We start from the raw sequence: 55763 nt of genomic DNA on the forward strand, positions 1-55763 counted from the left end.
TACGCGGACCAGCTCGCGCAGAAACAGCAGCGGGTCGCGGCGGCTCTCGGTGACGTACGTTGGGAGGAACCGGTCTCCAGCCCGGAGGCCGGTTTCCGCAACAAGGCGAAGATGGTCGTCGCCGGGTCGGTGGAGGCGCCGACGCTGGGGATCCTGTCGCACGACGGTCTTGGGGTGGACCTGCTCGCGTGCGGGCTGCACACCCCGGGCCTGCAGGCCGCGCTGCCGGTCCTGTCCCGGTTCGTCACGACCGCGCGGCTCACTCCCTACTCCGTGCCGGAGCGGCGCGGCGAGCTCAAGCACGTGATCGTCACCGAGGCGCCCGGCGGGGAGCTGATGGTGCGCTGGGTGCTGCGGTCCACCGAAGCGCTGGCCCGGCTGCGCAAGCACCTTCCGGCGCTGCTGGACGAGCTCCCGATCGCCGTCGCCTCGGTGAACATCCAGCCGGAGCACAAGGCCGTCATCGAGGGTCCTGAGGAGATCTTCCTGACCGCCCGCGAGGCGCTCACGATGGAGGTCAACGGGATCGGTCTGCGGCTGCGCCCCCACTCGTTCTTCCAGACCAACACCGATGTCGCGGCCGCGCTCTACCGCCATGCCCGCGACCTGGTCTCCTCGGCGGCACCGAGGTCGGTGTGGGACCTCTACTGCGGCGTCGGCGGCTTCGGGCTGCACGTCGCCGCTCCCGGGCGGGAGGTGCTCGGTGTCGAGTCCAGCGAGCAGGCCATCGAAGCGGCCGCCTCGACCGCCGCGGAGCTGGGACTGCGGGGCACCAGCTGGGTGGCCGGGGATGCCGCTGCGTACGCCCTCTCGGCCGGCTCCGCGCCCGACCTGGTCATCGTCAACCCGCCGCGGCGCGGGATCGGCTCGTCGCTCGCGGGGTGGCTGGAGCAGTCCGGGGTCGAGCACGTCGTCTACTCCTCGTGCAACGTCGACACCCTCGCCCGCGACCTGGGCGACATGCCCTCGCTCCGCCCCGTCTCGGCAAGACTGCTCGACATGTTCCCCAACACCGATCACCACGAGGTTCTCCTGCTCCTGCAGCGGACCTGATGCCGAGTCGGCTCGTTCGAACGCGCCGACTCGACGGTGAATCACGTCAGTTCGCGCCGACTCGGCGCGATCTGGTCAGGGCCAGCCCACCGAGGACGAGGCCGGCGAGGCCGAGGACGATCGCCATTCCGCCGCCGACCACGCCGTTGCCGGTGCCGGGTCCGCCGTCGGCCACGAGCAGGTTGACGACGCCGACGACGAGGGCGATCGCGCCGCAGGCGAGCGCCACGACGGCGCCGTTGCGGCCACGGTGGCCGACGCCGCGTACGGCACGGGCCAGCGCTGCCACGCCGGCGACCGCTCCGGCCAGGCCGACGAACGCGGCGAGCGTCGCCCACAGCCGGGCGGTGGTCAGTGTGTAGGCGCCGACGTCAGGGTCGGCGGCGCTGATGAGTACGTCGTTCAGGGACATGGAGGACTCCTTCATCGAGTTCGATCGGATGACTCGATCGTCCCGTCGGCGCACGCCGGAGTCGTCCTGCCTGCGTGGACTCTTCGGGGCCGTCGCTACTGCGTACGTGGTAGCCGGATCTCCTGCGTCAGAGGGACTCGCGGGCGGCGGGCGCGGGCATATCCTGCTCGCATGGCCAGGCGGCGGATCACGGTCGGAGACTGGGTCATCGCCGCTGGAGTGGCCGTGGCCCAGCTGGCGGCTGCACTGAGCGGCGGTCAGCCCGACTCCGGCAACGAGCTTCTCGGCTACGCCGCGCTGGTGGCGAGCGGTCTGGTCCTGGTCCTCCGGCGCCGGGCGCCGGTCGCCGTGCTGGTCGCCAGCGGCGCGTGCGGGCTGGCCTTCCAGGCACTCGGGTTCGACGTCGCGGTGATCGCGTTCCTGGTCGCCGTCTACGCGGCCGTGCGGGAAGGGCACCGGCTGGTCACGGTGCTGGCCGCGGTGGTGATGCAGAGCGGGCTGTTCCTGGTGGCGTACGCCTCGGTGGGTGATCTCGGCGCCGCCTCCGAGCAAGCGCGCGGGGCCCTGGAGATCGCCTGGCTGATCGCGGCAGGCGCCGCCGGCGAGGCGCTCCGGCAGGCCGAGCGGCGTGCCGACGAGGCCGAGCGCACCCGGGAGGCCGCTGCCCAGCGCCGGGCCGACGACGAGCGCCTGCACATCGCCCGCGAGCTGCACGACTCTCTCACCCATCAGATCTCGGTGATCAAGGTCCAGTCCGAGGCCGCCGTCCACGTGGCCCAGCGGCGTGGCGAGGAGGTCCCCGAGTCGCTGCTGGCGATCCGGGAGGCCGGGCGCGAGGCGGCCCGCGAGCTGCGGGCGACGCTGACGGCGCTGCGCGACGACGATCCGAACCCGCCGCGGGGGCTCGAGGACGTACCCGACCTGGTGGGGTCCGTCGGGTCCGCCGGGCTGGACGTCACGCTGACCGTCGACGGGCAGCCCGGCGCGGTGCCGGTCGCGGTGGGCCGGACGGCCTACCGGATCGTCCAGGAGGCGCTGACCAACGTGACCCGCCACGCCGCGGCCACCACCGCGTCGGTCCACATCGACCACCGGCCCGACTCGCTCGGGATCCGGGTCGAGGACAACGGCACCGGAGCGCCGGCCACGACCGTGCCCGGCATCGGGCTGCTCGGGATGCGGGAGCGGGTCTCCGCCCTCGGAGGTCAGCTGCGGGCACAGCCCCGCGAGGAGGGCGGTTTCATGGTCGAGGCACGGCTGCCGGTGGAGCGTACGTCGTGATCCGGGTGCTCCTGGTCGACGACCAGCCGCTCATCCGCAGCGGCTTCCGGGCCCTCCTCGACATCGAGGACGACATCGAGGTGGTCGCCGAGGCCGCCGACGGTGCCGAGGCGGTGACGCTCGCCCGCGCGCACCTGCCGGACGTGGCGATGATCGACATCCAGATGCCCGTGGCCGACGGTCTCGAGGCCACCCGACGGATCGCCGCCGACCCGGCGCTGGCTGACGTGCACGTCGTGATCCTGACCAACTACGGCATGGATGAGTACGTCCTCGAAGCGCTGCGCGCCGGCGCTGCCGGGTTCCTCGTCAAGGACGTCCAGCCCGAGGACTTCGTGCACGCAGTGCGCGTCGCCGCTCGTGGTGACGCCCTGCTCGCGCCATCCGTCACCCGCGCGCTGATCGACCACTACGTCAGCCAGCCCTCCCCGGCCGACGCACCCCTCGGGCTCGCCGAGCTGACCAACCGGGAGCGCGAGGCGGTCGCCCTGGTCGCCCGCGGCATGACCAACGACGAGGTCGCCGAGGCCATGGTGATCAGCGTGCTGACCGCCAAGACCCACATCAACCGGGCGATGACCAAGCTGCACGCGCGCGACCGCGCTCAGCTCGTCGTGTTCGCCTACGAGTCCGGGCTGGTCGCTCCTAGAGCTCCACGCCGAGCATGACGGGCTCGTTGACGAGCACGATCCCGTACGCCGCCTCGACCCCGTCGCGTACCTCTCTCGCCAGGGCGAGCAGGTCCTCGGTCGTGCCCTCGCCGCGGTTTGTGAGGGCGAGGGTGTGCTTCGTGGAGAGGGACACGCATCGGTTCCCGTGGCCCTTCTTGAAGCCGGCGTGGTCGATGAGCCAGGCGGCGGAGGTCTTCACCGTGCCGTCGGGCTGGGGGTACGCCGGAGCGCCCTCGGGCACGTCCTCGGGTGCGACCACGGGGTTGGTGAAGAACGAGCCCGCCGACCAGGTGTCGTGGTCGGCCTCGTCGATGACCATGCCCTTGCTGCGGCGCAGGGACAGCACGGCCTCGCGGATCTGCTTGGACGGCACCCGGGTGCCCTGCTCGACGCCGAGGGCGCCGGCGAGCTGCGCGTACGCGATCGGGGAGCCGGTCTCGCCGTCGGTGCCGAGCCGGAAGGTGACCTCGAGGACCAGGTATCGCCCGGGTCGCGCCTTGAACCGCGACCACCGGTAGCCGAACGCGCACTCCCCGGCGGTGAAGCTCCGCACCTCGCGAAGCTCGCGGTCGAACACCTTGACCGAGGTGATGGTCTGGGAGACGTCCTGGCCGTATGCCCCGACGTTCTGGATCGGGGTCGCGCCGACGCTGCCGGGGATGCCGGAGAGCGCCTCGACGCCGCTCCAGCCCTTGTCGACGGCGGTCGCCACGAAGTCGTCCCAGGTCTCGCCGGCAGCCACCGTGACGCGTACGCCGCCCTCGAGCGGCTCCGCCGCCACGCCTGTGTTCGCCAGCTTGATGACGGTGCCAGGGAAGCCGGCGTCGGCGACGACCAGGTTGCTGCCGCCGCCGAGGACGAGCACGTCCTTCCCGTCCTCATCGGCCGCGGTCACGGCCTCGACGATCTCGTCCTCGGTGGTCGCGGTGACGAACTCCGCCGCCGGGCCGCCGAGATGGAAGGTGGTGTAGTCGGAGAGCTTTTCAGACACGTACGGAGACCTTCGGCATGCCGAGGACCTTCTGGTCGCCGGAGAGGACGGTCAGGGCGATCGTCGCCAGCCCGTCCTCGACCGACTTCACGGTGCCGCTGATCGTCACCGAGGTGCCCTCGTCGTCATCGGGCACGACGACCGGGTTGGTGAACTTGGCGCCGAAGTCGACGACCTCGGCACCGTCGGTCCACTCCGAGACCGCTCGGGCGACTAGGGCCATGGTGAACATGCCGTGGGCGATCACGCCGGGGAGGCCGACGGCGGTGGCGATCCGGTCGGACCAGTGGATCGGGTTGAAGTCACCGCTCGCACCGGCGTAGCGCACCAGCGACGCCCGGGTGACGGGGTAGGTCTTCGGGGCCAGCTCGGCGCCTGCTTCGAGTGCCATCACGCGACCTCCGCCGCTCGGTGGACCAGGGTGGCCGAGGTGGTGCAGACGACCGCCCCGGATTCGTCGGTGATCTCCGAGACCGTGCCGATGATGTCGTTGCCGCCGATCTGTCGAAGCGAGGCGACGCTCAGGGTCGCGACCAGCACGTCGCCCGGCGCGATCGGCCGGGCGTACGAGAACTTCTGCTCGCCGTGCACGATCCGCGACAGCTCGACCTGGACGTCGTCCAGGAAGGCGTTCATCGCGTCGAAGGCGAGCACGATCGGGAACGTCGCCGGAACCGGGTCCCCGCTCTCCCAGTCCACCCCGGTAGCGGCAGCGAACTCCCGCACCTTCTCATCGGTGACCCGATAGGGCCTGGTCGGAGGAAACGCGCGCCCTACGAGCGACCCATCAACTGCCATGCGGGCAACTCTAGTGGCCAGCCGAGAAGTCACCCACGTCGGCCGAAGCGTCAGGCGCGCTGGCCGAGTTGGCAGGCCAGTGCCAACTCGGCCGACCGGGGTGACTTCTCGGCCGACGGGGCTGACGCTTCGGCAAATGACGAACGCCCCGCCTCCCGGAACTCGGGGCGGGGCGTTCGGAGCGCCGATCAGCGTCGCGCTCTACTGAGAGGATTCAGCGGGTCTCGCGGTGCGCGGTGTGCTTGCGGCAACGCGGGCAGTACTTGTTGAGCTCGATACGGTCGGGGTCGTTCCGACGGTTCTTCTTGGAGATGTAGTTCCGCTCCTTGCACTCGGTGCAAGCGAGGGTGATCTTCGGGCGAACGTCGCTGCTCTTGCTGGCCACAGGAGTTTCCTTACGGTGCTGATCGAGGTGATGCGGTCTTTGGCGGTAGCGGGGGCGGGGATCGAACCCGCGACCTCACGATTATGAGTCGTGCGCTCTAACCGCCTGAGCTACCCCGCCTCAACAGGAATCGGGCCCGCAGTATTCCTACTGCGGGACCCTCAACCCAAGAATCCTAATGGACCCAGAGCCCCTTTACGGAATCGAACCGTAGACCTTCTCCTTACCATGGAGACGCTCTGCCGACTGAGCTAAAGGGGCGTTGCGTGAGAGAACATTACGGCAGGGGCGCCATGCTCAACAAATCGACACGGCCCCTCCCTCCGCCGACCGCATCATCGCAGGTCAGCGGGGTCCTCGGCGCCTCGACCGGGCTCCCAGATGCGCGCGAAACCCATCGCCTCCTCGAGCTCATATGACAGCTCGAGGAGCATTCGCTCACGCCCCGGCGCCGCCCCGAACATCATCCCCTGAGGCAACCCGGCGAGGGTCTGCTGAATCGGCAACGACACCGCCGGCCCACCGGTGACGTTCTGCCACGGCGTGAACGCCACCCAGTCCATCAGCCCCTTCATGACCAACTCGTAGACCTGGCCCGGTGCCAGCCGCCCGATCTCAGGGGTCTCGTGCGCGACCGTGGGCGTCAGGACGACGTCGTACGCCGCGTGGAACCCCTCCGCGATCGCCTGCGCCTTGCGCAGCCGGACGATGGCGGCCGGGACGTACTTGGCGTTCTTGAGCGTGTGCTGGGCGAGGCCGACCGTGAGGTTGTCGAGCCGGCTGCGGTCCCAGGTCTTGCCGCGGAGCGGGCCGGCGTTGACCAAAGCGACCGCCAGGGTCCCCCAGTAGAGGACGAAGTCGTCGGCGAAGGTCTCGGGCACCGGCGGCGGCACCGTCTCGACGCTGTGCCCGAGCTCCTCCAGCACCGCCGCGGTCTTCAGCGTCAGCTCGGCGATCTCGGGGCTGGCGTCACGCCCGAGCGCACCCGTGAAGATGGCACAGCGCAGCCGCTTCGACCCGGGGCCGGTCACGTCCCCGATCGGCCGCAGCGAGGTGTGGCGCGCCTTCTCGGCCTCCCGGAAGAAGGCGGCGGTGTCGCGCACCGAGCGGGTCAGCACGCCGTCGGTGACGATCTTGAGCGGCAGCAGGCCGTAGAGCGGATCCTGGGGCAGCCGGTCTCGGGTCGGTTTGAGTCCGACCAACCCGCACGCAGCGGCCGGGATCCGGATCGAGCCACCGCCGTCGTTGCCGTGGGCCATCGGTACGGCCCCGGCGGCCACCAGCGCACCCGAACCTGCCGACGAAGCACCCGCCACGCGGCCGGTGTCCCACGGGTTGCGCACCGCACCGAGACGCGCGTGCTCGGCCGTGCCTGAGAACCCGAACTCCGAGAGCTGGGTCTTCCCCAAGGACAACAACCCGAGCTTGAAGAGCAGCTTGGTCATCTCGCCGTTGCGTGAGGCCGGCGGCATGACGTACGAGTCCGTGCCGTTCCTGGTGGGCACGCCGGCGACGTCGGTGTTGTCCTTGATCAACGTCGGGACGCCGGCGAAGAAGCCGGCCCGGGGAGCACGCGCCTGGATCCGGGCCCGGTCGAAGGTGCGGTAGGCCATCGCTCCGAGCGCGGCATCGACCGCCTCGATCCGGGCGATGGACGCCTCGACCGCCTCGAGGGTGCTGAAGTCACCGCGTCGCAGGGCCTCGGCGACCCCGACCGCGTCGAGAGTGCCGAGTACGTCGTCGGTGAAGGCGTGCACACGGGCCATGAGACCAACGTTAGGCGGCGGGGAGCCTCAGAGGAGGAAGTACGCCACCAGCGGAACCAGGAGACATGTCACAACCGCGGTGAGTCCCATCGCCAGTCCCGAGAAGGCGCCCTCGACCCGGCTCTCCTCCAGCATCCGGGCGGTGCCGATGCCGTGGGAGACCGCGCCGACGGCGATGCCGCGCGCCCGCGGGTCGCGGATGCGGAGCAGGGTCAGGACCCGCGGCGCGACCATCGCGGCGAAGGTGCCGATGACGATCGCGAAGCACGCCGACAGCTCCGGGTAGCCGCCCAGCCGCTCGGCCAGCGCGATCGTCACCGGAGCCGTGACGGCCTTCGTGGCCATCGTCCGCTCCAGCACGTCCCCGCCACCGAGCCAGCGCACCAGCAGGATGCCGCTGACCATCGACACGACAGCGCCGGCGGTCAGCGCGACCAGGACGGGCACCACCATCCCCTTCAGCCGCGCGACCTGGTGGTAGAGCGGGATCGCCAGCGCGACCGTCGCCGGGCCGAGCAGGAAGCTGATCAGCCTGGTGGCGTCGGCGTAGTCGTCGTACGTCGTGCCGCTCACCACCAGCAGGGTGCCGACGATCACGATCGCCACCGCCACCGGCTGGGCCAGCGGGGAACGGGTCCGCGCCCGAAGCCACCGCCCGAACTCGTACGCCGCGACCGTCACGAACAGCCACAGGATGACGCTCACTCGATCTCCTCCCCCGGCGCACCTTCGGTGCCGGTGACCTCGGGCACCTGGCGCAGGAACAGGGTGAGCACCCAGCCGACGACGGCCAGCCCGAGGAACCAGGAGCCGAGCAGTGCGACGACGATCGGCAACGCCGCGTCGCGGATGACCGCGAGGTAGGCGATCACGCCGACTCCGGCTGGGATGAAGAAGAGCTGCAGGTGGGAGAGGAAGTAGTCGCCGACCTGGATGACCGGGTCGTGCTCGCCGTCGCGGTGCCGCAGGACGAGGACGACGAAGAGCAGCAGCATCCCCACGACGGGGCCGGGCAGCGGTATCCCGGTCAGCTCGACGATCGCGGTTCCGGCCAGCTGGCATCCGAGCAGCCAGAGCAGGCCGACGATCACGGGGTCAGAGACTCGATCGCCATCGCGGCGCAGCCCACCAGGCCCGAGGAGTCGCCGTGGAGCTGAGCCATGAAGGTGAGCTCGCGGGTGGCGATCGGGTTCGAGCGGGCGTAGACGCTCTCCCGCACCCCGGCGGTGTAGAGGTCGAAGGCACCGGCCATGTCGCCGCCGATGACGACGACCTCCGGGTTGAGCAGGTTGACGGCCGTGGCCACGACCTCGCCGAGCTGTCGTCCGCCCTCGCGCAGCAGCCCGCGCGCGACGGCGTCACCGGCGAGCGCGGCGGCCACCAGGTCGCGTACGTGGCCGGCGGGGACCCCGGAGTCGGTCAGCCGCTGGGCGAGCGCCCAGCCGGACGCGACGGTCTCCAGGCAGCCGGTCGAGCCACAGCGGCAGGGCCGGTCTCCGGCCGCGTCGATGCGGGTGTGCCCGATCTCGCCGGCCGCCCCGAGGGCGCCGGTGACGACCTTGCCGTCGACGATGATGCCCATGCCGAGACCGGTCGAGGCCTTGACGACCAGGGCGTTGCGTACGGGATGGTCGGAGTTGAAGAGCTCCGACCGCGCCAGCGCGTGGGCGTCGTGGGCGAGGATCAGCGGCGCGTCGGTCAGCGCGGTGAAGTAGGGGGCCAGCTGGACGCCGTCCCAGCCGCCCATCGCCGGGGTGTCGATGCTCATCCCGAGATCGGGGTTGACCACCCCGGGCAGACTCATCCCGATCGCCAGCACCGGCAGGTCGATCGAGGTCACCATCTTGGTCATCCGCTCGACGACCTCGGGCATCAGCACCTCGGCGGAGATGCCGACCTCGTGGTCGCGGGTGTCGCCGGCCAGCTCGCGCCCGGCGAGGTCGAAGACCGCCGCCTGGCTACGGCTGCGGCCCACCGCCACGGCCAGCACGACCCCTGGGTCTGAGGATTCGTCACTCACGACTGCAGTCTAAGCACGAACTGAGCATGAGCACCGACGCGACCTAAGACCGCGAGCGGAGCCGGGCGTTGGGAAGCGGGGGTGCCGGGATCGGCCGCTGGTGGTTGCCCTCGACCACGCCGAAACGGCCCTCGGCCAGGTCCTGGGAGTCCTCGACCAGCTCGCCGCCACCGCGGGTGACCTGGCTCTGCCACTCCTCGCGGAACCCGACGACCTCCTCGTGGGTGCGCCCGACGAAGTTCCACCACATGATGATCGACTCGCCGAACGGCGTACCGCCGAGGAGGAGCAGCCGGGTCCACGCCTCACCGGCCTGCAGGATCAGCGTGGTGGCGCCCGGAGGGGCGTAGGCGAGGGAGTCCTTCTCCACCTCGGCCGAAGCCGGACCGGACGCGCCCAGGCCGGTCATCGACACCTCGCCGGTGTCCACGAGTACGCCGTGCTCGAACCGCTCGTCGACCGGGATCTCGAGCCGGGTGCCGGGCTCGAGCAGGATCTCGGCGCCGAGGATCTCGGAGTGGGTCCGCACCGGCGAGGTGACGCCGAGGAGCGACCCCATGAAGACCCGCACGGTCGCCCCGTCACGCTCGATCGGCGTGGGCGCGTGGTTCTGGAACGCCGGCTCGACGTCGCGGAACTCGTCCGGCAGCGCGACCCACAGCTGCGCCCCGTGCAGGACGGTGGTCTCGGGCGTGGAGTTCTCCGAGTGGGAGATCCCGCGGCCGGCGGTCATCAGGTTGACCTCGCCCGGGCGCACCATCGCGACCGTGCCGACCGAGTCGCGGTGCTCGATCTCCCCGGTGAACAGCCAGGAGACCGTCGCCAGCCCGGTGTGCGGGTGGGGCGGCACCTCCATCCCGCCGGAGACGACGACGTCGTCCGGACCGTAGTGGTCCAGGAAGCACCACGCGCCGATCAGCGAGCGCGAGCGGGCGGGCAGGGTGCGGCGTACGTTCATCGCTCGTGGGCCGCCCAGCGGGACGTCGCGCGGGGTGATGATCTGGATCTCGACGCCTTCGTCCCCGTTTCCACCGACGCACTCGACGGGGGTGGGGTGCGCGTCCAGGTTGGTCATATCTTCAACGATATCTCGTACGTTGCCTCGCCATGCCGACGTCACACCGAGGTCGCCGAAGGGCTACCTCGATGCCACACGATGTGGCCGTGCTCATCGCTCAGCTCGCGAACTTCGTCGGCCCCACCTCCGGCGGCATGAAGACGGCTCTGGAGGCCCTCGCCCGTGGCTATCTCGAGGCGGGCCACGACCGGCTTCTGGTCGTCCCCGGCCCGTACGACTCGGTCACCTCGACCGACCTCGGCGAGGTGGTGCAGCTGAGAGCGCCGCGCGTGGGTGGCGGCTACCGGCTGATCATCGAGCCGTGGCGGGTGACCGACGTGCTGACCCGCTTCAACCCGACGAGCCTCGAGGTCAGCGACAAGTTCACGATGCTTCCGGTATCCCGCTGGGCCCGGCGCCAGGGCATCGGGACGGTGCTCTTCTCCCACGAGCGGCTCGACGAGTACATGCCCACCTACACCGGCATGGACACCACCTCGAAGGTCTCCACCGCGCTGCTCAACCGGATGCTGGTGCGCTCCTTCGACCAGGTGCTGGTGACCTCCGACTACGCCCGGCACGAGTTCGAGCCGCTGGCCGCGACCGTCGGCTGCCCGATCGCGCAGGTGCCTCTGGGCGTCGACCTCGACTTCTTCCAGCCCTCGCTCGGGCACCGCGACGACACCCTGAGGCTCGTCCACGTCGGCCGCCTCTCCCGCGAGAAGTCCCCCGACCTCGCGGTCGCCACAGCCGTCGAGCTGCATCGCCGCGGGTTCGACGTACGCATGGACGTCTACGGCGACGGGCCGCACCGTGCCGAGATCGAGGCCCTCGCCGCCGGAGCCCCGGTCGTCTTCCACGGGCACGTCTCCGACCGCCACCGGATCGCCCGGGCGCTGGCCGAGGCCGACGTGGCCCTCTCCGTCTGCCCGCGCGAGACCTTCGGGCTGGCCGTCCTGGAAGCCCTCGCCAGCGGTACGCCGGTGGTGACCGCCGACCGCGGCGGCGCGCGGGAGCTCATCGACCCCCGGTGCGGAGCCTGGGCGTCCGCCCGTCCGGCGGCGCTGGCCGACGCCGTCATCGACGTCGCCGAGCGGCCGGTGGTGGCGACCCGGCACGCGGCACGCGAGCGGGCCGAGCAGTTCCCCTGGTCGCGCACGATCGAGGACATGCTGGAGCTTCACGAGAGCCTCGCGCAGGAGACCGCGCCGACCTATCTCCTCGCGCGCTCGCGGCAGCGGCAGGCGGCCAGGCGCTCCCGCCGCTACGCATGAACGGAGCGAAGTCATCAGGGTGTCGGAGCGCACTTTCTGTTGGGACGCCGTTACCCTGCTGTGACCATTCCAAGCCAATGACACGTGAGGCGCACATGAGCGAGCTGACGACGAAACAGCGCACGCACTTCGCCGACTCCTTCGGCCCGGTGTGTCGCGCGTACGGAGAAGATCCGCTGACCTCCTACGACTATCGAGACGTCACCTGTGGTGAATGCCGGCATGCCGCGCCGTACATCAGCGCGTTGCCCGAGCACCTCAAGCCCAGGTCGACCAGGCGGCGCTCGTGGCCGCGATCGATGCAGGACCGCTAGGAGACCCGGATCTCGGTCCGCTCGTGCCGCGCCGGCGTCCACCTCACCGCCGACCGTGACCGAGCGAGCCCGACGATCCCGGTGACCAGCAGCGCGCCGGCGCTCACCGCGACCCACAGCGTGGGGGCGGACGCGCCGAAGGCGACCACCGCGGCGACGTACGAGACGGTGGGGTTGGTGATCGTCATCGCCGCCATCGCCCAGGGCAGCGGTCCGGCGGCGAGGGCCGCCTGGGTGAGCACGATCCCGAGGCCGCAGGTGCACAGCAACCCGTAGAACGCCGGCAGCGTGAGCAGCCCGAGGAATCCGTCGGCGGCGGCCCGGTCGGCGGTGATCTTCAGCAGCACCGAGGTGGTCGCGAACGAGCAGCCGGCGGCGACCGCCGTGGTCGCCGCCGCGACCGGCGGCGGGAACCGGTGGGCCACCAGCAGGAGTACGCAGATCACGACCGCCACACACCCGGCGAAGAGCGCGACGCGGCCGACGTCAGCATAGGTGCCGCCGCGATGGTCGTCGGTGACCAGCAGGATCACGCCGCCACAGATCGCGGCCCCGCTGGCCCAGTCGGCGACCGTCGGCCAGTGGCGGGCGGCGATCGAGGCGAAGACGAGCGCGAAGAGCAGCTGCGTGGGCATCACCGACTGCACGACGGAGACCGACCCCAGGTGGAGCGCGACCGCCTGCACCCCGAAGCCGATCGCGTTGATCATCGCGCCGGTGACCCACAGCGGGTTGCGCACCAGCGCCAGCATCAGCTGCTCGACGCCGGCCATCCCGCCGCTGCGGCCGGGCGCGAGCGCACTGGCGCGCTGCTGGACGGCGGCGGAGAGCGAGAACAGGACGCATGCGCCGATGGCCAGGCTCACGGCCGCAGCATGATCCATGCTTCGACGCTAGACCTCGCGAGGAAAGCCCATCCGCCGCTCACGCGATCATCGCGCGATCAGCGGATGAACCCTGAGGGTCAGATCTTCACCTTCGCACCCAGGATCTCGCCGTACTCGACCCCGAGGACCGAAGGGTCGCCGTCCTTCGGCACCAGCACCGCGACCATCACCGCTGTTCGGATCGACAGGTTCTTGCCGGCCTGGCTGCGGAACTCGTCGAAGGGCGGGTTCCACTCCCACTCGGTGCCCTGGCCACCGACGATGCTGTCGACGGTGAACTCCAGCATCGCGAACACGCCCTCGCGCGTCTGCACCATCCGGGGTCCGGTCTCATCGAATGGCTCCACGGTCGTCTTGACCGTGTCCACACCCATCTCCGCGACGTACGCGTCCATCTCGCGCCGCGGTGCCCGGAGCTTCTTGAGGCCGGCGAGACCATCGACGGTCTTGGGCTTGCCGAGGTACGCGTCGATCTTGTCGGCGACGTCCTGGACCCGCTTCGCATCCGCCGCGGAGACCGGCGCGGCACCCTCGACCTCGGTGGGGATGTGGCTCGCCTTGACCTTGACCTCGCCACGGTGCTTCCAGGGCGAGAGGGCGTCCTGCTGCTCGTAGACCGCCAGCGCGGGCTTCCGGCCGCCGCCGTCGATCTCCACGATGGCCCACATCGGATACTCGCTCCGCTGCACCGACCAGACCCGGCCCGGGTCCAGGTTCAAGGTGCGCGGGCGCTGCTTGTAGCCCGTGGCTTTGGCCGCGACCGTCGCGGCCTGGAACATGGCGAGCACGGGACCAGTGGCGGCCTGGTCCCACGCCTCGACCTTCCACTTCCCGCGCCCGTTCGCCCTGATGGCCTCGTTGCTGCGCGCGTTCCAGTCCCGCATCACAACACCGACGTCGTCGCTCCGCAGCGAGACCTTGCTGGCCTCGTCGAGCTCGACGGACGCGGGCATCGAGCACCCGGTGAGCGAGAACGCCACGACGCCGATCCCGGCCGCCATGCCCAGGCGGCGGTAGAGCCCGCCGGCCGGCGGGCGCGGCATCGCCGGGCCCGGGCCCGTCAGGACCGGACGGGCCGGCTGGGTCGGGTAGCTCGGCTGGACGGGGTGGGGCGGCTGGACGTACGCAGCCGGTGGCCGGGGCGGCTGCCACTGATCCTGGCGCTCACGCTTCCTGGTCAGCAGCACGACGACAGCGCCGAGCAGCAGCAGGGCGCCGAAGCCCGCAACGCCCAGCGCGACCAGGAAGATCCCATCGAGCCGATAGCCGAAGGCGAGCTTGATCGGCGCACCGTCCCGGCTCGCGGCCAGGAACGAGACCGGCTCCCCGGTGAGCGTCACGTTCAGCTCCTGGGTCCCGGAGCCCGAGACCGTCTCGTCCCACCACGGCGCCTCGGAGGCATCCGGCACCTTCTCGCCCGAGCCGGCGGCACCGCTGACCCTGGTCAGCGGGGTCTTGGCGATCTCGACGGCCTTGGTGCCTTTGACGACGTCGAGCACGTCGACCGGGTTGCCGACACCGACGTACGCCTCCCCCATCGCCTCCACGCGGACGGTGACCGGAAGACGGTCGAAGGCGAACGCCTCCGGCGTGGAGTACGCCGCGCCCTGCTGGATCGGGGTCTCCTTGCCCATCACGACGTCGTCGGGTCCGGCTGCGATGGCCAGTCCCGCTCCGACGAGAAGGAGTGGTGCACCAAGCAGACCGAGGAGCACCGACAGGAGGACCCTCCCGCCCTTCTTCGGCCGACGGGAATCAGCGATCAAAGGTGCGTACGTTGCCGAGCTCATCGATGCCTTCTAGGTGGGGGTCCCGAGAAGAGGACGCGGCAATCTAGCGCGCTCGCCGAATTCCAGGAACCCATTAACCCGACCGGGCATGGTATTACTCGTCGGTATGGAACGTTTACGTCCACTTGGTAATTACGAAGCCGTGTCGGACGGAACATCGCACGGTGAGCATCCCTAGCGTCATGAACCGCACGCGGACGTGTCGAAGCGAGTGTTATCAGCTCGGCGGCCGCGCTGCGATCGATTCGAATTGACGATGAAAGGTATGAAATGAGCAAGAAGACAGGGCTGCTCCGCCGCGCCGCGGCCATCGCCGCCTTCTCGGGTGTCGCCGTCGCACTGACCACCGGCACCGCCGTCGCCGCTCCGGCGCCGACCACCGCCAGCGTCTCCTCCTCCGACCTCTCGCCCTCCTCGCAGAAGGCGTGGGAGGACTTCATCCTCGGCGGCTCCTACGTCGCCGGCGGTGCTTCCCAGATGGTCAGCGGCGCCTGGGTCGGCGCCCCGGGCCTGATCCTCGCCGGCGCCACCGGCTCCCCCATCACCCCGGAGCAGCTGGCTGCCTGGGAGAACTGGGACGAGGGTGGCCACAAGATCGGTGAGGGTGCCGCCATGATGGTCGCGGGCGCCTACGTCGGTGCCCCCGGCATCATCCTCGACCAGATCGCGGGCGGGGCGACCCCGAGCGACCTGTCGCCGGCCGAGCTCGAGCAGGTCACGTTCCTCATCCCGCAGGACAGCCCGGCGCTCGACGGTATCTCCACCGACCAGATCCCGAACCCGATGGCTCCCTTCGGGTCCTTCTGAGCGTCGACATGACGACCGCCGACCGACCGTAGCTCCCACCACGATCCGATCGGCGCCGTCCCCAGATGGCCCCGGCCGTGCCTTCGCGCACGACCGGGCCATCTGCGCATTTACGCGCGTTCAAACAAGAACGTTGCAGATTGGCGAAAATTACGTCATTACATTTCATTTGTCATTAGTTGACATGAAAACAGCCGTGTCGACTTACTGCGATGGTCGTTGATTCTCCTAGCATCACTTCCCGGATGCGAACGTATCGATGCATCTGTTATCGATCCGGGGGTCGCGTCCGTGCGTGATGTTTCAATTCGAATTGATCGATGAAAGGTACGAAATGAACAAGAAGACAGGGCTGCTCCGCCGCGTCGCGGCCGTCGCCGCCTTCTCGGGTGTCGCAGTCGCACTGACCACGGGTACCGCCACCGCAGCCGACGGCACCCACCACAACCGCACCGAGGCCGAGTGCATCGCGGAGAACTCCTCCGGCGCCTCGGACCTCTCGCCCTCGAGCCAGAAGGCCTGGGCCAGCTTCATCTGTGGCGCCGGCCAGGCCACCGGCGGCGCCGCTCGCATGGTCAGCGGCGCCTGGGTCGGCGCCCCGGGCCTCATCCTGATGGGTGCCACCGGCGGCGACCTGAGCCCGGCGCAGAAGAAGGCCTGGGTGAACTGGGACGGTGGCTCGCACCAGGTCGGCAACGGTGCCGCCCTGGTCGTCTCCGGCGCGTACGTCGGTGCGCCGGGCATCGTGATGGACAAGATCATGGGCGGCGCGCTGCCGTCCGAGCTGTCCGACAGCGAGATGGAGCAGGTCTCGTTCCTGCTCCCGATGGAGAACCCGGCTCTCGACGGCCTCCCCGTCGACCAGGTCCCGAACCCGCTGGCGCTCGGCACCTTCTGAGAAACATGACCATGGCCGAGTGATCAACCCCCTACCGACTGCTCGGCTACGTCACACAGGTGGCCCTGGGCGTGCACACGTGCACAGCCGGGGCCACCTGCACGTTTTCCGTCGTGATCAGGCGTGTTCAGTCGTACGCCAGTGGCTCCTCGATCACGTCCATCACCGCTCTGGCGATCCAGTAGTGCCGGCCGCCGCGGCCCGACCGGCCGGCGGACTCGATCCACCCACGCCGCTCGGCGTCCTGGATCAGGTTGCGGGCACCCTGGTTGGTCAGACCGGTCGCGTCCTGGACGCGCTTGACGGTCAGGTAGGGGTTGGCGAACAGCAGCGTGACCAGCCCGGACAGGTTGGCGCGCGAGGTGGCGGCCTCGTCGAGATAGCTCTCCCGGAGCGCGACCAGTCGCTCGGACCTGGTCGTGGCGTCCTCGGCCGAGCGTCGCACCGCGGTGAGGAAGAACTGCAGCCACTCCTGCATCTCACCGCGCTCCCGGACGCTCTGCAGCCGCTGGTAGTAGGTCTGACGGTTGGCCTCGATGTAGCCCGAGAGATAGAGCAGCGGCGTGGTCATCCGCCCCTCCTCCATCAGCATCAGGTTGATCAGCAGCCGCCCGATGCGCCCGTTGCCGTCGAGGAACGGGTGGATCGTCTCGAACTGGTAGTGCATCAGCGCGCACCGCACCAGCGTCGGACTGAGGTCGGGGACGTTGACGTACGCCTCCCAGTCGGCGATCAGCTCGGGCAGGTCGGGCGGGAGGGGTGGGACGTACGCAGCGGTGGTGGGGTTGTCGGTCGGCGACCCGACCCAGACCGGGCTCCGCCGGAACTCGCCGGGGTGGCGCTCGTGACCCCGAACCCCGGTGAGCAGGGTCTTGTGGAGCTCGAGGACGAGCCGCTGACTGAGCGGCCAGCTTCTGATGAGCTCGAAGCCCTGGCGGGTCGCGGCCAGGTAGGCCTTGACCTCGGCGACGTCCTCACTCCTGGTCGCCTGACCGCTGACCTCGTCCTGGAGGACCTCCTCGAGGGAGGTCTGGGTGCCCTCGATCCGGGAGGAGGCGACCGCCTCCTGGGTCAGGTAGGGCCCGATCAACAGCTCGGGGTCCTGGATCAGCGCGCTCACTCCCTGGAGGCGCCCCAGCGCGGCGTCGGCATCCGAGAGCGCCTTCACGGTCAGTGGCTGTAATGGCAGGTCACGCGGGATGTGGGCGGGTTTGTAGTACCAGTAGGCCCACTTGTTCCCCGGCTCCCGCGTCGCCCTGCCGAACTGCGGAGCGTCGTACCTCTCCGGATCCATGACCGGTCAACTTACCACTCAGGCGTGGTTTGAGTTGGAAGTTTATGAGAACTTCCAAGTGGAGCTTGGGAGTTCCCCACCAACCTCCAAGTCAGAGGCGGTCGAGCAGGAGCTCGGTGGCTCGCCAGAGCTCGTCCTGGGCGGAGGCGTCGGTGGCCGGATCCGCGGGAACGAGCTCGCGCCTGTGCTTCTCGGTCACGTACAGGCCGCTTCGCCCGGCGTAGCGCGCCTCGGCGGCGAGGTCGACGATCAGGCCCGCGCCGCGAGCAGGGTCACCGATGCGCAACGCTCGGAGGACCCGCTCGAGCCCGGCTGCGAATCGGAGGTCGCGACCCAGGCCCGTCACGTTGAACCCCGGGTCCACACAGTTGGCGGTGACCATGGAACCGTCGAGCCTCCGAGCGAGCGCGAGCGTGAACATGATGTCGAGGAGCTTGCTCTGTCCGTAGCGCTCCGACGACCCGCGGGCCGTGAACGGGGTCGTGTCGCTCAGGACCTGCGGGATACGGAGGTCGCCGTGTCGACGTGACGCCTCGGACGCGACGTTGACCACCCGGCCCGCGGGAGAACGCTGCAGCGACGGCAGCAGCTCACGGGTCAGCACGAAGGGCGCGAGGTAGTTGACCGCGATCATCTCGGGGAGCCCGTCCGCCGTGACCCGCGACTCGAAGGCATGTATCCCCGCGTTGTTGATGAGTACGTCGATCCGCCCGTGCCGAGACCGGATGTCCTCGCCCACCTTGCGCACCTCGCCCGGCCGGGAGAGGTCGACCACGAACACCTCCGGATCCGCGGTAGGAGCTACCTCGCGTACGGACGAGATCGTGGCCTCGGCGCGCTGCGCGCTCCGCGCCGTGATGACCAGGTGCGCTCCCGTCGCGGCCAGCGAGGTCGCGGCGAGGGCACCGAGGCCACCCGTCGCCCCGGTGAGGACGATCGTCGGAGCCTCGTCGTTCATGCGGCACTGCCTCTCTTCGACCCAGCGGCCGATATAGTGTGGATATGCCCACTATATCTAATGGTGTGCAAATGCCCATTACTTGGAGAGCTGCATGACCCCAGCGACCACACGGCTCGGCTTCGAGCTCAACGCTCTGCTCAGTGCCTCGCGTGCGCTCACCGAACGGTCCGCCGCGGCGTTCCACGAGGAGCTGCGTCCGGCCGCCTTCCACCTCGCTCGCTGGCTCTATGCGTACGGCCCGGCCAGACCGAGCGCCGTGGCCGAGGCCGTGGCGATGGATCGCAGCTCCGCGAGCGCCCTCTTCGGACGCATGACGTCCCTCGGTCTGGTGCGGAGCGATCGCGCGCCGGAGGACGGGCGCTCGGTGCTCGTGTCCCTGACCGACACGGGTCGCACGCAGGTCGAACGAGCGCTCGCGCTGCGTCAGGACGAGCTGGAGCAGCGTGTCGAGGGCTGGTCCGAGGACGACCTGGATCGGCTCGTGTCGCTGCTCCATAGGTTCAACGAGCTGCCGGGCGGCGGGGTGCAGCGAGACGGCGGTTGAACCTAGTGTGGGAACCGTGCAGTTCGGCCAGTACCCCTCTCCACGTCATACGATCGCCCACCTCTCCGACCCCCACCTCTACGCCGGGGACCGGCGGATCTTCGGCAAGGTCGACCCGACGCCCGGGTTCGAGCGGGCGCTGGATCGGCTGCGGGGGATGACGATCCCGCCGCAGGCGATCGTCTTCACCGGTGACCTCGCCGACCTGGGTGAGCGCGACGCCTACGTACGCCTCCGGAAGCAGGTCGAGCCGGTCGCCGCGGACCTCGGTGCCGAGATCATCTGGGTGATGGGCAACCACGACGAGCGGGAGGTCTACTCCGAGGTGCTCTTCGGCGAGGCCTCCGACGCACCGCAGGACCGGGTCTACGACATCGACGGGCTGCGGATCATCGCCCTGGACACCACCGTGCCCGGCTGGCACCACGGCGACATCACCGAGCCGCAGCTGGAATGGCTGGCCGAGGTGCTCACCGAGCCCGCGCCGCACGGCACCCTGCTCACGATGCATCACCCGCCGGTCCCGCTGCCCCTCAACGAGGCGAGCGTGATCATCGAGCTCGACGGTCAGGACCGGCTCGCTCAGGTGCTGGCGGGGACCGACGTACGCGCTGTCCTCGCAGGTCACCTGCACTACTCGACCTTCACCACCTTCGCCGGCATCCCGGTCTCGGTCGCCTCCGCGAGCTGCTACACCTCGGCGCCGGCGACCCTCGACCGCTACTCCGCCTCCGTCGACGGACACCAGGCGATCTCGCTGGTCCACCTCTACGACGAGGGCGTCGGTGACGTCCCCGGCGCGCCGGTCGTCCACACCACGGTGCCGATCGGCGAGGCCCCCGAGGTCGCCGGCTTCCCCTCCTCGGTCCTCGAGAAGCTCGGCCCGATGACCCCGGCCGAGCGCCGCGACCTCTTCTCCCGCAAGGGAAAGGCCGCTCGTGCCCTGCGGCGTCAGCTTCGAGACTGACCAAGGACTGCCTCGATCTCCGACTCGAGGCTGATGCGGGCGTACGTCCGGGACCGGAACGATTGCTGCGAAACGTCAACGACGACAGGAGCAGCCATGTCTCGGACCCTCGTCCGCACGGGCACCGCAGCGATCACCGCGGTGCTCCTCCCTCTGACGGCCGTGCCGGCCGCGTACGCCCAGCCTGATCCCGGACCCGCGGCGATGGCACCGGACCCGACAGCACTGACCCGGGAGGCGACCGCGATCGCCGAGCAGGCCGCCGCCGAGCGGAAGGGTCTCCGGGCCCGGTCGGCGACTCCCACCGCCGCCGACCTCGACCGTGCCGTCGACGCCTTCATCGCCGATGGTGCCGTGGGCGTGACCGCGCGGGTCGAGACACCCGGCATGAAGTGGTCGGGGGCGGGTGGCGTACGCGAGCTGGGGAAGAAGAAGCCGGTCAGGCCCGGCGACCGGTTCCACGTCGCCAGCAACACCAAGACGCTGATCGCGACCCTGGTGATGCAGGAGGTCGAGCGCGGCGGCTGGACCCTGGACACGCCCGCCAACGACCTGCTCCCGGGCACCTTCCCCGACGGCGTCACGATCAAGCACCTGCTCAACCACACCTCCGGCGCCCCACGCGGGCCCGAGGAGATCCTCTTCGACCGCGTCGAGGACCCGAGCTCGTGGGACCAGCTGATCGACGCGCTCGGGCAGTACTACTCCGAGGCCGAGCACCTCGCCTTCATGCGCGGCGCGGGCTGGCTCTTCGAGCCCGGCACCGACTTCTCCTACTCCAACTACGGCTATGTCGCGCTCGGGGTCATGCTCGAGAAGGAGACCGGGGAGCGGATCGAGGATCTCGTACGCGACCGGGTGCTCGAACCCGCAGGCATGCGGCAGAGCGCCTACCCGACCGATGCCCGCAACCGCGGCCCCTTCCTCGAGGACGCCGGCCACTACGAGGGCAGCTGGCGGCCGATGACCGACCTGCATCCGAGCATCTTCCATGCCGCCGGGGCCGCGACGAGCACCACCGAGGACCTTGCCGACCTCAACGAGTCGCTCCTCACCGGGAAGCTGGTCAGCCCGGCCTCGGTCGAGAAGATGCTGCCGCCGATCGCGGGCAGCGCCGACCCGGACTACGGGTTCGGGATCTACCGGGTCGCCGACCCGTGCAACCCCGGCGAGTATCTCTACGGCCATGACGGCGCCCACATGGGTGCGCAGTCGATCAGCTGGGGCTCACCGGACGGCACCCGCCAGATCACGCTCGGCTGGACCGGCCGCAACTGGGACAGCACCGACCCGATCTACGACCTCGGTCTCCTGCTCGAGCCGATGCTGCTGGCGACCTGCTGAGACGCTGGGTGCCGTCGCCGGCGTCAGGGTCGCAGGATGCGACGCTCGATCGCGGTGGCGACGGCACCGGCTCGGGTGTCGACGCCGAGCTTGGTGTAGATGTGGGAGAGGTGTGACTTGACCGTCGCCTCGCTGACCAGGAGCTCGCGGGCCATCTCCTTGTTGCCCAGGCCCCGGGCGAGCAGCCGCAGGATCTCGATCTCGCGCGGGCTCACCTTCGGAGTCGGCGAGGCGGCCCGCTGCAGCAGCCGGGTCGCGACCGATGGGGCCAGCACGGTCTCTCCTCGTGCGGTGCCGCGGATGGCGCGGAACAGCTCGTCGGGCGGCGCGTCCTTCAGCAGGTAGCCCGCCGCGCCGGCGTCGACTGCCTCGAGGACGTCGGCCTCGGTGTCGTAGGTCGTCAGGACGAGTACGTGCGGCGGCGACGGCAGCTCGCGGACCAGCCGGGTGGTCTCCGCGCCGCCCGGTCCGTCGCCGAGGCTGAGGTCCATCAGCACCACGTCGGGCCGGGTCTCGCCGACGACCGCAACGGCCTGGGCGGAGTCGGCCGCCTCGCCGACCACGTCCAGGTCGTCCTGGGCGTCCACCAGGGCGCGTACGCCTGCCCGGACCACCGGATGGTCGTCCACCAGCACCACCCGGATGCGTTGCTCAGCCACGACGTTCCTCCCCCTGAGATGGTGTCTGACCGGCCGCGAACGAGGCTGCGACCACCGTGCCCTCGCCCGGGGCGCTCTCGATGGCCAAGTCTCCACCCAGCAGGCGGGCGCGAGCCCGCATTCCGGCCAGGCCGTGACCGCGCAGCCCGTCGGGTTCCTTCAGGTGGGCCGGTTCGAACCCGGCTCCGTCGTCGCGTACGTCCAGGGCGACCCCGCCCTCGTGGAAGGTGAGGGAGACGACCGCCGTGGTCGCGCCGGCGTGCTCGGCGACGTTGGCGAGGGCGCCCCGCAGGGTGCGTACGACGGCGGTCGCCACCCGCCCGCCGACTTCGTGCGGGTCGCCGTGGACGTGGACCGGGACGCTGAGCCCGGTGGTGGCGGCGACGTCGTCGGCGACCTGGCGTACGGCGGTGGCCAGCGCCGATCCGCCTGTCAGCTCGGTGGGGGCGAGGTCGCGTACGACCCGGCGCGCCTCGTCGAGCGAGGATCGGGCCATCGTCGCTGCCTGGTCGACGTGTGCGCGGGCGTCGGCCGGGCGCGACTCCCACTCCTGGTCGGCCGCCTGGAGCAGCAGGTTGATGCTGGTCAGACCCTGGGCGACGCTGTCGTGGATCTCCCGGCTCAGCCGCGCGCGCTCGGCCACGACACCGGCTCGGCGCTCGGCGTCGGCGACCTCGTCCTGGGCCGCCTCCAGGTCTGCGAGGAGCGCGCGCCGGGTGACCGCGTCGCGCTCGAGAGCGCGGTAGGTGGTCACCGCGAGCACCGCGACGCAGACCGGGCCGAGCAGCACGGTCGGGTCGGCCAGGCCGGTCATCCGGCTCCACGCGACCGCGACGACCGCGACGAGGAACACCGTGACAGCCACGGCCCAGCGGAACGGCAGCACCCGCAGCGCCAGGAAGACGAGCGGCACCGCCGCCCACGAGAACGACGGCGCGATCAGCGCCAGCACGGTCCAGCAGGCGACCACTGCGGCCAGCCAGACGACCGCGGCCGTGCCGGCGAGGCGGCGGCCGGCGGCGTACGCGATCAGGAGGACGGCCGCGCCGGGCAGGACCACTTCGGCCTGGTCGCCTAGGCCGTGTCCCTGCAGATAGCGCGCGACCGAGGCGATGACGAGCACCACCAGCGAGATGTGGAGCCAGCGGTCGAGCAGCGTCTGGCCGGCCAGGATCCCACCGGTGCGCGGGCTGAGCCCCGAGGTTGGCGCGGTATCGGTCGACATGGTCGTTCCAGGCTAGGCCGGTCGCGCGGCTCCGGCATCATCCGATCGGCTATCCGGGGTGTCGCCGAACGGCTATCCAGACGTCGCCGGTCACCCGATGTCTTGACCCCTCCCCGACGGCGATGGTTGATGCATCAGCTCGACCAACAACACCGAACACCGGAGGAGCACCACCATGCGTACGTCCCGAATCGCCGCCCTCGCCGGCCTGGCCGGCATCGCCGCCTCGGCCACCCTGTCCTTCACCGCCCTCGGCACGGGCACCGCGGCCAACGCCGCCGAGGGCAACGGCCGCCCCGCGAGCTACCTGCTCGAGGGCGACCCGTCCGCCCAGGGTGGCTCGAAGTTCGAGGGCATCGGCGTGGACCAGGAGTCCGGGAGGTTCTACGTCAGCGAGGTCACCGGCGGCGAGATCCAGCGCGGCTCGGCCGACCGTGCCCAGGCAGAGGAGTGGCTGGCGGGTGACGGCACGGACGGCCGCTACACCGCTCGCGGCATCACCGTCGACGACGAGGGCCGCGTCTACATCGCCGGCGGCCCGAACGGCACCGGCAACGACCGCCCCGACCTGTGGGTCTACAGCCCCGAGGGCAAACTGCTCGCCGCTCTCCGCGTCCCCGACAACAACGCGTTCCTCAACGACGTCGCGATCGGGCCGGACGGGGCTGCGTACTTCACCAACTCCAACGACCCGACGATCATCCGCGTCGCCGAGGGTGCCGACGGCTGGCAGGCCACCGAGTGGGCCGACGGCAGCTCGCTGATCACCCCGGTCGAGGGCTTCAACCTCGGCGGCATCGTGCTGAGCCAGGACCGCTCCGCCTTCGTCGTCGCCCAGGGCACCACCGGGCAGCTGTGGCGCTTCTCCGTCGCCACCGGCGAGGTCAGCGAGATCGACACCGACGGCGCGAACCTGCGCAACGCCGACGGCCTGATCGCGAAGGGCCGCGACCTCGCCGTGATCCGCAACTTCGACAAGCAGCTCGTACACCTCGAGCTGAACCCGTCGGCGACCTCCGCGGAGCTGGTCTCCTCGCGCGCCACCGACCCCGACCGGGTCTTCACGACCGGCAAGCTGCTCGACGGCCGCCTGCTGCTGGTCGACAGTCACTTCGACGAGCAGACCGCGCAGGGGCCGTACGAGATCGTCACCGCCAGGATGCCGCGATGACGCTGCCCACATCTGCTCGGCGACACCTGCGGTGGTCGACCTCCGCCGCGGCGATGGCCGTGCTTCTGGCAGGCTGCGCCGCGGCGCCCTCGGAGACCGCCGAACCGTCTCCATCGAGCTCCGCGTCGAGCTCGGCGTCCGCCCCGACGAAGGAGGCGAAGAACACCCCCGACCCCGAGGAGCGACAGCGCATGAACGAGCAGCTGATCAAGGCCGCCTGGGACAACGACGTGGCCCGTGCCCGTCAGCTGGTCCAGGCCGGGGCCGACGTCAACTACGAAGACGAGACCCAGCAGAGCGCCTACCTCATCGCCGCGAGCGAGGGCTACGTGGACCTGCTCGACCTGACCCTCCGCAACGGCGCCGAGATCAACGCCAAGGACTCCTACAACGGGACCGCGCTGATCCGCGCCGCCGAGCGAGGCCACGCCGACATCGTCGGGCGTCTGGTGCAGGCCGGGATCGACCTCGACCACGTCAACAACCTGGGCTGGACCGCCCTGCACGAGGCGGTCGTCCTGGGTGACGACGGCCCGGACGCGGCCGACACCGTACGGGTGCTCGTCGCGGCCGGCGTGGACATCTCGATCGAGGCGGGCCGGGACGGGAAGACCGCCCTGGAGCACGCCGAGGAGCGCGGTTTCGACGCGATCGTGTCGACGCTGCGTACGGCTTCGGCCGAGGTCGCCGACGGTGACCAGCGGCTTCTGCGGGCGGCGGCTTCGGGCGACGCGGACTCGGCCGCGGCGGCCCTCCGTGGCGGCGCCGAACTGGAGGCCAGGGACGGCAACCGGCGTACGCCGCTGCTGCTCGCGGTCACCGACGACCACCTCGAGACGGCCCGTCTGCTCGTGCACCTGGGTGCCGACCCGGACGCCCTCGACGGCCAGCACGACACCCCCTGGCTGGTCACCGGCGTCACCGGGAGCGTCCCGATGGCCGAGCTGCTGCTCTCCGTCGATCCGGACCTGACCGTACGCAACCGCTACGGCGGCCTCTCGATCATCCCCGCCAGCGAGCGCGGCCACGCGGACTACGTGGAGCGGGTCGCCCGCACCGAGATCGACATCGACCACGTCAACGACCTCGGCTGGACCGCCCTCCTCGAGGCCGTGATCCTCGGCGAGGGCTCCGACCGCTGGCAGCGGGTCGTCCGCAGCCTGCTCGAGAACGGCGCCGACCCGGGCATCGCCGACCGCGACGGCGTCACCCCGCTCGAGCACGCCCGCAGCCGGGGCTTCACCGAGATCGCGCACATCATCGAACAGCACAGTATCGAACGGCACGGCGGCTGATCAGCCGGCTCAGGTGACGCGAAAGACGGGCCAGCCGATCTCGGTGCGCCACGCAGCGGGATCGCTGGTGTCACGAGGACCGACGACGTAGACCTCCCGCACCGGCCCGGCCACCGACATCGCGTTCTCCACCACCCAGGTCCCGAGCTCGCCGTACGTCACCTCGATGCCGTCGTGCTCGCCGACGTGGGTGGTGACGGCCAGCTCCGCGGCAGGAAGGGTCGCGGGGTGCACCCGCCCGGTGCGAGGTGGCGCATCGGTCGGCAGGTAGACGAGCGCATGACCGCGCTCCTGCTCGAAGAGGGCGTTGTCGTAGCTGCCGCCGGGCGGTCCGGTCACGGCGGTGCCGACGGCCGCCTCCAGCTCGGCCATCGCGCCTGCGTACCAGGTCTCGACGTCGCGATGCCCGACGACGGCCTCCACCGCCGCGACCGTCCGAGCGGGCTCCGCACGCAGCTCGACGTCGATCGGCGCGGGATCGGGCCGGAGCAGGCGGCGCAGCGACACGACCGCGGCCCGCGTGCGGTCGAGCTCGTCCTCGAGGCGTTGCAGGTGGTCCGCGATCAGGGCCGCCCGGACACCCGGGTCGGGGGTCCGCAGGATCCGCTGCACATCGCCCAGGGGGACGTCGAGCTCGCGAAGCCGGTGGATGACCTGCGCGGTCGGGATCTGGTCGACGCTGTAGTAGCGGTAACCGGTGGTCTCGTCCACCACGGCGGGATCCAATAAGGCCGCCTCGTGATAGCGACGCAGGGTCCGCACACTCAGGTGGGTCAACCGCGAGAACTCCCCGATGGTCAGCACCCCCTCATTGTGAACGCTCCCCCTGGGGGAGAGTCCACTGCTTGACCCTCCCTCGCCGAGAGGCCAGATGGTGGGCTCATGACACAGCACACCGATCTTCCGTCCGACCTGCTCCCGACCGCCGTGCGCGAGTTCCTCGCCGCCCACGTCGCCCGCGACGCCGACACCGCCTCGTCGTTCCTCGCCGAGGATGCGGTGGTCGTCGACCAGGACGAGACCTTCCGCGGCCGAGAGGAAGCCCATGCGTTCCTGCGGAACGCCGGCACCGAGTTCGAGTACACGACCGAGCAGATCGGCGCTCACCGCGTCGACGACGCCCACTGGGTGGTCACCGTGCGGCTCGAGGGCACCTTCCCGGGTGGCGTCGCCGAGCTCGACTACCGGTTCACGCTGCGCGACGGCCTCGTCGCCGAACTCGTCATCGCCAACCACCCAGCCTGACCGACTCCGCACCACCTCGATCTTCAAAGGAGAGAAAATGTCCATCTCAGATCGCGATCGTCTCGATGGTCGCCGGGCGTTGGTCACGGGCGGCTCGAAGGGCTCGGGCAAGGCCGTCGCGGAGAGACTGCGAGAGATGGGTGCCGACGTGTACGTGACGGCGCGCACCATGCCCGACGGGTACGAGCACCCAGACCGGTTCATCGAAGCCGACATCCTGACGGCAGAAGGGACGGACGCCGTGGCCGCTCGTATCGCAGAGTCCGGCGCACTCGACATCCTGGTGCACGTCGTCGGCGGGGCGTCGACACCGTCCGGTGGATTCGCGGTCATCACCGACGACCAGTGGCTCACCGAGCTGAACCTCAACTTCCTCGGGGCGGTGAGGCTGGATCGAGCTCTTCTTCCGGCGATGATCGGCGCTGGGTCGGGCGTGGTGCTGCACTTCACCTCGATCCAGCGTGAGCTGCCCCTGTACGACGCGTCCTTGGCCTATGCAGCAGCGAAGGCCGCGCTGCGCACGTACAGCAAGGGGCTTGCCAACGAGCTCGCGCCGCGCGGCGTACGGGTCAACGCGATCAGCCCCGGCGGGATCGAGACCGAAGCCTACGAACGGTTCGTGGACCGGATCGCCGAGGGCAACGGACTCACCCGTGAAGCAGCCAAGCAGACGATCTACGACTCCCTCGGAGGAGTGCCCCTGGGACGGTTCGCGAACACCCAGGAGATCGCGGACCTGGTCGGATTCCTCGTCTCGGACCGCGCCTCGGCGATCGTCGGCGCCGAGTACGTGATCGACGGCGGCACCGTCCCGACCGTCTAAGCCGGGCGCCGTCTGCGAGCAACCACCTCGTCGCGGGTGAACGTGAGCTGTTGGACATCGATGTAGTCGGCGGCGAACCCGGCCCGGGAGTACTCCAGGTAGAAGTGCCACATCCGCCGGAACGTCTCGTCGAAGCCGAGCGCCCGGACCTCGTCGGCGCGATCGAGCAGCGCGAGGTCCCACCGCCGCAGGGTCTCCGCGTAGTGGGCGCCGAACGAGAGCCGGCTTCGCAGCCGAAGCCTGGTGTGGGCCTCGGTGACGCCGGTGATCGCCTCGGTCGAAGGAAGCAGCCCGCCGGGGAAGATGTACTTGGTGATCCAGGTCTCGGTGCTCCGGGTGGCGATCATCCGGTCGTGCGGCATGGTGATCGCCTGGATCACCGCTGTGCCACCCGGGGCCAGGACCTCATCGATCTTCGCGAAGTAGACCGGCCAGAACCGTTCACCGACCGCCTCGATCATCTCGACCGAGACCACCGCGTCGTACGTCCCGGCGACGGCCCGGTAGTCGCGCAGCTCGATGTCCACCCGATGGTCCAGACCGGCCGCGCCGATCCGGCGCCGGGCCAGCGCGGCCTGCTCGACGGAGAGGGTCACCGAGGTGACCTGGGCGCCCCGGGCGGCGGCCCGCAGGGCCAGCTCTCCCCAGCCGGTCCCGATCTCGAGCAGACGGGTGCCGGGTCCGACTCCCGCCTCGTCGAGGATCCGGTCGATCTTGCGGTGCTGGGCGAGCGCCAGGTCCTCCGTCGAGGGCAGGGTGGAGAAAAGGCCCGCCGAGTAGCTCATCGTCGGGTCCAGGAAGAGCGCGAAGAACTCGTTCGACAGGTCGTAGTGGTGGCCGATGTGCTCGCGCGCGTTCTCCGGGGTGTTCAGGTCCTTCGCGCCGCGGCGCCGCTCGTAGACCCCGCGCATCCGCTGCGCCCATCCGGGCAGGAGACCGTCGATGTCCCGGCACAGCACGGTCAGCGTCTCCCCCAGCTTCGGGGCGTCCCAAGCCCCGGTCATGTACGCCTCACCGAAGCCGATCAGCCCGTGCCGGCTGAGCCTGGCGTAGAACTCCTCGGCCCGGTGCAGCACGATGTCGGCCGGGCTGCCGTCTTCGCTCACATTGATCCCGAGCCGCTTCGTGGCGGCCCGGAAGACAGTCGCGGCGGCAGCCGCGGTGCCCCTGGTGACTGGGCCGCTGGGTGCTTCCTGCAGCATCGGCCAACGCTCACCCACCAGGTTCTGGGCGGTGGCGGCTTCGATGGTCTTCATCGGACTCCTTCGTGGTGATGCAGTGGGGCGTCTATGGACCGGCAGGCGTCGTACCGCCGGTTGCGGCGGCGGGCCGCGCCGCGGGGGTGGTCCAGGACAGTCCCAGCCGCTGGGCAGCCCGGGCGCCGGAGCGGGCGCCGTCCTCGTGGAACCCCCAGCCACGCCAGGCGCCGGCGAAGACCAGCGCGTCGGAGTCCAGCTCGTCGGCCCGCTGCTGGGCCGCCACCGACTCCGGGGTGTAGAGCGGGTGCTCGTACTCCATGGTGGCGATGACCTTCTCCGGGTCGATCAGGTCGGCCCCACCGAGCGTGACCAGGTGACGTACGCCGCCGGGAGCCGGCAGCCGCATCAACCTCGTCAGGTCGTAGGTGACCGTGACCTGACCACTGCCCGGGCGCTCGAGGTAGTTCCACGAGGACCGGACGCGCTCGCTGGCCGGCAGCAGGCTGGTGTCGGTGTGCAGCTGAGCCTGGTTGGCGGAGTACGGGAACCCACCCAGGATCTCCCGCTGGGCCGCCGTGGGCTCGCCGAGCATCGCCAGCGACTGTCCGGGATGGGTCGCCAGCACAGCCGCGTCGAAGAGCTCGGTGCGCCCGTTGCCGTCGGTGATCTCGATCCCCCTGCCGGTCTCGACCACGTTCACCACCTTCGTCGAGGTCAGCACCCGGCCGCCGCGGTCGCGGATCGCGGCGGCGACCCGCTCGACGTACGTCGCCGACCCGCCGGTGACCGTGCGCCAGCGCGGCGAGCCGAAGATCTGCAGCATCCCGTGGTGGCTGAGGAACTCGAAGAGGTAGCGAGCCGGGTAGCTCAGCGCCATCGCCGGGTCGCAGGACCACACTGCGGCCACCAGCGGTGCCATGAAGTGGCGCCGGAAGTGCGGGGTGAACCCGTGCTCGTCCAAGAACGCCTCGAGGGTGCGATCGTCGGGCTCGTCGCTCGCGAGCAGCGCCCTGGCGGCCCGGTGGAACCGCGGGATCTCGGTGAGCATCCGCAGGTGCGCCGGGCGGAGCGCACGACGGTCGGGCAGCACCCCGCGCAGCCCGCGCGCGCCTGCGTACTCCACTCCGGCGCTCTCCGAACGCACCGACATCGACATCTCGGAGACCTGCGTCGGCACATCGAGCTCCGCGAATAGCCGGAGCAGGGTCGGATACGTACGCCGGTTGTGCACGATGAACCCCGTGTCGATCGCCAGCTCGCTCCCGTCGGGCGCGGCGACCCGGTGGGTGTCGGCATGGCCGCCCAGCCGGTCATCGGCCTCGAAGAGAGTGACGGTGCTGTGGCCGGAGGCGACGTAGGCCGCGGTCAGGCCGGCGACGCCGCTGCCCACCACCGCGACCCGACGGCGATCGTGGTCGGGACTGCTCATCAGGCTCCTCGGTGTCGAAGTGGGCGATCAGCGCAGAGGCGCTGTCACCCGGTCTTCGGTCACCGGGGTGAATCGGATTGGTCCGAGTCAGCCGCGACCCGCGTACGGCATCCCGGTCGCGAGGATCGTCATCGCGGGGACGCTGACGCCGAGCGGGAGCTGGGCCATGGCGACGACTGCGTCGGCGACGTGCTGCGGGTCGAAGGTCGGCTCGGGGCGTACGGTGCCGTCGGCCTGACGGGCGCCGACGGCGATGCCGGCGGTCATCTCGGTGGCCGCGTTGCCGATGTCGATCTGGCCGACGGCGATGTCGTGGGCACGGCCGTCGAGGGCCAGGGAGCGGGTGAGGCCGGTGATCGCGTGCTTGGAGGTGGTGTAGGCGGCGCTGCCCGGTCGCGGGACGTGCGCGGAGATCGAGCCGTTGTTGATGATCCGCCCGCCCCGGGGTTCCTGCCGCTTCATCTGGGCGAACGCCTCGCGGGCGCAGAGGAAGGAGCCGGTGACGTTGACGGCCAGCGTCGCGGCGAACTCCTCGGGCGGGACCTCGTCGACCTCGCCGCTCGGACCGAAGGTGCCGGCGTTGTTGACCAGCAGATCCACGCGTTCCCACATCCCGACGACGGCGGCGAACGCCGTCTCCACCTCGTCGGCGGAAGCGACGTCCGTGGGCAGTACGAGGGACCGCGCCATCACCGACGCGGTCTCCTCGAGCGATGTCCGGGTGCGGCCGAGGAGCGCGACCTGGAAGCCGGCGCCGTCCAGCGCCTGCGCGATCACTCTCCCCAGCCCGGAGCCGGCACCAGTGACGACCGCAACCGGCATCAGGTGAACTGCCGGCTCAGCTGGGCGTGCCGGTTGACGTCCTTGTAGAGCAGGTAGCGGAACCGGTCGGGGCCACCGGCGTAGCAGGCCTGCGGACAGAAGGCCCGCAGCCACATGAAGTCGCCCTCCTGCACCTCCACCCAGTCCTTGTTGAGCAGGTAGACGGCCTTGCCCTCGAGGACGTAGAGCCCGTGCTCCATCACGTGCGTCTCCGGGAACGGGATCGCGCCGCCCGGCTCGAAGCTGACGATGTTGACGTGCATGTCGTGGCGTACGTCATCGGGGTCGACGAAACGCTGGGTCTTCCAGGCGCCGTTGGTGCCCGGCATCTCGCCACCGGGCACGTCGACCTCGTTGGTGACGAATGCGTCCGGTACGTCGATGCCCTCGACCTGCTGGTAGGCCTTGCGGATCCAGTGAAATCGGGCGACCTGGTCGGAGGTGTTGTGCAGCGTCCAGGTGGCGCCGGGCGGGAGGAAGGCGTAGCCGCCGGGAGCTAGGTCGTGCTTCTCGCCCTCGACCGAGAGCGTCAGCGCGCCCTCGACCACGAACAGGACACCCTCCGCGCCCGGGTCGAGCTCGGGCTTGTCGCTGCCGCCGCCGGGCGAGACCTCGACGATGTACTGCGAGAAGGTCTCGGCGAAGCCCGAGAGCGGGCGGGCGATCACCCACAGCCGGGTGTTCTCCCAGAACGGGAGCTTGCTGGTGACGATGTCGCGCATGGTGCCACGAGGGAGCACGGCGTACGCCTCGGTGAAGACGGCCCGGTCGGTGGTCAGCTCACGCTGCGACGGGTGGCCGCCGGTCGGGGCGTAGTAGCGAGGTTCGCTCATGGTCGGGCTCCTTCTGTGGTGACTCTGCTGAGCAGCCGGCCCTGGGGCGCGGCCTCGATGTCGATCTTCTCGCCACGCAGCCAGGTCTCGCGGACAACACCTGCGAGCGATCGACCGTGGTAGGGGGTGACGGCGTTCTTGTGATGGAGCTTCGCGGCATCGACCACGTAGGAATCGTCGGGCGCGAGGACGCAGAAGTCGGCGTCGTGGCCGACCTCGATCCGGCCCTTGCGCCCTAGTCCGGCATGACGTGCGGGAGCCTCGGACATCCAGCGGGCGACGTCGGCGAGGGTGAAGCCGCGGCTCCTTGCCTCGGTCCAGACTGCCGACAGGCCCAGCTGGAGCGAGGAGATGCCACCCCAGGCGACCCCGAAGTCGCCGGTGTCGAGCGCCTTCAGGTCCGGCGTCGAGGGCGAGTGGTCGGTGACGACCATGTCGATGACGCCTTCACGCAGGCCGTTCCACAGCAGCTCGCGGTTGCTCGCCTCTCGGATCGGCGGGCAGCACTTGTACTGCGTCGCGCCGTCGGGGATCTCCTCAGCGGCGAAGGTCAGGTAGTGGGGGCAGGTCTCCGCCGTGATCGGGACGCCGTCGCGGCGGGCGGAGGCCAGCATCGCGAGCACGTCAGAGCTGGAGACGTGCAGGATGTGGACGCGGCAGCCGGTCCACCGGGCCAGCTCGATCACCTGGGCGATGGCGAGGTTCTCCGCGCCCCGCGGCCGACTGTGCAGGAAGCGTTCGTACGCCTCACCACCCGCCGCGGGGGCATGCTCGATCGCGTGGGCGTCCTCGGCGTGCACGATCAGCAGCCCGTCGAAGGAGCGGATCTCGCGCATCGCCTGCTCGAGCTGCACGGCGTCGAGCGGCGGGAACTCGTCGACCCCCGAGTGCAGCAGGAAGCACTTGAAGCCGGAGACCCCGGCCTCGTGCAACGTACGCAGCTCTGCGACGTTGCCCGGGATGGCTCCGCCCCAGAAACCGACGTCGACGTACGCCTGGCTCGCCGCGGTCTTGCGCTTGAGGTCGAGGGCCGGGAGGTCGCAGGTGGGCGGGATGCTGTTGAGCGGCATGTCGACGATCGTGGTGACGCCGCCGGCGGCCGCGGCACGGGTTGCCGAGGCGAAGCCCTCCCACTCCGTCCGACCCGGGTCGTTGACGTGTACGTGGGCGTCGACGACCCCGGGCATCAGCACCTCGTCGTCGGCGAGCTCGACCACCCGGGCCGCGGTCAGGTCCTCTCCGATCGGCGCTACCGCGACGATCTCGCCGTCGCGAACTCCGACAGCTCCGGCTCGCTCGCCCTCGGGGGTCACCATCCGTGCCGCCCGGATGACGACATCGAGATCTCGACTCACACCCTCACCTCCGCCTCATCGACTGCCACCACCCGCGTCCGCTGGCGCCCGAGGCCGGTCACCTCGGCCTCCACCACGTGCCCCTCCCGCAGGAAGGGCCGGGGCTCGGGCCGCAACGCTGCGACCCCGCCAGGTGTCCCGGTCAGCACCAGGTCGCCGGGCTCGAGTGTCATCAGCGTACTGAGGAAGGCGAGGAGCTCACCGACGCCGTAGGCCATCCGGGCCGTCGTCCCTCGCTGTCGCCGCTCGCCGTCGACCCACAGCTCCAGGCCGAGGGCCTGCGGGTCGCCGACGGCATCGGGCGTGACCAGCCACGGGCCGATGGGCGTGAAGGTGTCGGCACTCTTCCCCTTCGCCCACGTCGGCCCGGCCGCGATCCGCGCCCGCTCGCTGACGTCGTCGGCCGTGAGGTAGCCGCCGACAGCGGCCAGAGCCAGCTGCGGGTCTCTGCACCGGGACAGTCGGCGTCCGATCACCACCCCCAGCTCGACCTCGTAGTCGGTCATGGTCGATCCCGGGGGCAGCTCGATCGCGTCGTGGGGCCCCACGACGGACGTCGAGGGCTTGAGGAAGACGACCGGCTCGTCCGGGATGGCGACGCCGGCCTCCTCCGCGTGGTCCTCGTAGTTGAGCCCGATCCCGACGACCTTGCCCGGCCGGGCAACCGGCGGCCCGATCCGGGTGCCGTCGGCGACGACGGGGAGGCTGCCCGAGGCGATCAGGTCCTGGATCGACCTGAGCCGCACCGGGTCACCGAGCAGGTCGCCGTCGATCGCCGGCACGACGGCCGACAGATCGCGCAGTACGTCCTGATCATCGAGGGCCGCGGGGCGCTCCTGGCCCGGCGAACCCACACTCAGCAGTCTCATGCGTGCTCCTTGATGAGATGGTCGGCGGCGATCCGCTCGGCGATCTGCTCGAGCAGGGCGGCGCCCTCGGTCAGGCAGCGTTGCCGGTCGGGCTCGATGTCCGTCAAGGCGTACGCAGCGCCGATCCCGGCCGCCCGCAGCCGGTCGTGGTCGAGATGGTTGACCCCACAGACCGCCACGACCGGGACACCGGCGCGTGCGGCCGCGGCGGCGACGCCGGCCGGCGCCTTGCCGTTGAGGGTCTGCTCGTCGAGCGCGCCCTCGCCGGTGACGACGAGGTGAGCGCCGTCCAGCCCGGCGGCGAAGTCGACCAGCTCGAGGACGAGCTCGATGCCCGATCGCAGCTCCGCGCCCAGCAGGGCGAGTGCGGCGAAACCGCCACCGCCAGCCGCTCCTGCACCGGGGCGACCACGGAGATCGGTCCCGGTGAACGACGCCACCAGAGATGCCCAGCGGCCGAGCGCGGCGTCCAACCGTCGGACCTGGTCCGCATCGGCCCCTTTCTGCGGGCCGTAGACCGCGGCCGCACCGGTGGGACCGGTGAGCGGGTTGTCGACGTCGCACGCGACCGTGACCGAGACCCCGTCGAGGCGCCGCCGCAGCTCGTCGACCTCGATCCGGGCGACCTCCTCGAGCCCGGCTCCACCCAAACCCACCGGGTTCCCGGCGGGGGTGAACAGCCTGGCGCCAAGCCCGCAGAGCAGACCAGCTCCCCCGTCGGTGCTGGCGCTGCCGCCGATCCCGAGCACGATCCGGCGACAGCCCGCGTCGATCGCGGCCGCCATCGCCTGCCCGGCCCCGAGGCTGGAGGCCCGCATCGGATCCGGCACACCCGGCAGCCGCGCCAAGCCGGAAGCGTCGGCGAGCTCGACGACCGCGACGTCGTCGCGCCGGGCGTACGCGGTCTCGACCGGCTCTCCCGTTGGCCCGGCCACGCGGACCGGCATGAGGACGAACCCGGCGGACTCGGCCGCCGCCAGGGTGCCGTCGCCACCGTCGGCGACCGGGATCGCGTCGACGACCACGCCGGGACTCCCCCGGCGGATCCCGGCGCTCACCGCCGCGGCGACCTCGGCGGCGGTGAGCGATCCCTTGAACTTGTCGGAGGCGACCAGCACGCGGACCATGGGGCGATCAGTCCAGCGGGACGAGCGCGGTCGGGGCGTGCTCACCACGCTCGGCCAGCTCCTCGAACTCGACGACGCCGTCGATCTCGACGCCCATCGAGACGTTGGTGACGCGCTCGAGGATGACCTCGACCAGCACCGGAACGCGGTATTCGGCCATCAGGGCCTTGGCCTTCTCGAAGGCGGCGCCGAGATCGGCAGGATCGGTCACCCGGATCGCCTTGCAGCCCAGGCCTTCGGCGACCTTGAGGTGGTCGACGCCGTAGCCGTCGAGCTCGGGGCTGTTGACGTTGTCGAAGGCGAGCTCGACGCAGTAGTCCATCTCGAACCCACGCTGGGCCTGGCGGATCAGGCCGAGGTAGGAGTTGTTCACGACCACGTGGATGTAGGGGATGTTGAACTGGGCACCGACCGCCAGCTCCTCGATCAGGAACTGGAAGTCGTAGTCGCCCGAGAGCGCGACGACCTGGCCGTCGGGGACGGCGGTCGCAACCCCCAGGGCGGCCGGCAGGGTCCAGCCGAGCGGGCCGGCCTGGCCGGCGTTGATCCAGTGCCGCGGCTTGTAGACGTGCAGCAGCTGGGCAGCCTGGATCTGGGAAAGGCCGATCGTGGTGACGTAGCGTGTGCCGGACCCGAAGGCCCGGTTCATCTCCTCGTAGACCCGCTGCGGCTTGATCGGGACGTTGTCGAAGTGGGTCTTGCGCTGCAGGGTCCGCTTGCGCTCGGCACACTCCTCGGCCCAGGCGGTGCGGTCCGGGTTCTTCCCGTCTGCCGCCCACTCCTTCGCGACCTCGACGAGCACCTCGAGCGCCGCGCGGGCGTCGGAGACGATCGAGTAGTCCGCCGCGAAGACCCGGCCGATCTGGGTCGGCTCGATGTCGATGTGCACGAACGTACGTCCGCGGGTGTAGGTCTCGACCGAGCCGGTGTGGCGGTTGGCCCATCGGTTGCCGATGCCGAGCACGAAGTCGCTGGCCAGCATGGTCGCGTTGCCGTAGCGGTGGGAGGTCTGCAGCCCCACCATGCCCGCGTTGAGCCGGTGGTCGTCCGCGATGCTGCCCCACCCCATCAGCGTCGGGACGACAGGGACCCCGGTGACCTCGGCGAGCTCGACCAGCAGGTCGGAGGCGTCGGCGTTGATCACGCCACCGCCCGCGACGATCAGCGGGCGCTCCGCCTCGAGCATCATCGCCAGCGCCTTCTCCGCCTGGGCGCGGCTGGCCGTCGGCCTGGCGATCGGCAAGGGCTCGTACGTCTCGATGTCGAAGTCGATCTCGGCCTGCTGGACGTCGAGCGGCAGGTCGATCAGGACCGGGCCGGGACGTCCCTCGCGCATCACCCGGAAGGCTTTCTGGAAGGTGCCCGGGACCTGGGCGGGCTCCATCACGGTGACCGCCATCTTGGTGAGCGGTCCGGCGACGGAGGCGATGTCGACCGCCTGGAAGTCCTCCTTGTGGAGCTTCGCGACCGGTGCCTGACCGGTGATGCACAGGATCGGGATCGAGTCGGCGGAGGCCGAGTAGAGACCGGTGATCATGTCGGTGCCGGCCGGGCCGGAGGTGCCGATGCAGACGCCGATGTTGCCGGCCTTCGCCCGGGTGTAGCCCTCGGCCATGTGCGAGGCCGCCTCGACGTGGCGGGCGAGCACGTGCCGGAGCCCGCCGTGCTTGCGCATCGCGCTGTAGAACGGGTTGATCGCGGCACCCGGGAGGCCGAACAGCTGGGTCGCGCCCTCCTTCTCCAGGATCAGGACGGCGGCGTCGACCGCGCGCATGCGTGCCATGTCAGTTCTCCCCCTTGATGACAGAGCCGCTCAGGCGCTCGACGCCGCGCAGCAGGGCGGAGTGGTCCAGGCCGCCGTCGCCGTTGGCCCGCGCGCTCGCCATCAGCTGGGCGACCAGCGAGCCGAGCGGGACCACCACGCCCGCCTCGCGGGCGGCGGCGGTGACGATTCCCATGTCCTTGTGGTGCAGGTCGATCCGGAAGCCGGGCTGGAAGGAGCGGGTGAGCATGTTCTCCTTCTTCTGGTTGAGCACGCTCGACCCGGCGAGCCCGCCACCGAGCACCTCGAGGGCGGCCTTCGTGTCCACGCCGTACGCCTCGAGGAAGACGACCGCCTCCGAGAGCGCCTGGATGTTGGCGGCGACGATGAGCTGGTTGGCTGCCTTGACCGTCTGGCCGGCGCCGCTCGGGCCGACGTGGACGATGGTCTTGCCGACGACGTCGAAGAGCGGCTTCGCGGTGGCGAAGTCGTCGGCCGCGCCGCCGACCATGATCGAGAGGGCCGCATTCTTCGCACCCGCTTCGCCCCCGGAGACCGGGGCGTCGAGGATGCGGAAGCCACGCGCCGTGGCCTGCTCGGCGAGCGCGGCGCTCACGTCGGGGCGGATGCTGGAGAAGTCGATGATCAGCGCGCCGGACGGGGCGGTCTCGAAGACCCCACCCTCGGCGGTGAGGACCTCCTCGACGTGGGGCGAGTCCGGGACCATGACGCAGACGACGTCGGCGTCGCGGCAGGCGTCGGCGGTCGAGCTGGCCGCGCGGCCGCCCGCCGTGGCCAGGGCCTGGGTGCGCTCGGGGCTGTGGTCGAAACCGGCGACGGTGTGACCGGCGTCGACGAGGTGGGCGGCCATCGGGCTGCCCATGATGCCGAGGCCGATGAAGGCGATGTTGGTCATGATGTTCCCTCCTACGGGGTGGTCAGTGGGTGGCGGTGGCGGCGCTGCGGCGCTCGCGCGGCAGCCAGTCGAAGCTCTCGGCCGAGGTCGTGGCGGGCTTGTACTCCAGCCCGACCCAGCCGGCGTACCCTGCCGCCTCGAGCGCGGCGAGCTGCCGCTCGAGCGGGAGCTCGCCGGTGCCGGGCTCGTTGCGGCCCGGGGCGTCGGCGATCTGGACGTGGGCGATGCGAGCGGCGTACGCAGCGATCACCGCGTCGACGTCGTCGCCGTTCACGGCGAGGTGGTAGAGGTCGGCGAGCAGGCCGATGTTGGCCTCGCCGGCACGGTCGATCGCGGCGATCGCGTCCGCGGCGGTGAGCAGCGGATAGCGGTCAGCACCGCTGACCGGCTCGACCAGCACGGTGCCGCCGATGCGGGCTGCCGCGCGGGCGGCCAGCGCGAGGTTCTCGGCGCCGAGCTCGTCCTGCGCCTCGGCGGCGACGCCGGCGACGCGGTTGCCGTAGAGGGCGTTGAACGCGGCGCACCCGAGCCGCTCACCGATGCCGATCGTGGCGTCGATGTTGTCGCGGAACTCCGCCGACCGGGCCGGCCACGAGACCAGACCGCGGTCGCCGGCGGGCATGTCGCCGGCGAAGAAGTTGAGGCCGACCAGGTGCACCCCGGCGTCCTGCACGGCGGCGACGAAGGAGTCCACGTCCTTGTCGGACGGCACCGCCTCGGCGAATGGCCACCAGAACTCCACCGCGTCGAAGCCGGCGGCCTTCACCGCCGCGGGGCGCTCGAGGAGCGGGAGCTCGGTGAACAGGATCGAGCAGTTCACCTCGTACCGGAGCTGGTGGTTCATCACACCGTTCCTTCCGTATTGCGGAATTTGATTTCTGACATTCGAAATATAAGGATGTGAGCGGAGTCACGTCAACCCCGAGCAGGACTCGGCCGCAAAGTGGTGAAGAAACGACAACGGGCCTCCCGTGCACATGCGCGGGCGTTGTACGTTCCTCCAAGACGCGGCCGATATGGACCGGCGACCGGTGGAGGCACCGTGCTACTTGCAGAGCTGTTGGAGACGCCCAGCCTGGGCCTGCGACTCCTGCACGCGCCCGAGGGCTCGCTCGAGCGTCCGGTGGGGCGCACGATCACGATCGACCTGCTCGAGCCGGGCCGCTACCTGAACGGCGGCGAGCTCGTGCTCACCGGCCTGGTCTGGCGGCGCGGACCGGAGGACAGCGAGACGTTCGTGTCCTCGATCGCCGAGGGCGGGGCGACCTGTCTGCTGGCCGGAGCGGCCCTGCTCGGCGCGGTTCCCGACGACCTCGTCGACGCCTGCCACCGCCATCAGGTCGCCTTGGTGGAGGTGCCCGGGGACGTGGCGTTCGCCGACGTGACCGAGTACGTCGCGGCTGCCGGTGCCGCGGGTGCGAGCGCCCGGATGTCGGCCAGCCTGGCCCGTCAGCGCCAGCTCCTCTCCGCCATCGCCTCGGGCCGCAGCCTCGACGAGCTGGCGGCCCGGGTGGCCTCCGAGATCGGCCACGCGTGCCGGGTGCTCACCGCGAGCGGTCGCCATGTCGTACCTGGACCGGGAGAGCTCGATCCCGAGACGATCGACGCGCTGACCCGCCGCTTCCTGACCGCAGACCTGCTGCCCGCCGTGGCCGAGGTGGGCGACCACAGCTACTCCCTGTTCCCCATCGGATCGGGCCTGGCCGACCGCCTCACCGGATGGACCGTCGCGGTCGAGGGCGACCACACCACCTGGCCGCGGGAGGACCTCGACATGGTCCACGAGTTCGGCGCCATCACCGCGCTGGACCGCTCGCGGCGCGACGAGGGATTCCGCGTCCGGCGACCGCTCGCGGCCGCCACCCTCGCCCACCTCGAGGCCGGTGCCTCACCTGCCGAGATCGCGACCGGGCTACGCCAGTCCGGACTCGATCCGGAGCGGCCGCTGGTGCTCGCTGTGGCCGAGCTCGGACCGGGCGGCCCGCCGGACGCGGTGGCCGCGGTGCTCGAGGACGTGGCCCTCGGCCTGGGGCCGTCCGTGGTCGCGAGCGCGCGGGACGGCTGCGCGGTCGCCTTCCTCCCGGCCCGCCCGGACCTCACCGACCAGCTGCGCCGCTCGCTCACCCGGCTGGCGCCGGCCCTGGTCCGCGGCTCGCTGTCGGTCGGACTGAGCGGCGAGAGCGGCGTCGACGCGCTGGCCGGGGCGCTCGAGGAGGCCCGGTTCGCGCACCGGGTCGCCCGCTCCGGCGGCGGAGCGGTCGCGCTGTCCAGCTCTGAGGAGGTCACCTCACACGTACTGCTGCTCGCCACGGTCCCCGACGACATCCGCCGCACCTACGCGCAGCGCGTCCTCGGCCCCGTCCTCGAGCACGACCAGCGCACCGGCAGCGATCTGGTGCCGACGCTCGACCGGTTCCTGACGTACGCCGGGTCATGGACGCGTACGGCGGAGTCGCTCCACCTCCACGTCAACAGCGTGCGCTACCGGATCTCCCGGGTCGAGGAGCTGACCGGGCGTGACCTGACCACGATGGAGGACCGGGTCGACGTCTTCCTCGCCCTCAGATCGCTGTGAACGAACTCGCAACGCGCTGGGGCCGCCGCCGTGTAACACGTCGTTCGTAGGACTACTCGCCCTACTGGAACGACCGGAAAGTCCTACGAACAGCGTGTTACACGCGATGCCAGAGCGCTGTTTCACGCCACGGAAACCACTCGGAAACCAGCCGTACGTCATTCTGGAGCATCACACAAAGGCCATATCCGCGACGACCCCATCTTCGGATGATCGGCGGGTGCCGCTCGGGGCCCGAAGAGACCAGGCTGTGGGGTAAGTCACAGCTCACCTGCCCACCAGGGCTCCCCCGAGAAAGGTGTGAGGATGAACGCGAGAGCAGTCCTGAGGTCGATAAGGCCCCAGAAGAAGGACGGTGGCCGCCCCATTCACCCCGTCGACGAGGTCCTCCCGGCGGGCAAGCTCGCCGTCTACGGCCTCCAGCACGTGCTCGCGTTCTACGCCGGGGCGGTGATCGTCCCGATCCTGCTCGCCAACTCCATCGGGTTGAGTCAGCAGGAGCTGATCCACCTGATCAACGCCGACCTGTTCACCTGCGGCATCGCCTCGATCATCCAGTCGGTCGGCTTCTGGAAGGTCGGCGTACGCCTGCCGCTGCTGCAGGGTGTCACCTTCACCGCCGTCTCGCCGATGATCGCGATCGGGCTCGCGGCGGGCGGCGGCACCGACGGGCTGCTCGTCATCTACGGCGCGGTGATCGTCGCCGGTCTGGCAACCTTCTTCATCGCCCCCTATTTCAGTCGGCTGATCCGGTTCTTCCCGCCGGTCGTGACCGGCTCGGTGATCACCATCATCGGCATCGCGCTGCTCCCCGTCGCCGCAGCGGACGCGACCGGTGGCGCCGGGCCGACCTCGGACCCCACGAGCGGCCGCAACCTGGCGTACGCCCTGGGCACGCTGGCCCTGATCGTGGTCATCCAGCGGGTCTTCAAGGGCTTCATGGCCACCGTCGCGGTGCTCGTCGGCCTGGTCGTCGGCACCCTGGTCGCCTGGGCCCTCGGGGACGCCCACTTCGACGCCGTGGCCTCCTCCGACTGGGTCGGGGTGACCACCCCGTTCCACTTCGGCTGGCCACAGTTCTCCGCCGCCGCGATCGTGTCGATGATCGTCGTCATGCTGATCACCGCCGTCGAGACCACCGGTGACGTCTTCGCCACCGGCGAGATCGTCGAGAAGCGGATCGGCCGCAGGGACATCGCCCGCGCCCTGCGCGCCGACGGCCTGGCCACCACCATCGGCGGCGTCTTCAACTCCTTCCCCTACACCTGCTTCGCCGAGAACGTCGGCCTCGTCCGGCTGACCCGGGTCAAGAGCCGCTGGGTCGTCGCCGCCGCGGGCCTGATCATGGTCCTGATCGGGCTGCTCCCCAAGGTCGGTGCGATCGTCGCCGGCATCCCGCACCCGGTCCTCGGCGGCGCCGCCCTGGCGATGTTCGCGACCGTCGCGGTCGTCGGCTTCCAGACGCTCAGCAAGGTCGACTTCCGCGACCACCGCAACGTGGTCATCGTGGCAACCAGCGTCGGCCTGGCGATGTACGTCACCGCGCAGCCCGAGGTCGCCCAGGCCGTCCCGGGCTGGGCCGAGATCATCTTCGGCAGCGGCATCACCCTCGGCAGCCTCACCGCCATCCTGCTCAACATCCTGTTCCACCATGTCGGCCCGGACTACGGCCCCGCCGTCGCCGGCCAGCCCGGCGAGGGCGTCCGGCTCGACCAGGTCAACCAGATGGGACGTACGGAGTTCGTGGAGACGTTCGACGGTCTCTTCCAGGGGCCTCGGTGGATGGTGGAGCGGGCCTGGGAGCAGCGTCCGTTCGCCGACACGCACGCCCTGCGCCGCGCCTTCCAGGACGCGCTCTTCAGCGGCTCCGTCGAGGAGCAGCGCGAGCTGATCGAGGCCTACCCCGAGCTCGGTTCACGCCTGGTCTCCGACGGGATGGTCGGCGAGGAGTCGCTGCGCGACCAGTCCTCGCGCGGCCTGACCCACCTGGCCGAGCCGGACCAGGAGACACTGGCCTCGCTCACCGACGCCTACCACGAGCGGTTCGGCTTCCCGCTGGTCATCTCCGTACGCGACTCCGACTCGCTCGACCGGATCCTCGCCGAGGGCCGGTCGCGGCTCGGCAACTGCGAACGGCAGGAGCACGCCGCCGCGCTGATCGAGATCGCCAAGATCGCCGGCCACCGCTTCGACGACTTCCTGCGCGACGCGAACCCGATCCACAGCGCCCGCACCCGCAACCCGATCCGGAGCCAGTCATGACAACGCCCAGCGCCCCCGGTGTCCCATGTGTCACGGTCAACGGGGACCAGGTGCCCCTGACCGGGGTCGCCACCCACACCACCACCCTCGACTGGCTGCGCGACCGCGGCCTCACCGGCGCCAAAGAGGGCTGCGCCGAGGGCGAGTGCGGCGCCTGCTCGGTGCTGGTCGCCCGCCCCGGCACCGACACCGCGACCGAGTGGACCGCCGTCAACGCCTGCCTGGTCCCGGTCGCCGCGCTCGACGGCCAGGAGCTGGTCACCAGCGAGGGCCTCGGCACCAGCAGCGACCTCCACCCGGTCCAGCAGGAGATCGCCGTACGCGGCGGGTCGCAGTGCGGCTACTGCACCCCCGGGTTCGTCTGCAGCCTGGCGGCGGAGTTCTACCGCCCTGGGCGGACCGCCGATGCCGAGGCAGGGTCGTGCGACCACGAGCACGGCCCGAACGGGGTCGACCTGCACGCATTGAGCGGCAACCTGTGCCGCTGTACCGGCTACCGACCGATCCGCGACGCGGCGTACGCCCTGGGCGCACCTGACGAGGACGACGCCCTCGCGGCCCGCCGCCAGGCACCGCCGCCCGCCCCGCGCCCGACCCGGATCGCCGTCGACGGCGCCGAGTTCGTACGTCCCGCGACCCTTGCCGAGACCCTCACCCTGCTCACCGAGCGGCCGGAGGCGCAGGTCGTCGCCGGCTCGACCGACTGGGGTGTGGAGGTCAACATCCGCGGCCGCCGGGCGCCGCTGGTCGTGGCGGTGGACCGGCTGCCCGAGCTCCGCGCGCTCACGGTCGGCGACGACACGATCGAGATCGGCGCCGCGCTCACCCTGACCGAGATCGAGCGCCGCCTCGACGGCCGGGTCCCGCTCCTGGCCGAGCTGTTCCCGCAGTTCGCCTCGCGCCTGATCCGCAACGGCGCGACGATCGGCGGCAACATCGGCACCGCCTCGCCCATCGGCGACGCCCCGCCGGCGCTGCTGGCGCTCGACGCCGACGTCGTCCTGGCCTCGCCGCGCGGCGAGCGGGTCGTCCCGCTGGCCGACTACTTCACCGGCTACCGCGAGACGGTCCGGGCCGCGGACGAGCTGATCCGCAGCGTACGGCTCCCGTTGCCGCTGGCCCCGCTCGTCGGCTTCCACAAGATCGCCAAGCGCCGCTTCGACGACATCTCCAGCGTGGCCGTCGGCTACGCGCTCGAGATCGCCGACGGCACCGTGGCCCGTGCCCGGATCGGGTTGGGCGGCGTCGCGGCCACCCCGCTGCGTGCCGTCGCCACCGAGGACGCCCTGGTCGGCCGGCCCTGGACCGAGGAGACCGTACGCCGCGCCGCGGCCGTCCTGGCAGGCGAGGGCACACCGATGGACGACCACCGCGCCAGCGCGTCCTACCGCTCGGCGATGCTGGGCCAGTCCCTGCTGCGCCTGTTCCACACCCACCCAGAGACCCACCGTCAGGAGGTGCCGGCATGAGCGCCCTGTCCGAACGCCCCGCGAACCCGATCGTCGGGATCCCGCTGCCCCACGAGAGTGCCGCGCTGCACGTCACCGGCGAGGCGCTCTACACCGACGACCTGGTCGGGCGGATCGCCGGCACGCTGCACGCCTGGCCGGTCCAGGCCCCGCACACGCACGCCCTGGTCACCGCGCTTCGCACCGAACCGGCGTACGCGGTCCCGGGGGTCGTCCGGGTGCTGACCGCCGATGACGTACCCGGCATCAACGACGCGGGCGTCAAGCACGACGAGCCGCTCTTCCCGACCGAGGTGATGTTCCACGGCCACGCGGTGTGCTGGGTGCTCGGCGAGACCCAGGAGGCCGCCCGGCTGGGCGCGGCGGCGGTCGAGGTCGACTACGAGCCGCTGCCCTCGCTGGTCACCGTGACCGAGGCGATCGCGGCGGAGAGCTTCCAGGGCACCCCGCGCAACCTCGAGCGCGGCGACGTCACGGCGGCCCTCGAGAACGCCGCCCATGTCTTCGAGGGCGAGTTCGAGTTCGCCGGTCAGGAGCACTTCTACCTCGAGACCCACGTCTCGCTGGCCCTGGTCGACGAGGGTGGTCAGGTGCTGGTGCACAGCAGCACCCAGCACCCCTCCGAGACCCAGGAGATCGTCGCCCACGTGCTCGGCGTCCCGAGCCACGAGGTCACCGTCCAGTGCCTGCGGATGGGCGGCGCGTTCGGTGGCAAGGAGATGCAGCCGCACGGCTACGCGGCCATCGCCGCGTTGGGCGCCACCCTGACCGGGCGTCCGGTGCGGCTGCGTCTCAACCGCACCCAGGACATCACCATGTCCGGCAAGCGCCACGGCTTCCACAGCACCTGGCGCGTCGGGTTCGACGACGAGGGCCACATCCTCGGCCTGGAGGCCACGCTCACCGCCGACGGCGGCTGGAGCCTCGACCTCTCCGAGCCGGTGCTGGCCCGCGCGCTGTGCCACATCGACAACGCCTACTGGGTGCCCGACATCCGTGTCGACGGCCGGGTCGCGCGCACCAACAAGACCTCGCAGACCGCCTTCCGCGGCTTCGGCGGACCGCAAGGCATGCTTGTCATGGAGGACCTGCTCGGCCGGTGCGCACCGCTGCTCGGCATCGAACCGCTCGAGCTGCGCCGCCGCAACTTCTACCAGCAGGACCAGACCACGCCCTACGGCCAGCCCGTGCGCCAGGCCGACCGGCTGGCGGCCTGCTGGGACCAGGTCGCCTCGTCCGGCGAGGTCGCGCGGAGGCGCGCGGAGATCGCGGAGTTCAACCGCGTCCATCCGCACACCAAGCGGGGCCTGGCGATGACGCCGGTGAAGTTCGGCATCTCGTTCAACCTCACCGCCTTCAACCAGGCCGGCGCCCTCGTGCACGTCTACAAGGACGGTTCGGTGCTGATCAACCACGGCGGCACCGAGATGGGCCAGGGCCTGCACACCAAGATGCTCCAGGTGGCCGCCACCGCGCTCGGCCTGCCGCTTTCCCGGGTCCGGTTGGCACCGACGCGCACCGACAAGGTGCCCAACACCTCGGCGACCGCGGCCAGCTCCGGCGCCGACCTCAACGGGGCAGCGATCAAGAACGCCTGCGAGCAGATCCGCGAGCGGCTCGCCCAGGTCGCCGGCGGTCGTCTGGGGATCAGCCCCAAGGACGTACGTTTCGACGACGGTGTCGTCCACGGTCTCTCCCCCGCTTCCGGCGAGATCGGCTGGAACGAGCTGGTCAACGTCGCGTACCACCAGCGGGTGCAGCTGTGGGCGGCCGGCTTCTACCGCACCGAGGGCCTGCACTGGGACCCCAACGTGATGCAGGGTGAGCCGTTCAAGTACTTCGCCAACGGGGTCGCGGCCTCCGAGGTCGAGGTCGACGGCTTCACCGGTGCCTACACGCTGCGGCGCGTCGACATCGTCCACGACGTCGGTGACAGCCTGAGCCCACTGATCGACATCGGCCAGATCGAGGGCGGCTTCGTGCAGGGCGCCGGCTGGCTGACCCTGGAGGACCTGCGCTGGGACACCTCCGACGGACCCAACCGGGGCCGGCTGGCGACGCAGGCGGCGAGCACCTACAAGCTGCCGAGCTTCTCCGAGATGCCCGAGGACTTCCGGGTGAAGCTGCTCGAGAAGGCCCACGAGGAGGGCGCCGTCTACGGCTCCAAGGCCGTCGGGGAGCCCCCGCTGATGCTCGCCTTCTCCGTACGCGAGGCGCTGCGCGAGGCGGCCGCCGCCTTCGGCCCGGCCGGCATCAGCGTCGACCTGGCCTCCCCGGCGACGCCGGAGGCGGTCTACTGGGCGCTCGACAAAGCACGTACGCCCCAGGCCCCCGCGCCCAGCGACATCGGTGCCGAGCCGGCCCTGGTGAGCGGGAGGTGACGACATGGAGTGGCTGAAAGCCGTCCAGCGGCTGCGCGAGCAGCGGGTCCCCGGCGTACTGGTGACCCTGACGTCCGTCCGCGGTCATTCGCCGCGGGAGGCCGGGGCGAAGATGGTCGTCTCGGCCGACCACACCTGGGCCACCGTCGGTGGCGGCAACCTCGAGGCGGTCGCGATCGAGCGCGCCCGCGCGATGCTCACCGAGGACCGTGCGGTGCCGGAGACCCTGAAGGTGTCGCTCTCCGACAAGGCGCCCTACCAGCACGGTGTCCAGTGCTGTGGTGGCGAGGTCGAGCTGCTGCTCGAGCCGTTGCCCGTCGTACCGTCCGTGGCCATCTTCGGGATGGGCCACGTCGGGCTCGAGCTGGCGCGCATCCTCGCCCGCCACGATCTCGAGCTGCACCTGGTCGACTCCCGCTCCGCCCAGCTCGAGCCCGAGCAGCTACGGGGGCTGGACGACGCCGTCGCCGGCATCCACGTCCACCAGGTGCCGGTCCTGCCCGAGCTCGTCATCGGCGAGCTGCCCGAGGGCACCCACGTCCTGGTCATGACCCATGATCACGCCGAGGACGCCGCGCTGTGCGACGCTGCGCTGCGTACGTTCACGACGGGCGACGGGCATCTGGCGTCGATCGGGCTGATCGGCTCGAGCGCCAAGTGGAGCCGGTTCCGGGCGAAGCTCGCTGACGAGGGCCACACCCCCGAGGCGATCGCCCGCATCACCACACCCATCGGACTTCCCGATCTCGGCGGCAAGGAGCCGGCCACGATCGCTGTCAGCGTCGCGGCCCGGCTGCTCCAGATCTTCGCGGGCGAGCCCGCGGCAACCGAACAACAATCAAGGTGAACCTCACGATGACGCTCTTCCGAGGAACCTTCCTCGACACTCCCGACGACCCCTTCACCGGCGGTCGGCTCCGCACGGAGCAGGACGGCGCGCTGCTCGTACGCGACGGCGTGATCCGCGCCCGCGGCAGCTATGCCGACCTGCATCGCCAGCACCCCCAGGAGGAGGTCGTCGACCTCTCCGGCGGCTTCGTGCTGCCCGGATTCGTCGACACCCACGTGCACTTCCCGCAGGTACGCGTCATCGGCGGCCTCGGCATGCCGCTGCTCGACTGGCTCGACCAGTGCGCCCTCCCCGAGGAGGCGCGCCTGGCCGACCCGGCCTACGCCGAGGGCGTGGCCAGCGACTTCGTACGCGGCCTGGTCGGCGCCGGCACGACCACCGCGCTGGTCTTCGGCAGCCACTTCGCGCCCGCGGTCGACACCGTCTTCGCCGAGGCCGCCCGCGTCGGTCTGCGGATCACCAGCGGCCTCGTGGTCAGCGACCGGCTCATCCGCGAGGACCTGTTCACCGACCCGGACCGGGCACGCGAGGAGTCTCTTGCGCTCGCTGCCCGGTGGCACGGGGTCGGCCGGGCCCGCTACGCCGTGACCCCGCGCTTCTCGCTGTCGTGCTCCGACCCGCTGCTCGCGGCCTGCGCCGACGTGCTGAACGCCGTGCCGGGGGCGATGCTGACCTCTCACGTCAACGAGAACACCCGCGAGATCGAGACCGTCGAGGCGCTCTTCGGCTGCGACTACGTGACCTCCTACGACCGGCACGGCCTGGTCGGCACCAGCACCGTCCTGGCGCACAACGTGCACCCGACCGACCCCGAGCTCGCTCTGTTGGCCGCCCGCGGTGCGGCCGTCGCGCACTGCCCCTCCAGCAACGCCGCCCTCGGCAGCGGCCTCTTCCCGCTGGCCCGCCACCGCGCCCACGGCGTACGCGTCGCGATGGGCTCCGACGTCGGCGCCGGCACCGGGTTCTCCCTGCTCAAGGAGGGCCTGAGTGCGTACGTCGCCCAGCAGCTCCTCGGCGAGGCCGGTCACCCATTGACCCCCGCCCACCTCCTCCACCTCGCCACGCGTGCCGGCGCCGAGGCCCTCGGCCTGGGCGCCGCGGTAGGCGACTTCTGCGTCGGCCGCCGCTTCGACGCCCAATGGATCAAGCCGGCCGCGAGCACACCCCTCGACGTCGGCCTCACCCACGCCGCCGACCCCGGCGACGCCCTGGCCAAGATGTTCGCCCTCGGCACCCCCGCCGACGTACGCAGCGTCTGGATCGAGGGCGAGCTCGTCAACGCCCCCGACCCGGGAGAGGCGGCCCGCGTCCTTGTCGGCTGACCCTCCCCGAGGCCGAGTCGGCGCATCCTGACGAAAAATCACGCCGAGTCGGCTCGTCATGACAAGCCGACTCGGCGCGCTTTCAGGTGAGGACGGGCCGACTCGACCTCCGGAGAGCGGTAGCGCCCGCCCCAACCGGGGCGGGCGCTGCGACGTACGGCAATTCCTCAGCAAACAAGCAGGCACCGTGCTCAGGGCAGCAAGTCCCAGTACTGCTTTCGGGCCGGCATCGCGTGGATGACCATCTCGTCGCCGCTTTCGAAGATCAGCACAACTGTCTCGAGCAGGCGCGCCCGGGTGTCGAAGCCGAGGCGCAGCTCACGGTGTGGCCAGTCGTCTTCCTCGAGTGGCTCGATCCACTGCGACCAGTCAGCCGCCTGTACCGCGTCCTCATGCGCCACGCCATGCTTGAGCGCGCTGGGATGGACTTTCACGCGGCGTAACCGGCCAGGGCACGCCTGATCGCCTCGGATCGGGACAAGTGCTCTCGTTCGGCCAGCGCATCCAAGGCTTCGAGCTCCTCGGCGGTGAGACGGACGGCGACGACCTGCATCGGCTCGGCGCCCCGCCCCGGGCGACCGCGCCCGCGACGCTTCAGTTCCTCGACGTCGTAACCCGCCTCGGCCTCGTCCGCCCACTTCTGGATCTGCTCGTCAGTGCCCATAAGGAAATCGTATGACGAAAATCGGGATAGCGGTAGCGCCCGCCCTGTCTACCGGGGCGGGCGCTGCGACGTACGGCAATCCTCAGCCGATCACGACCGATCGATGTCGTCGTCGAGCCGGTCACCGAAGCCTTCACGCGAATCCTGGGAGGCGGCGAAGACCGAGGCGCCGGAGCGGTTGCCGACGGTGATCTCGTTGAACAGCAGGTTGAGCACGACGGCGACCAGGGCGGTGGCGCTGATGCCGGAGTGCATGATGACCCCGAGCCACTCCGGGAAGGCGTCCCAGAAGGTCGGCGCCGCGATCGGCAGGATCCCGACGGCGATCGCCACGGAGACGATCACCATGTTCAGGTTGTCCTCGTAGTCGACGCGCGAGAGCGTACGGATCCCGCTCGCGGCGACCGAGCCGAACAGCACGATGCCGGCACCGCCGAGCACGGGATACGGGATCGCGGCCACCACCGCTCCGACGACCGGCAGCAGCCCGAGGAGCAGAAGGACGAGACCACCGGTCGCCACGACGTACCGGCTCCGAACACCCGTCAAAGCCACCAGCCCGACGTTCTGCGCGAACGCACTGCACGGGAACGTGCCGAACAGCGGGGCGACGGTCGTGGCGGCCATGTCGGCGCGGAGGCCGCGGGCGACGCGCTTGGTGTCCACGTCGGTCTCCACGATCTCGCCGATCGCCAGGATGTCCGCGGTCGTCTCGGTCATGATCACCAGCACCACGATGGTCATGGAGACGATCGCGCCGACCTCGAACGTCGGGCCACCGAAGTGCAGGACCGGCGGGAGCGCGACCAGATCGGATTCGCCCACCGAGGAGAAGTCGGCCCGGCCGGCAACCGTCGCGATCACCGTACCGACGACGATTCCGATGAGGATCGAGAGGCGTGAGATCGCACCCTGGAACACCCGGCTGATCACCAGGATGATGAGCAGCGTCAGCCCGGCGTACGCGATGTTGGTCATCGACCCGTAGTCCGGCGCCTCCGCGTCGTTGCCCATCGCCCACCGGAACGCCACCGGCATCAGCGAGAGGCCGATGACCGTGATGATCGTGCCGGTGACGACCGCTGGGAAGAGCCTGACCAGCTGGGCGAAGAACGAGGAGAGCACCAGCCCGATCAGGCCGGCGACGATGATCGCGCCGAAGACCGGGCGCAGCCCGGCCTCGCTGGCGATGGTGACCATCGTCGACACGCTGGCGAACGAGATGCCCTGCACGATCGGTAGCCGGCTGCCGAACGGCCCGAGGCCGAGCGTCTGCAGCAGCGTGGCGAAGCCCGACACGAAGAGCCCCGCGGTCACCAGCAGCGCCAGGTCCGTGCCCGACAGGCCGGCGGCACCCCCGACGATGAGCGGCGGCGCGATCACGCCGCCGTACATCGTCAGGATGTGCTGCGTGCCGTAGGCGAGGAGCTGGCCCGGCGGATGCCGCTCGTCCTCAGGTCGTGTCGTGATCGGCGCGGTGGCCTGCCTCCTGCGACCTAACATGGCCGGGCCTCAGCAGAATCCGGGGATGGCGTGCCAGGCGTTGCCGGCATCGGGGGCCTCGTCGCGTACGACCGAGGCTTCGATCAGGCCGTAGGGCCGGTCCGCGGCGAAGAAGACCTCGCCGGGGTTGTCCAGGCCGAACGGCGAGAGGTCGGAGAGGAAGTGGTGCTTGTTGGGCGCAGAGAACTTGATCTCGGCGACGTCACCGTGCTGCTCGAGCACCGAGGTGCCCATCCCGTGGAGGGTCTGCTGCAGCGCGAGACTGTGGATCTCCGCGAACCGCTGCAGCAGCAGGGCCCGGATGGAGTCGTACGCCTTGTCCCAGTCGACCTCGCCCCTCGAGATCGGCACAGCGTCATAGCGCCACCGGGCGACGAGCGAGGTCGCCAGGATCCGGTCGGTGGTCTCCTGCAGGGTCGTGTATTCGTCCTTGAGGAAGCCGTGGAACTCCGAGCCAGTCGACTTGAGCACGACCAGGTCCTTGATGCCGGACACCACATGGGCGACCCGGTCCTCACCGCGGCCGTCGACATTCACCACGGTGGTCCGTACGCCGCCACCCGAGCGGACGAACGAGTGGTCGTGACCCGCGCCGTCGACCTGGATCCGGTCCCAGGCGTACTCGTCGATCTCGACCCGGGCGCCCTCGGCGGCTGGGCAGGCCTCGAGGTAGCGGTCGGCGAGAGCCAGTGCGAACTCCTCGATCGAGGCGACGCCGATCTCCTTCGCGTAGGCGAAGACCGTGTTCTTCTGGGTGTCGGTCGGCAGTACGTCCTTCTGGTCGCCGCTGGTGTGGGCGTCGTCGAAGCTTCCGCGCAGCGCGGTGGAGACGTTGAGGTCGCGGATCTGGTGGCGAGGAGTGTCGCGGTAGATGCGTACGACGCGGTTCTCGGCCTTGCCGTACTGGTTGGGTCCAAGACGAATGGGCATGTCAGCTCCCTCGGTAGGTGGAGTAGGCGAACGGGCTCAGCAGAAGTGGCACGTGGTGGTGCCGCCGGTCGGTGACCGCGAAGGTGACGGAGACCTGCGGGTAGAAGCACTCCTGACCGGTCGCCGCGTAGTAGGCGGCGGTGCCGAACCGGAGCTGATAGGTGCCGGCCGGGACCTGATCGGGTCCCAGGTCGGTCACCCGGCCGTCGTCGTCGGTGACGGCGTCGGCGAGGACATGGTCTGAATCGTCGATCCGGCTGAGCCGGACCGGGACACCGGCGGCCGGGCGACCGAGCGCGGTGTCGAGTACGTGGGTGGTGATGGCGCTGGTCATGCGGAGACCTCGGCGGTGAGGACCCGCTCTAGGCGGAGCAGCGCGATCCGGCGGAGCTCGTCGGCGACCACGGCCGCCTCCTCGTCGTGCTCGTGACCGAGTCGGTCGCGGAGGGAGGCCAGGACCTGGCTGGCCGAGAGGCCCGTGGCGCAGATCAGGAAGACCCGGCCGAAGCGCTCCTCGTAGGCCCGGTTGCCCTCGGCGAGGGCCTGTGCCGTGGCCTGGTCGGTGCCGACCGCTGCCTGCTCGCGCCGCGACCAGGCAGCCTCGGCGTGCTCGCCCTCGGCGCGCTCCCCGATCCTGGGGTGGGCGGCCAGCGCCTGGTCGACGTCGGCCGCGGTGAACCGTCGGGCCGCCTCGTCGGCGGCCCGGATGACGTCGGTCTCGTTGGTGTAGGGGCGCCCGGCCAGGACCGCGGCGACCCAGCTCGGAGCGTCGCAGCAGGCCTGCAGCACGGGCCGTACGACGTCCGCCGGTGATGCGTTGAAGCTCTGGAGATCCATGAACCGTTCTCTCTCGCTATGCGGAAACTAATTTCCGTACAGCAACAACGATTGCATGTGTCTCTCGTCACAGTCAACAGTTTGTTGAAAAGTCTGGGAGGACTACTCCCGTTCGCGGTTCAGGTAGTTGTAGACCGTGAACCGGGTGACGCCGAGCGCCGCCGCCACGATCTCCGCGCTCTTGCGGTAGTCGAAGGCGCCGCGCTCCTCCAGCAGTCGCACGGCGCGCTGCTTCCCCTGGCGGTCCAGAGCTGCCAGGTCGCCGCCGAGGCTCTCGGCGACCTCGGCGAGCAGTGCGTCCAACCCGCTGGCCGTACGCCGCGATGCGCTGTGTCCTTCGACCCGGACCTGGAAGGTGATCTGGTCGGCGCCATGGTCCAGGCCCGCGGCCACCACCTCGGCCAGCGTGGCCAGGACCGCGTCCCGCTCGCCGCGCATCGACGTGCCCAACGGCCCGAAGTCACACTCCAGACCGGCTTCGCGGGCGGCCGCGAGCGCCGCCGTCGCGTGCTCGGGAGGCTCGCCCTCGCCACGGAACGGTTCGGTGGTGAACTCGGCTTCGACGCGCATGGCGGCAGGCTACCCAGCCTGCCGCCATGCCATCGGGATCCTCAGGCGGTGATCCGCCGACGAGCGAGCTCGGCCAGCTTGGCCCGGTCGATCCCGGCGAGCGTCTCGACCTCGTCGGCCGCGACGGCACCGCACTCCACGCCACGCAGCACGAACGCGGCGAGCGCGGCAGCGGTGGCGGGCTCGTCGAGATAGCTGGAGTCGCCGCCGTGGACGTACGCCCGCAGGCGGGCAAAGGCGACCTCGAGCCCGTCCCGGAAGAACGCGTAGGTCGCGATGTAGCGGCTGGGCAGCTGGGCCGGATGCAGGTCCCAGCCCTGGTAGATCCCGCGGGCCAGCGACCGGCTCACCAGGCGTGAGTGGAGCCGCCACGCCGCGCGTACCGCATCGGGGTCCCCGACCGGAAGCACGTTGGTCGAGCCGTCCGAGACGAAGACGCCGGTGCCGGCGGCGGCCACCTGCATCACGTCCTTGGCATGGTCGGCGACCGGGTGCTCCATGCTCTGGAAAGCGGCCGCGACCCCGAGCGATGCGGAGTAGTCGTAGGTCCCGTAGTGCAGGCCGGTGACCCGGCCGGCGCCGGCGGCGATCATCCGTGCGATCAGCGCCGTGCCGTCGGAGCCGAGGATCGCCTGCGGCGTCTCGACCTGGATCTCGAACCGAAGACTTTCGGCCCCGATGCCGTGAACCGCCTCGAGCGCGTCCAGGGCGGTGACCATCGCGGTGACCTGTTCGACGGAGGTCACCTTGGGCAGCGTGATGACGAAGCCGGCGCCCAGGCCGCCCTCTCGGACGAGCTCGCCGAGGAAGAGGTCGAGCGTACGCAGCCCGCGGTGTCGCGTCGGGGCCTCGAACGACTTGAGCCGGATGCCGTGGAACGGCGTCGCGGAGCCGTCACGAACGGTGGCGGCGAGCGCCCGGGCGGCCGCCACCACGGCGGCATCCTCGTCCTCGTCGGGCCGAGCGCCGTAGCCGTCCTCGAAGTCGATCCGCAGGTCCTCGATCGGCTCGGCGGCCAGCTTGGCCGTCACGCGATCGTAGATCTCGTCCGCCAAGCCGGGCTCCAGGTCGAAAGAGTCCGCGACCTCGGCAGCCGAACCCCCGTGCTCGGCCAGCACCCGGCCGGACTCGGCGGACCACTCGGCGACGGTCTTCTCGTCGTAACGGTCGCCCGGGACGTACACGGTGTGCACCGGCTGACGTACGCCACGATCCCCCGGATAGCTCGCGGCGAGCGCGGCATCGGCGCCGGCGAGCGCCCGGTCGAGCCGGTTGGCGAGATCCTCGAGGTGACTCATACCCCCACCACCTGCTCGTAGGCCGGCAGGGTCAGGAAGTCGACATAGTCGTCGGCGAGCGCGACCTCCTCGAAGATGGTGCGGGCCTGCTCCAGACGGTGCTCGATCCCGTCGGCCGCTGCGAACAGCTTGGACATCTCCTCGTCCAGGACCCGGCGTACGAGCTCCGCGGTCACCAGGGTCCCGTCGTCGAGCTTGGACCCGTTGTGCACCCACTGCCAGATCTGCGAGCGGGAGATCTCGACGGTGGCGGCGTCCTCCATCAGGTTGTGGATGGCGACGGCGCCGGCGCCACGGAGCCAGGCGTCGAGGTAGACCAGCGAGACCTCGACGTTGTCGTGCAGCCCGGCAAGGGTGATCGTGCCGCCTGCGGAGGCGACGTCGAGGAGGTCCTCGGCGCGCACCTCGACATCGTCGCGCTGCCGGTCGACCTGGTTCGGTCGGTCGCCGAGAACACCATCGAAGATCTCGCGGCAGATCGGGACCAGGTCGGGGTGGGCCACCCAGGAGCCGTCGAAGCCGTCGCCGGCCTCGCGCTCCTTGTCCTCACGGACCTTGGCGAAGGCGACGGCGTTGACCTCCTGGTCCCGGCGGCTCGGGATGAAGGCCGCCATGCCGCCGATGGCGTGGGCGTTGCGGCGGTGGCAGGTCTTCACCAGCAGCTGGGCGTACGCACGCATGAACGGCGAGGTCATCCCCACCGTCGCCCGGTCGGGCAGCACGAACGAGGGCCCGGCGTCGCGGAAGTACTTGATCAGGCTGAACAGGTAGTCCCACCGGCCGGCGTTGAGCCCCGAGGCGTGGTCGCGCAGCTCGTAGAGGATCTCGTCCATCTCGAACGCGGCCGGGATCGTCTCG

The 55763-nt window shown here is 70.6% G+C and carries 56 protein-coding genes and 2 tRNA genes (2 of these 58 only partly in view); 20 read left to right on the top strand and 38 right to left on the bottom strand.

What is annotated here, in order from left to right; translation table 11 throughout:
• A protein-coding gene (rlmC, locus tag ABZY89_RS14350) for a 23S rRNA (uracil(747)-C(5))-methyltransferase RlmC (RefSeq protein ID WP_355228137.1) crosses the window boundary here: on the top strand, positions 1-1053 show its 3' portion. 60 nt of this gene lie to the left of the window's left edge; 1053 of the gene's 1113 nt are visible here — the last part of the coding sequence; the start codon falls outside the window, past its left edge; its stop codon occupies positions 1051-1053.
• Positions 1054-1099: 46 nt separating this feature from the next.
• Here the strand turns inward: rlmC and ABZY89_RS14355 are convergent, their stop codons facing one another.
• Positions 1100-1465, bottom strand: coding sequence for a DUF6223 family protein (locus ABZY89_RS14355; protein WP_355228139.1), 366 nt, complete (start codon positions 1463-1465; stop codon positions 1100-1102).
• A 171-nt stretch (positions 1466-1636) separates the two neighbouring features.
• On the opposite strand from ABZY89_RS14355, the gene ABZY89_RS14360 reads away from it, so the two are divergent.
• Both ABZY89_RS14360 and ABZY89_RS14365 read left to right on the top strand, forming a co-directional pair.
• Positions 1637-2746 (top strand): sensor histidine kinase, encoded by a 1110-nt coding sequence (locus ABZY89_RS14360; protein WP_355228141.1) that lies wholly within the window; start codon positions 1637-1639, stop codon positions 2744-2746.
• Positions 2743-3414 (top strand): response regulator transcription factor, encoded by a 672-nt coding sequence (locus tag ABZY89_RS14365; protein WP_355228143.1) that lies wholly within the window; start codon positions 2743-2745, stop codon positions 3412-3414. Before ABZY89_RS14360 ends, ABZY89_RS14365 begins: the two co-directional genes overlap by 4 nt.
• Here ABZY89_RS14365 and ABZY89_RS14370 read toward each other — a convergent pair.
• The 11 genes from ABZY89_RS14370 to ABZY89_RS14420 all read right to left on the bottom strand — a co-directional run bounded on the left by ABZY89_RS14370 (position 3392) and on the right by ABZY89_RS14420 (position 10452).
• Entirely contained in the window at positions 3392-4408 is a 1017-nt protein-coding gene (locus ABZY89_RS14370) for a UDP-N-acetylmuramate dehydrogenase (protein ID WP_355228144.1), read from the bottom strand. The two genes, ABZY89_RS14365 and ABZY89_RS14370, sit on opposite strands and share 23 nt — an antisense overlap.
• Entirely contained in the window at positions 4401-4799 is a 399-nt protein-coding gene (locus ABZY89_RS14375) for a MaoC/PaaZ C-terminal domain-containing protein (RefSeq protein ID WP_355228146.1), read from the bottom strand. The genes ABZY89_RS14370 and ABZY89_RS14375 overlap by 8 nt, the downstream gene beginning before the upstream one ends.
• Complete coding sequence (locus ABZY89_RS14380) at positions 4799-5206, bottom strand: MaoC family dehydratase N-terminal domain-containing protein (protein ID WP_355228148.1); 408 nt, start codon at positions 5204-5206, stop codon at positions 4799-4801. Before ABZY89_RS14380 ends, ABZY89_RS14375 begins: the two co-directional genes overlap by 1 nt.
• Positions 5207-5420: 214 nt before the next feature.
• Positions 5421-5591, bottom strand: coding sequence for a 50S ribosomal protein L33 (rpmG, locus tag ABZY89_RS14385; protein ID WP_091042824.1), 171 nt, complete (start codon positions 5589-5591; stop codon positions 5421-5423).
• A 46-nt stretch (positions 5592-5637) separates the two neighbouring features.
• Positions 5638-5711: transfer RNA gene (locus ABZY89_RS14390), tRNA-Met, on the bottom strand.
• Between the two features lie 68 nt (positions 5712-5779).
• Positions 5780-5852: transfer RNA gene (locus tag ABZY89_RS14395), tRNA-Thr, on the bottom strand.
• Between the two features lie 74 nt (positions 5853-5926).
• Positions 5927-7357 carry an amidase gene (locus ABZY89_RS14400; RefSeq protein WP_355228150.1) on the bottom strand — a complete coding sequence of 477 codons (1431 nt, stop codon included), beginning with the start codon at positions 7355-7357 and terminating at the stop codon, positions 5927-5929.
• A 27-nt stretch (positions 7358-7384) separates the two neighbouring features.
• Entirely contained in the window at positions 7385-8062 is a 678-nt protein-coding gene (locus ABZY89_RS14405) for an LrgB family protein (RefSeq protein WP_355228152.1), read from the bottom strand.
• On the bottom strand, positions 8059-8448 hold the full coding sequence (locus ABZY89_RS14410; protein ID WP_355228154.1) for a CidA/LrgA family protein: 390 nt from the start codon (positions 8446-8448) through the stop codon (positions 8059-8061). The genes ABZY89_RS14405 and ABZY89_RS14410 overlap by 4 nt, the downstream gene beginning before the upstream one ends.
• A complete protein-coding gene (locus tag ABZY89_RS14415; RefSeq protein WP_350663270.1) occupies positions 8445-9377 on the bottom strand; it encodes an ROK family protein in 933 nt (310 codons plus the stop codon). Before ABZY89_RS14415 ends, ABZY89_RS14410 begins: the two co-directional genes overlap by 4 nt.
• A gap of 43 nt (positions 9378-9420) precedes the next feature.
• Positions 9421-10452 carry a pirin family protein gene (locus ABZY89_RS14420; RefSeq protein ID WP_355228156.1) on the bottom strand — a complete coding sequence of 344 codons (1032 nt, stop codon included), beginning with the start codon at positions 10450-10452 and terminating at the stop codon, positions 9421-9423.
• A 71-nt stretch (positions 10453-10523) separates the two neighbouring features.
• Between ABZY89_RS14420 and ABZY89_RS14425 the strand changes: the two genes are divergently transcribed.
• Positions 10524-11708, top strand: a complete 1185-nt coding sequence (locus tag ABZY89_RS14425; RefSeq protein WP_355228157.1) for a glycosyltransferase — start codon at positions 10524-10526, stop codon at positions 11706-11708.
• A 95-nt stretch (positions 11709-11803) separates the two neighbouring features.
• On the top strand, positions 11804-12022 hold the full coding sequence (locus ABZY89_RS14430) for a hypothetical protein (protein WP_355228159.1): 219 nt from the start codon (positions 11804-11806) through the stop codon (positions 12020-12022).
• On the opposite strand, the gene ABZY89_RS14435 is transcribed toward ABZY89_RS14430, so the two are convergent.
• Positions 12019-12906 carry a DMT family transporter gene (locus ABZY89_RS14435; RefSeq protein WP_355228161.1) on the bottom strand — a complete coding sequence of 296 codons (888 nt, stop codon included), beginning with the start codon at positions 12904-12906 and terminating at the stop codon, positions 12019-12021. The genes ABZY89_RS14430 and ABZY89_RS14435 overlap by 4 nt on opposite strands.
• Positions 12907-12986: 80 nt before the next feature.
• On the bottom strand, positions 12987-14699 hold the full coding sequence (locus ABZY89_RS14440) for a hypothetical protein (protein WP_355228163.1): 1713 nt from the start codon (positions 14697-14699) through the stop codon (positions 12987-12989).
• A 270-nt stretch (positions 14700-14969) separates the two neighbouring features.
• Between ABZY89_RS14440 and ABZY89_RS14445 the strand changes: the two genes are divergently transcribed.
• Both ABZY89_RS14445 and ABZY89_RS14450 read left to right on the top strand, forming a co-directional pair.
• Positions 14970-15506 carry a type III effector gene (locus ABZY89_RS14445; RefSeq protein WP_355228165.1) on the top strand — a complete coding sequence of 179 codons (537 nt, stop codon included), beginning with the start codon at positions 14970-14972 and terminating at the stop codon, positions 15504-15506.
• A gap of 334 nt (positions 15507-15840) precedes the next feature.
• Complete coding sequence (locus ABZY89_RS14450) at positions 15841-16404, top strand: type III effector (RefSeq protein WP_355228167.1); 564 nt, start codon at positions 15841-15843, stop codon at positions 16402-16404.
• A 127-nt stretch (positions 16405-16531) separates the two neighbouring features.
• Here the strand turns inward: ABZY89_RS14450 and ABZY89_RS14455 are convergent, their stop codons facing one another.
• A complete protein-coding gene (locus ABZY89_RS14455) occupies positions 16532-17698 on the bottom strand; it encodes a Fic family protein (protein WP_355228168.1) in 1167 nt (388 codons plus the stop codon).
• 91 nt (positions 17699-17789) lie between these two features.
• Entirely contained in the window at positions 17790-18656 is an 867-nt protein-coding gene (locus ABZY89_RS14460) for an SDR family NAD(P)-dependent oxidoreductase (protein ID WP_355228170.1), read from the bottom strand.
• Positions 18657-18750: 94 nt separating this feature from the next.
• Here ABZY89_RS14460 and ABZY89_RS14465 point away from each other — a divergent pair, with 94 nt between their 5' ends.
• From ABZY89_RS14465 to ABZY89_RS14475, 3 genes are all read left to right on the top strand, one after another.
• Positions 18751-19203, top strand: coding sequence for a MarR family transcriptional regulator (locus ABZY89_RS14465; protein ID WP_355228172.1), 453 nt, complete (start codon positions 18751-18753; stop codon positions 19201-19203).
• Between the two features lie 16 nt (positions 19204-19219).
• Positions 19220-20170, top strand: a complete 951-nt coding sequence (locus ABZY89_RS14470; RefSeq protein WP_355228174.1) for a metallophosphoesterase — start codon at positions 19220-19222, stop codon at positions 20168-20170.
• A gap of 96 nt (positions 20171-20266) precedes the next feature.
• Positions 20267-21514, top strand: a complete 1248-nt coding sequence (locus tag ABZY89_RS14475) for a serine hydrolase domain-containing protein (RefSeq protein WP_355228176.1) — start codon at positions 20267-20269, stop codon at positions 21512-21514.
• A 23-nt stretch (positions 21515-21537) separates the two neighbouring features.
• On the opposite strand, the gene ABZY89_RS14480 is transcribed toward ABZY89_RS14475, so the two are convergent.
• Together ABZY89_RS14480 and ABZY89_RS14485 are read right to left on the bottom strand one after the other, a co-directional pair.
• Entirely contained in the window at positions 21538-22173 is a 636-nt protein-coding gene (locus ABZY89_RS14480) for a response regulator transcription factor (RefSeq protein WP_355228178.1), read from the bottom strand.
• Positions 22166-23398, bottom strand: a complete 1233-nt coding sequence (locus tag ABZY89_RS14485) for a sensor histidine kinase (RefSeq protein ID WP_355228179.1) — start codon at positions 23396-23398, stop codon at positions 22166-22168. The genes ABZY89_RS14480 and ABZY89_RS14485 overlap by 8 nt, the downstream gene beginning before the upstream one ends.
• Before the next feature lie 175 nt (positions 23399-23573).
• On the opposite strand from ABZY89_RS14485, the gene ABZY89_RS14490 reads away from it, so the two are divergent.
• Positions 23574-24569, top strand: a complete 996-nt coding sequence (locus ABZY89_RS14490) for a gluconolaconase (RefSeq protein WP_355228181.1) — start codon at positions 23574-23576, stop codon at positions 24567-24569.
• Complete coding sequence (locus ABZY89_RS14495) at positions 24566-25864, top strand: ankyrin repeat domain-containing protein (protein WP_355228183.1); 1299 nt, start codon at positions 24566-24568, stop codon at positions 25862-25864. The genes ABZY89_RS14490 and ABZY89_RS14495 overlap by 4 nt, the downstream gene beginning before the upstream one ends.
• A gap of 9 nt (positions 25865-25873) precedes the next feature.
• On the opposite strand, the gene ABZY89_RS14500 is transcribed toward ABZY89_RS14495, so the two are convergent.
• Positions 25874-26668, bottom strand: a complete 795-nt coding sequence (locus ABZY89_RS14500) for a MerR family transcriptional regulator (RefSeq protein ID WP_355228185.1) — start codon at positions 26666-26668, stop codon at positions 25874-25876.
• Positions 26669-26746: 78 nt separating this feature from the next.
• Between ABZY89_RS14500 and ABZY89_RS14505 the strand changes: the two genes are divergently transcribed.
• Together ABZY89_RS14505 and ABZY89_RS14510 are read left to right on the top strand one after the other, a co-directional pair.
• Positions 26747-27109, top strand: coding sequence for a nuclear transport factor 2 family protein (locus tag ABZY89_RS14505; RefSeq protein WP_355228187.1), 363 nt, complete (start codon positions 26747-26749; stop codon positions 27107-27109).
• Between the two features lie 37 nt (positions 27110-27146).
• Positions 27147-27932, top strand: a complete 786-nt coding sequence (locus ABZY89_RS14510) for an SDR family oxidoreductase (protein ID WP_355228189.1) — start codon at positions 27147-27149, stop codon at positions 27930-27932.
• On the opposite strand, the gene ABZY89_RS14515 is transcribed toward ABZY89_RS14510, so the two are convergent.
• The 10 genes from ABZY89_RS14515 to ABZY89_RS14560 form a co-directional block, all read right to left on the bottom strand.
• Positions 27929-29188, bottom strand: a complete 1260-nt coding sequence (locus tag ABZY89_RS14515; protein ID WP_355228191.1) for a cyclopropane-fatty-acyl-phospholipid synthase family protein — start codon at positions 29186-29188, stop codon at positions 27929-27931. The genes ABZY89_RS14510 and ABZY89_RS14515 overlap by 4 nt on opposite strands.
• 31 nt (positions 29189-29219) lie before the next feature.
• Positions 29220-30560: an FAD-dependent oxidoreductase gene (locus ABZY89_RS14520; protein WP_355228193.1), complete on the bottom strand. Its 1341-nt coding sequence runs from the start codon at positions 30558-30560 to the stop codon at positions 29220-29222.
• A gap of 87 nt (positions 30561-30647) precedes the next feature.
• On the bottom strand, positions 30648-31382 hold the full coding sequence (locus ABZY89_RS14525; protein ID WP_355228194.1) for an SDR family oxidoreductase: 735 nt from the start codon (positions 31380-31382) through the stop codon (positions 30648-30650).
• On the bottom strand, positions 31382-32215 hold the full coding sequence (locus ABZY89_RS14530) for a bifunctional allantoicase/(S)-ureidoglycine aminohydrolase (RefSeq protein ID WP_355228196.1): 834 nt from the start codon (positions 32213-32215) through the stop codon (positions 31382-31384). The genes ABZY89_RS14525 and ABZY89_RS14530 overlap by 1 nt, the downstream gene beginning before the upstream one ends.
• On the bottom strand, positions 32212-33570 hold the full coding sequence (gene allB / locus ABZY89_RS14535) for an allantoinase AllB (protein ID WP_355228198.1): 1359 nt from the start codon (positions 33568-33570) through the stop codon (positions 32212-32214). Before allB ends, ABZY89_RS14530 begins: the two co-directional genes overlap by 4 nt.
• Positions 33567-34439, bottom strand: a complete 873-nt coding sequence (locus ABZY89_RS14540) for a fumarylacetoacetate hydrolase family protein (protein ID WP_355228200.1) — start codon at positions 34437-34439, stop codon at positions 33567-33569. The genes allB and ABZY89_RS14540 overlap by 4 nt, the downstream gene beginning before the upstream one ends.
• The gene (locus ABZY89_RS14545) at positions 34436-35566 is read right to left on the bottom strand and encodes a glycerate kinase (protein ID WP_355228201.1); all 1131 of its coding nucleotides are present in this window, start codon (positions 35564-35566) and stop codon (positions 34436-34438) included. Before ABZY89_RS14545 ends, ABZY89_RS14540 begins: the two co-directional genes overlap by 4 nt.
• A 7-nt stretch (positions 35567-35573) precedes the next feature.
• Positions 35574-37349 (bottom strand): glyoxylate carboligase, encoded by a 1776-nt coding sequence (gcl, locus tag ABZY89_RS14550; RefSeq protein WP_355228203.1) that lies wholly within the window; start codon positions 37347-37349, stop codon positions 35574-35576.
• A 1-nt stretch (position 37350) separates the two neighbouring features.
• Positions 37351-38244 carry a 2-hydroxy-3-oxopropionate reductase gene (locus ABZY89_RS14555; RefSeq protein WP_355228204.1) on the bottom strand — a complete coding sequence of 298 codons (894 nt, stop codon included), beginning with the start codon at positions 38242-38244 and terminating at the stop codon, positions 37351-37353.
• Positions 38245-38266: 22 nt separating this feature from the next.
• Positions 38267-39088 carry a TIM barrel protein gene (locus tag ABZY89_RS14560; protein ID WP_355228206.1) on the bottom strand — a complete coding sequence of 274 codons (822 nt, stop codon included), beginning with the start codon at positions 39086-39088 and terminating at the stop codon, positions 38267-38269.
• 198 nt (positions 39089-39286) lie between these two features.
• Between ABZY89_RS14560 and ABZY89_RS14565 the strand changes: the two genes are divergently transcribed.
• The 6 genes from ABZY89_RS14565 (at position 39287) to ABZY89_RS14590 (ending at position 49103) form a co-directional block, all read left to right on the top strand.
• The gene (locus ABZY89_RS14565) at positions 39287-40819 is read left to right on the top strand and encodes a helix-turn-helix domain-containing protein (protein ID WP_355228208.1); all 1533 of its coding nucleotides are present in this window, start codon (positions 39287-39289) and stop codon (positions 40817-40819) included.
• 306 nt (positions 40820-41125) lie between these two features.
• Positions 41126-43081, top strand: coding sequence for a 2-oxo-4-hydroxy-4-carboxy-5-ureidoimidazoline decarboxylase (uraD, locus tag ABZY89_RS14570; RefSeq protein ID WP_355228209.1), 1956 nt, complete (start codon positions 41126-41128; stop codon positions 43079-43081).
• Positions 43078-44550 (top strand): FAD binding domain-containing protein, encoded by a 1473-nt coding sequence (locus ABZY89_RS14575; protein ID WP_355228211.1) that lies wholly within the window; start codon positions 43078-43080, stop codon positions 44548-44550. The genes uraD (ABZY89_RS14570) and ABZY89_RS14575 overlap by 4 nt, the downstream gene beginning before the upstream one ends.
• Entirely contained in the window at positions 44547-46931 is a 2385-nt protein-coding gene (gene xdhB, locus ABZY89_RS14580) for a xanthine dehydrogenase molybdopterin binding subunit (protein ID WP_355228213.1), read from the top strand. The genes ABZY89_RS14575 and xdhB overlap by 4 nt, the downstream gene beginning before the upstream one ends.
• 4 nt (positions 46932-46935) lie before the next feature.
• Positions 46936-47778 (top strand): xanthine dehydrogenase accessory protein XdhC, encoded by an 843-nt coding sequence (xdhC, locus tag ABZY89_RS14585; protein WP_355228215.1) that lies wholly within the window; start codon positions 46936-46938, stop codon positions 47776-47778.
• Between the two features lie 8 nt (positions 47779-47786).
• Positions 47787-49103 (top strand): guanine deaminase, encoded by a 1317-nt coding sequence (locus ABZY89_RS14590; protein ID WP_355228216.1) that lies wholly within the window; start codon positions 47787-47789, stop codon positions 49101-49103.
• A gap of 191 nt (positions 49104-49294) precedes the next feature.
• Here ABZY89_RS14590 and ABZY89_RS14595 read toward each other — a convergent pair whose 3' ends face one another.
• From ABZY89_RS14595 to aceB, 9 genes are all read right to left on the bottom strand, one after another.
• Positions 49295-49537, bottom strand: coding sequence for a hypothetical protein (locus ABZY89_RS14595; protein ID WP_355019401.1), 243 nt, complete (start codon positions 49535-49537; stop codon positions 49295-49297).
• Positions 49534-49767: a ribbon-helix-helix domain-containing protein gene (locus ABZY89_RS14600; protein ID WP_355019402.1), complete on the bottom strand. Its 234-nt coding sequence runs from the start codon at positions 49765-49767 to the stop codon at positions 49534-49536. The genes ABZY89_RS14595 and ABZY89_RS14600 overlap by 4 nt, the downstream gene beginning before the upstream one ends.
• A 90-nt stretch (positions 49768-49857) precedes the next feature.
• Positions 49858-51270: a nucleobase:cation symporter-2 family protein gene (locus tag ABZY89_RS14605; protein ID WP_355228218.1), complete on the bottom strand. Its 1413-nt coding sequence runs from the start codon at positions 51268-51270 to the stop codon at positions 49858-49860.
• Between the two features lie 9 nt (positions 51271-51279).
• Entirely contained in the window at positions 51280-52200 is a 921-nt protein-coding gene (gene pucL, locus ABZY89_RS14610) for a factor-independent urate hydroxylase (protein WP_355228220.1), read from the bottom strand.
• A 1-nt stretch (position 52201) separates the two neighbouring features.
• Positions 52202-52534 carry a hydroxyisourate hydrolase gene (gene uraH / locus ABZY89_RS14615; protein WP_355228221.1) on the bottom strand — a complete coding sequence of 111 codons (333 nt, stop codon included), beginning with the start codon at positions 52532-52534 and terminating at the stop codon, positions 52202-52204.
• Positions 52531-53037: a 2-oxo-4-hydroxy-4-carboxy-5-ureidoimidazoline decarboxylase gene (uraD, locus tag ABZY89_RS14620; RefSeq protein WP_355228223.1), complete on the bottom strand. Its 507-nt coding sequence runs from the start codon at positions 53035-53037 to the stop codon at positions 52531-52533. Before uraD (ABZY89_RS14620) ends, uraH begins: the two co-directional genes overlap by 4 nt.
• Before the next feature lie 102 nt (positions 53038-53139).
• Entirely contained in the window at positions 53140-53607 is a 468-nt protein-coding gene (locus ABZY89_RS14625; protein WP_355228224.1) for a helix-turn-helix domain-containing protein, read from the bottom strand.
• 41 nt (positions 53608-53648) lie between these two features.
• Positions 53649-54905, bottom strand: coding sequence for an aldolase/citrate lyase family protein (locus tag ABZY89_RS14630; protein ID WP_355228226.1), 1257 nt, complete (start codon positions 54903-54905; stop codon positions 53649-53651).
• On the bottom strand, positions 54902-55763 hold the 3' portion of the coding sequence (gene aceB / locus ABZY89_RS14635) for a malate synthase A (protein ID WP_355228227.1). The gene runs 728 nt beyond the window's last position; 862 of the gene's 1590 nt are visible here — the last part of the coding sequence; the start codon falls outside the window, past its right edge — the gene reads right to left on this strand; its stop codon occupies positions 54902-54904. The genes ABZY89_RS14630 and aceB overlap by 4 nt, the downstream gene beginning before the upstream one ends.

The organism is Nocardioides sp. NPDC006303, from assembly GCF_040613175.1.
In the GTDB taxonomy this organism is placed as follows: domain Bacteria; phylum Actinomycetota; class Actinomycetes; order Propionibacteriales; family Nocardioidaceae; genus Nocardioides.

Bases quoted from the DNA above. Each gene is read 5' to 3' on its own strand.
- ABZY89_RS14355 (WP_355228139.1), bottom strand. From the start codon at position 1,465: ATGTCCCTGAACGACGTACTCATCAGCGCCGCCGACCCTGACGTCGGC.
- ABZY89_RS14360 (WP_355228141.1), top strand. From the start codon at position 1,637: ATGGCCAGGCGGCGGATCACGGTCGGAGACTGGGTCATCGCCGCTGGA.
- ABZY89_RS14375 (WP_355228146.1), bottom strand. From the start codon at position 4,799: ATGGCACTCGAAGCAGGCGCCGAGCTGGCCCCGAAGACCTACCCCGTC.
- ABZY89_RS14380 (WP_355228148.1), bottom strand. From the start codon at position 5,206: ATGGCAGTTGATGGGTCGCTCGTAGGGCGCGCGTTTCCTCCGACCAGG.
- ABZY89_RS14400 (WP_355228150.1), bottom strand. From the start codon at position 7,357: ATGGCCCGTGTGCACGCCTTCACCGACGACGTACTCGGCACTCTCGAC.
- ABZY89_RS14420 (WP_355228156.1), bottom strand. From the start codon at position 10,452: ATGACCAACCTGGACGCGCACCCCACCCCCGTCGAGTGCGTCGGTGGA.
- ABZY89_RS14425 (WP_355228157.1), top strand. From the start codon at position 10,524: ATGCCACACGATGTGGCCGTGCTCATCGCTCAGCTCGCGAACTTCGTC.
- ABZY89_RS14430 (WP_355228159.1), top strand. From the start codon at position 11,804: ATGAGCGAGCTGACGACGAAACAGCGCACGCACTTCGCCGACTCCTTC.
- ABZY89_RS14435 (WP_355228161.1), bottom strand. From the start codon at position 12,906: ATGGATCATGCTGCGGCCGTGAGCCTGGCCATCGGCGCATGCGTCCTG.
- ABZY89_RS14440 (WP_355228163.1), bottom strand. From the start codon at position 14,699: ATGAGCTCGGCAACGTACGCACCTTTGATCGCTGATTCCCGTCGGCCG.
- ABZY89_RS14445 (WP_355228165.1), top strand. From the start codon at position 14,970: ATGAGCAAGAAGACAGGGCTGCTCCGCCGCGCCGCGGCCATCGCCGCC.
- ABZY89_RS14450 (WP_355228167.1), top strand. From the start codon at position 15,841: ATGAACAAGAAGACAGGGCTGCTCCGCCGCGTCGCGGCCGTCGCCGCC.
- ABZY89_RS14455 (WP_355228168.1), bottom strand. From the start codon at position 17,698: ATGGATCCGGAGAGGTACGACGCTCCGCAGTTCGGCAGGGCGACGCGG.
- ABZY89_RS14460 (WP_355228170.1), bottom strand. From the start codon at position 18,656: ATGAACGACGAGGCTCCGACGATCGTCCTCACCGGGGCGACGGGTGGC.
- ABZY89_RS14465 (WP_355228172.1), top strand. From the start codon at position 18,751: ATGACCCCAGCGACCACACGGCTCGGCTTCGAGCTCAACGCTCTGCTC.
- ABZY89_RS14475 (WP_355228176.1), top strand. From the start codon at position 20,267: ATGTCTCGGACCCTCGTCCGCACGGGCACCGCAGCGATCACCGCGGTG.
- ABZY89_RS14485 (WP_355228179.1), bottom strand. From the start codon at position 23,398: ATGTCGACCGATACCGCGCCAACCTCGGGGCTCAGCCCGCGCACCGGT.
- ABZY89_RS14490 (WP_355228181.1), top strand. From the start codon at position 23,574: ATGCGTACGTCCCGAATCGCCGCCCTCGCCGGCCTGGCCGGCATCGCC.
- ABZY89_RS14495 (WP_355228183.1), top strand. From the start codon at position 24,566: ATGACGCTGCCCACATCTGCTCGGCGACACCTGCGGTGGTCGACCTCC.
- ABZY89_RS14505 (WP_355228187.1), top strand. From the start codon at position 26,747: ATGACACAGCACACCGATCTTCCGTCCGACCTGCTCCCGACCGCCGTG.
- ABZY89_RS14510 (WP_355228189.1), top strand. From the start codon at position 27,147: ATGTCCATCTCAGATCGCGATCGTCTCGATGGTCGCCGGGCGTTGGTC.
- ABZY89_RS14515 (WP_355228191.1), bottom strand. From the start codon at position 29,188: ATGAAGACCATCGAAGCCGCCACCGCCCAGAACCTGGTGGGTGAGCGT.
- ABZY89_RS14520 (WP_355228193.1), bottom strand. From the start codon at position 30,560: ATGAGCAGTCCCGACCACGATCGCCGTCGGGTCGCGGTGGTGGGCAGC.
- ABZY89_RS14525 (WP_355228194.1), bottom strand. From the start codon at position 31,382: ATGCCGGTTGCGGTCGTCACTGGTGCCGGCTCCGGGCTGGGGAGAGTG.
- ABZY89_RS14530 (WP_355228196.1), bottom strand. From the start codon at position 32,215: ATGAGCGAACCTCGCTACTACGCCCCGACCGGCGGCCACCCGTCGCAG.
- ABZY89_RS14540 (WP_355228200.1), bottom strand. From the start codon at position 34,439: ATGAGACTGCTGAGTGTGGGTTCGCCGGGCCAGGAGCGCCCCGCGGCC.
- ABZY89_RS14545 (WP_355228201.1), bottom strand. From the start codon at position 35,566: ATGGTCCGCGTGCTGGTCGCCTCCGACAAGTTCAAGGGATCGCTCACC.
- gcl (WP_355228203.1), bottom strand. From the start codon at position 37,349: ATGGCACGCATGCGCGCGGTCGACGCCGCCGTCCTGATCCTGGAGAAG.
- ABZY89_RS14555 (WP_355228204.1), bottom strand. From the start codon at position 38,244: ATGACCAACATCGCCTTCATCGGCCTCGGCATCATGGGCAGCCCGATG.
- ABZY89_RS14560 (WP_355228206.1), bottom strand. From the start codon at position 39,088: ATGAACCACCAGCTCCGGTACGAGGTGAACTGCTCGATCCTGTTCACC.
- uraD (WP_355228209.1), top strand. From the start codon at position 41,126: ATGAACGCGAGAGCAGTCCTGAGGTCGATAAGGCCCCAGAAGAAGGAC.
- ABZY89_RS14575 (WP_355228211.1), top strand. From the start codon at position 43,078: ATGACAACGCCCAGCGCCCCCGGTGTCCCATGTGTCACGGTCAACGGG.
- xdhB (WP_355228213.1), top strand. From the start codon at position 44,547: ATGAGCGCCCTGTCCGAACGCCCCGCGAACCCGATCGTCGGGATCCCG.
- xdhC (WP_355228215.1), top strand. From the start codon at position 46,936: ATGGAGTGGCTGAAAGCCGTCCAGCGGCTGCGCGAGCAGCGGGTCCCC.
- ABZY89_RS14590 (WP_355228216.1), top strand. From the start codon at position 47,787: ATGACGCTCTTCCGAGGAACCTTCCTCGACACTCCCGACGACCCCTTC.
- ABZY89_RS14600 (WP_355019402.1), bottom strand. From the start codon at position 49,767: ATGGGCACTGACGAGCAGATCCAGAAGTGGGCGGACGAGGCCGAGGCG.
- ABZY89_RS14605 (WP_355228218.1), bottom strand. From the start codon at position 51,270: ATGTTAGGTCGCAGGAGGCAGGCCACCGCGCCGATCACGACACGACCT.
- pucL (WP_355228220.1), bottom strand. From the start codon at position 52,200: ATGCCCATTCGTCTTGGACCCAACCAGTACGGCAAGGCCGAGAACCGC.
- uraH (WP_355228221.1), bottom strand. From the start codon at position 52,534: ATGACCAGCGCCATCACCACCCACGTACTCGACACCGCGCTCGGTCGC.
- uraD (WP_355228223.1), bottom strand. From the start codon at position 53,037: ATGGATCTCCAGAGCTTCAACGCATCACCGGCGGACGTCGTACGGCCC.
- ABZY89_RS14625 (WP_355228224.1), bottom strand. From the start codon at position 53,607: ATGCGCGTCGAAGCCGAGTTCACCACCGAACCGTTCCGTGGCGAGGGC.
- ABZY89_RS14630 (WP_355228226.1), bottom strand. From the start codon at position 54,905: ATGAGTCACCTCGAGGATCTCGCCAACCGGCTCGACCGGGCGCTCGCC.